The sequence below is a fragment of the Paenibacillus sp. Y412MC10 genome (assembly GCF_000024685.1).
GTDB classification, from domain to species: Bacteria; Bacillota; Bacilli; order Paenibacillales; family Paenibacillaceae; genus Paenibacillus_AQ; species Paenibacillus_AQ lautus_A.
The window spans coordinates 6,049,535-6,105,284 of sequence record NC_013406.1 but is presented as its reverse complement, the minus strand read 5'-3'; the positions used below and the strand labels follow the sequence as shown (position 1 = coordinate 6,105,284).

64 protein-coding genes and 1 riboswitch (2 of these 65 cut by a window edge) are annotated in these 55,750 nt (G+C 52.6%); of the genes, 52 read left to right on the top strand and 12 right to left on the bottom strand.

Features of this window, described 5'->3' with window-relative positions; genetic code table 11:
* Positions 1-743, bottom strand: partial view of an aldehyde dehydrogenase gene (locus GYMC10_RS26825; protein WP_015737400.1) — the 5' portion only. The gene continues 637 nt to the left of window position 1, outside the view; 743 of the gene's 1,380 nt are visible here — the first part of the coding sequence; it begins with the start codon at positions 741-743; its stop codon lies beyond the left edge, outside the window.
* A 97-nt stretch (positions 744-840) separates the two neighbouring features.
* Between GYMC10_RS26825 and GYMC10_RS26820 the strand changes: the two genes are divergently transcribed.
* Positions 841-1,749 carry a metallophosphoesterase gene (locus GYMC10_RS26820; protein WP_015737399.1) on the top strand — a complete coding sequence of 303 codons (909 nt, stop codon included), beginning with the start codon at positions 841-843 and terminating at the stop codon, positions 1,747-1,749.
* Positions 1,750-1,992: 243 nt separating this feature from the next.
* On the opposite strand, the gene GYMC10_RS26815 is transcribed toward GYMC10_RS26820, so the two are convergent.
* The gene (locus GYMC10_RS26815; protein ID WP_015737398.1) at positions 1,993-2,802 is read right to left on the bottom strand and encodes a histidinol-phosphatase; all 810 of its coding nucleotides are present in this window, start codon (positions 2,800-2,802) and stop codon (positions 1,993-1,995) included.
* A gap of 53 nt (positions 2,803-2,855) precedes the next feature.
* Entirely contained in the window at positions 2,856-3,758 is a 903-nt protein-coding gene (locus tag GYMC10_RS26810) for a LysR family transcriptional regulator (RefSeq protein ID WP_009593067.1), read from the bottom strand.
* A 419-nt stretch (positions 3,759-4,177) separates the two neighbouring features.
* Here GYMC10_RS26810 and GYMC10_RS26805 point away from each other — a divergent pair, with 419 nt between their 5' ends.
* Both GYMC10_RS26805 and GYMC10_RS26800 read left to right on the top strand, forming a co-directional pair.
* On the top strand, positions 4,178-4,636 hold the full coding sequence (locus GYMC10_RS26805) for a chemotaxis protein CheX (RefSeq protein WP_009593072.1): 459 nt from the start codon (positions 4,178-4,180) through the stop codon (positions 4,634-4,636).
* A 94-nt stretch (positions 4,637-4,730) separates the two neighbouring features.
* The gene (locus tag GYMC10_RS26800; RefSeq protein WP_313958358.1) at positions 4,731-5,504 is read left to right on the top strand and encodes an SDR family oxidoreductase; all 774 of its coding nucleotides are present in this window, start codon (positions 4,731-4,733) and stop codon (positions 5,502-5,504) included.
* 12 nt (positions 5,505-5,516) lie between these two features.
* On the opposite strand, the gene GYMC10_RS26795 is transcribed toward GYMC10_RS26800, so the two are convergent.
* Both GYMC10_RS26795 and GYMC10_RS26790 read right to left on the bottom strand, forming a co-directional pair.
* Positions 5,517-6,350 carry a nucleotidyltransferase domain-containing protein gene (locus GYMC10_RS26795; RefSeq protein WP_015737396.1) on the bottom strand — a complete coding sequence of 278 codons (834 nt, stop codon included), beginning with the start codon at positions 6,348-6,350 and terminating at the stop codon, positions 5,517-5,519.
* A gap of 44 nt (positions 6,351-6,394) precedes the next feature.
* The gene (locus tag GYMC10_RS26790) at positions 6,395-7,336 is read right to left on the bottom strand and encodes a helix-turn-helix transcriptional regulator (RefSeq protein ID WP_015737395.1); all 942 of its coding nucleotides are present in this window, start codon (positions 7,334-7,336) and stop codon (positions 6,395-6,397) included.
* A 147-nt stretch (positions 7,337-7,483) separates the two neighbouring features.
* On the opposite strand from GYMC10_RS26790, the gene GYMC10_RS26785 reads away from it, so the two are divergent.
* Positions 7,484-8,245, top strand: a complete 762-nt coding sequence (locus tag GYMC10_RS26785; protein ID WP_015737394.1) for an alpha/beta fold hydrolase — start codon at positions 7,484-7,486, stop codon at positions 8,243-8,245.
* Here the strand turns inward: GYMC10_RS26785 and GYMC10_RS26780 are convergent.
* Positions 8,232-9,512, bottom strand: coding sequence for an adenylosuccinate synthase (locus GYMC10_RS26780; protein ID WP_015737393.1), 1,281 nt, complete (start codon positions 9,510-9,512; stop codon positions 8,232-8,234). The two genes, GYMC10_RS26785 and GYMC10_RS26780, sit on opposite strands and share 14 nt — an antisense overlap.
* 217 nt (positions 9,513-9,729) lie before the next feature.
* On the opposite strand from GYMC10_RS26780, the gene GYMC10_RS26775 reads away from it, so the two are divergent.
* From GYMC10_RS26775 to GYMC10_RS26760, 4 genes are all read left to right on the top strand, one after another.
* Positions 9,730-10,614, top strand: coding sequence for a LysR family transcriptional regulator (locus tag GYMC10_RS26775; protein WP_036665090.1), 885 nt, complete (start codon positions 9,730-9,732; stop codon positions 10,612-10,614).
* A gap of 253 nt (positions 10,615-10,867) precedes the next feature.
* On the top strand, positions 10,868-12,214 hold the full coding sequence (locus GYMC10_RS26770; protein ID WP_015737391.1) for a DEAD/DEAH box helicase: 1,347 nt from the start codon (positions 10,868-10,870) through the stop codon (positions 12,212-12,214).
* A gap of 127 nt (positions 12,215-12,341) precedes the next feature.
* Positions 12,342-13,094 (top strand): ABC transporter ATP-binding protein, encoded by a 753-nt coding sequence (locus GYMC10_RS26765; protein ID WP_015737390.1) that lies wholly within the window; start codon positions 12,342-12,344, stop codon positions 13,092-13,094.
* Complete coding sequence (locus tag GYMC10_RS26760) at positions 13,091-14,314, top strand: ABC transporter permease (protein WP_015737389.1); 1,224 nt, start codon at positions 13,091-13,093, stop codon at positions 14,312-14,314. Before GYMC10_RS26765 ends, GYMC10_RS26760 begins: the two co-directional genes overlap by 4 nt.
* A 139-nt stretch (positions 14,315-14,453) precedes the next feature.
* Here GYMC10_RS26760 and GYMC10_RS32070 read toward each other — a convergent pair whose 3' ends face one another.
* From GYMC10_RS32070 to GYMC10_RS26750, 3 genes are all read right to left on the bottom strand, one after another.
* Entirely contained in the window at positions 14,454-14,576 is a 123-nt protein-coding gene (locus GYMC10_RS32070) for a hypothetical protein (protein ID WP_009592125.1), read from the bottom strand.
* A 168-nt stretch (positions 14,577-14,744) separates the two neighbouring features.
* On the bottom strand, positions 14,745-16,043 hold the full coding sequence (locus tag GYMC10_RS26755; RefSeq protein WP_009592117.1) for an aminotransferase class I/II-fold pyridoxal phosphate-dependent enzyme: 1,299 nt from the start codon (positions 16,041-16,043) through the stop codon (positions 14,745-14,747).
* Between the two features lie 125 nt (positions 16,044-16,168).
* Positions 16,169-16,783: a pyridoxamine 5'-phosphate oxidase family protein gene (locus GYMC10_RS26750; protein ID WP_015737388.1), complete on the bottom strand. Its 615-nt coding sequence runs from the start codon at positions 16,781-16,783 to the stop codon at positions 16,169-16,171.
* A 127-nt stretch (positions 16,784-16,910) separates the two neighbouring features.
* On the opposite strand from GYMC10_RS26750, the gene GYMC10_RS26745 reads away from it, so the two are divergent.
* The 3 genes from GYMC10_RS26745 to GYMC10_RS26730 all read left to right on the top strand — a co-directional run bounded on the left by GYMC10_RS26745 (position 16,911) and on the right by GYMC10_RS26730 (position 20,811).
* The gene (locus GYMC10_RS26745) at positions 16,911-18,377 is read left to right on the top strand and encodes a PLP-dependent aminotransferase family protein (protein ID WP_015737387.1); all 1,467 of its coding nucleotides are present in this window, start codon (positions 16,911-16,913) and stop codon (positions 18,375-18,377) included.
* Positions 18,378-18,436: 59 nt separating this feature from the next.
* Positions 18,437-19,222 carry a helix-turn-helix domain-containing protein gene (locus GYMC10_RS26740; RefSeq protein ID WP_009594561.1) on the top strand — a complete coding sequence of 262 codons (786 nt, stop codon included), beginning with the start codon at positions 18,437-18,439 and terminating at the stop codon, positions 19,220-19,222.
* A 683-nt stretch (positions 19,223-19,905) separates the two neighbouring features.
* A complete protein-coding gene (locus tag GYMC10_RS26730; protein ID WP_015737386.1) occupies positions 19,906-20,811 on the top strand; it encodes an oxidoreductase in 906 nt (301 codons plus the stop codon).
* Positions 20,812-20,874: 63 nt separating this feature from the next.
* On the opposite strand, the gene asd is transcribed toward GYMC10_RS26730, so the two are convergent.
* A complete protein-coding gene (asd, locus tag GYMC10_RS26725) occupies positions 20,875-21,678 on the bottom strand; it encodes an archaetidylserine decarboxylase (protein WP_015737385.1) in 804 nt (267 codons plus the stop codon).
* Positions 21,679-21,843: 165 nt separating this feature from the next.
* A riboswitch (TPP riboswitch) is annotated at positions 21,844-21,956 on the top strand.
* A 91-nt stretch (positions 21,957-22,047) separates the two neighbouring features.
* Between asd and GYMC10_RS26720 the strand changes: the two genes are divergently transcribed.
* The 8 genes from GYMC10_RS26720 to GYMC10_RS26685 all read left to right on the top strand — a co-directional run bounded on the left by GYMC10_RS26720 (position 22,048) and on the right by GYMC10_RS26685 (position 28,722).
* Entirely contained in the window at positions 22,048-22,677 is a 630-nt protein-coding gene (locus GYMC10_RS26720; RefSeq protein WP_015737384.1) for an ECF transporter S component, read from the top strand.
* Positions 22,670-24,346, top strand: a complete 1,677-nt coding sequence (locus GYMC10_RS26715) for an ABC transporter ATP-binding protein (protein ID WP_049788745.1) — start codon at positions 22,670-22,672, stop codon at positions 24,344-24,346. Before GYMC10_RS26720 ends, GYMC10_RS26715 begins: the two co-directional genes overlap by 8 nt.
* On the top strand, positions 24,343-25,149 hold the full coding sequence (locus tag GYMC10_RS26710) for an energy-coupling factor transporter transmembrane component T family protein (RefSeq protein ID WP_015737382.1): 807 nt from the start codon (positions 24,343-24,345) through the stop codon (positions 25,147-25,149). The genes GYMC10_RS26715 and GYMC10_RS26710 overlap by 4 nt, the downstream gene beginning before the upstream one ends.
* Before the next feature lie 147 nt (positions 25,150-25,296).
* A complete protein-coding gene (locus tag GYMC10_RS26705; protein WP_009594579.1) occupies positions 25,297-25,866 on the top strand; it encodes a TetR/AcrR family transcriptional regulator in 570 nt (189 codons plus the stop codon).
* 4 nt (positions 25,867-25,870) lie between these two features.
* Positions 25,871-26,230 (top strand): DMT family transporter, encoded by a 360-nt coding sequence (locus GYMC10_RS26700; RefSeq protein ID WP_009594607.1) that lies wholly within the window; start codon positions 25,871-25,873, stop codon positions 26,228-26,230.
* A gap of 137 nt (positions 26,231-26,367) precedes the next feature.
* Positions 26,368-26,964, top strand: coding sequence for a LysE family translocator (locus GYMC10_RS26695; protein ID WP_015737381.1), 597 nt, complete (start codon positions 26,368-26,370; stop codon positions 26,962-26,964).
* 6 nt (positions 26,965-26,970) lie between these two features.
* The gene (locus GYMC10_RS26690) at positions 26,971-27,750 is read left to right on the top strand and encodes an AraC family transcriptional regulator (RefSeq protein ID WP_015737380.1); all 780 of its coding nucleotides are present in this window, start codon (positions 26,971-26,973) and stop codon (positions 27,748-27,750) included.
* Between the two features lie 234 nt (positions 27,751-27,984).
* Positions 27,985-28,722 carry a hypothetical protein gene (locus tag GYMC10_RS26685; protein ID WP_015737379.1) on the top strand — a complete coding sequence of 246 codons (738 nt, stop codon included), beginning with the start codon at positions 27,985-27,987 and terminating at the stop codon, positions 28,720-28,722.
* A gap of 179 nt (positions 28,723-28,901) precedes the next feature.
* Here the strand turns inward: GYMC10_RS26685 and GYMC10_RS26680 are convergent, their stop codons facing one another.
* Positions 28,902-29,327: an ImmA/IrrE family metallo-endopeptidase gene (locus tag GYMC10_RS26680; protein ID WP_009594580.1), complete on the bottom strand. Its 426-nt coding sequence runs from the start codon at positions 29,325-29,327 to the stop codon at positions 28,902-28,904.
* Between the two features lie 71 nt (positions 29,328-29,398).
* Positions 29,399-29,818, bottom strand: coding sequence for a helix-turn-helix domain-containing protein (locus GYMC10_RS26675; protein ID WP_009594555.1), 420 nt, complete (start codon positions 29,816-29,818; stop codon positions 29,399-29,401).
* A 297-nt stretch (positions 29,819-30,115) separates the two neighbouring features.
* Here GYMC10_RS26675 and GYMC10_RS26670 point away from each other — a divergent pair, with 297 nt between their 5' ends.
* The 33 genes from GYMC10_RS26670 to GYMC10_RS26520 all read left to right on the top strand — a co-directional run.
* Positions 30,116-30,592: an ArpU family phage packaging/lysis transcriptional regulator gene (locus GYMC10_RS26670; RefSeq protein WP_015737378.1), complete on the top strand. Its 477-nt coding sequence runs from the start codon at positions 30,116-30,118 to the stop codon at positions 30,590-30,592.
* Positions 30,593-31,056: 464 nt separating this feature from the next.
* Complete coding sequence (locus GYMC10_RS26665) at positions 31,057-31,899, top strand: hypothetical protein (RefSeq protein ID WP_015737377.1); 843 nt, start codon at positions 31,057-31,059, stop codon at positions 31,897-31,899.
* A gap of 10 nt (positions 31,900-31,909) precedes the next feature.
* Complete coding sequence (locus tag GYMC10_RS26660; protein WP_015737376.1) at positions 31,910-32,119, top strand: hypothetical protein; 210 nt, start codon at positions 31,910-31,912, stop codon at positions 32,117-32,119.
* A 2-nt stretch (positions 32,120-32,121) separates the two neighbouring features.
* Positions 32,122-33,588: a phage tail sheath family protein gene (locus tag GYMC10_RS26655; RefSeq protein WP_015737375.1), complete on the top strand. Its 1,467-nt coding sequence runs from the start codon at positions 32,122-32,124 to the stop codon at positions 33,586-33,588.
* Between the two features lie 109 nt (positions 33,589-33,697).
* The gene (locus GYMC10_RS26650; protein ID WP_009594594.1) at positions 33,698-34,105 is read left to right on the top strand and encodes a phage tail tube protein; all 408 of its coding nucleotides are present in this window, start codon (positions 33,698-33,700) and stop codon (positions 34,103-34,105) included.
* Between the two features lie 136 nt (positions 34,106-34,241).
* The gene (locus GYMC10_RS26645) at positions 34,242-34,676 is read left to right on the top strand and encodes a phage tail assembly chaperone (protein ID WP_015737374.1); all 435 of its coding nucleotides are present in this window, start codon (positions 34,242-34,244) and stop codon (positions 34,674-34,676) included.
* A gap of 23 nt (positions 34,677-34,699) precedes the next feature.
* Positions 34,700-34,834, top strand: a complete 135-nt coding sequence (locus GYMC10_RS33165) for a hypothetical protein (protein ID WP_015737373.1) — start codon at positions 34,700-34,702, stop codon at positions 34,832-34,834.
* A gap of 17 nt (positions 34,835-34,851) precedes the next feature.
* Positions 34,852-36,624, top strand: coding sequence for a hypothetical protein (locus tag GYMC10_RS26640; protein ID WP_015737372.1), 1,773 nt, complete (start codon positions 34,852-34,854; stop codon positions 36,622-36,624).
* A gap of 65 nt (positions 36,625-36,689) precedes the next feature.
* Positions 36,690-37,334, top strand: a complete 645-nt coding sequence (locus GYMC10_RS26635) for a LysM peptidoglycan-binding domain-containing protein (RefSeq protein ID WP_015737371.1) — start codon at positions 36,690-36,692, stop codon at positions 37,332-37,334.
* Positions 37,331-38,308, top strand: coding sequence for a hypothetical protein (locus GYMC10_RS26630; RefSeq protein WP_015737370.1), 978 nt, complete (start codon positions 37,331-37,333; stop codon positions 38,306-38,308). Before GYMC10_RS26635 ends, GYMC10_RS26630 begins: the two co-directional genes overlap by 4 nt.
* Positions 38,301-38,690, top strand: coding sequence for a hypothetical protein (locus GYMC10_RS26625; RefSeq protein ID WP_015737369.1), 390 nt, complete (start codon positions 38,301-38,303; stop codon positions 38,688-38,690). Before GYMC10_RS26630 ends, GYMC10_RS26625 begins: the two co-directional genes overlap by 8 nt.
* Positions 38,683-39,141, top strand: coding sequence for a DUF2634 domain-containing protein (locus GYMC10_RS26620; protein ID WP_015737368.1), 459 nt, complete (start codon positions 38,683-38,685; stop codon positions 39,139-39,141). The genes GYMC10_RS26625 and GYMC10_RS26620 overlap by 8 nt, the downstream gene beginning before the upstream one ends.
* Positions 39,141-40,295, top strand: a complete 1,155-nt coding sequence (locus tag GYMC10_RS26615; RefSeq protein ID WP_015737367.1) for a baseplate J/gp47 family protein — start codon at positions 39,141-39,143, stop codon at positions 40,293-40,295. Before GYMC10_RS26620 ends, GYMC10_RS26615 begins: the two co-directional genes overlap by 1 nt.
* Positions 40,296-40,302: 7 nt before the next feature.
* The gene (locus GYMC10_RS26610; RefSeq protein WP_049788828.1) at positions 40,303-40,869 is read left to right on the top strand and encodes a YmfQ family protein; all 567 of its coding nucleotides are present in this window, start codon (positions 40,303-40,305) and stop codon (positions 40,867-40,869) included.
* Positions 40,870-40,872: 3 nt separating this feature from the next.
* Positions 40,873-41,877 (top strand): hypothetical protein, encoded by a 1,005-nt coding sequence (locus tag GYMC10_RS26605; RefSeq protein WP_015737365.1) that lies wholly within the window; start codon positions 40,873-40,875, stop codon positions 41,875-41,877.
* An 18-nt stretch (positions 41,878-41,895) separates the two neighbouring features.
* On the top strand, positions 41,896-42,873 hold the full coding sequence (locus GYMC10_RS26600; RefSeq protein ID WP_015737364.1) for a Kelch repeat-containing protein: 978 nt from the start codon (positions 41,896-41,898) through the stop codon (positions 42,871-42,873).
* Between the two features lie 11 nt (positions 42,874-42,884).
* On the top strand, positions 42,885-43,334 hold the full coding sequence (locus GYMC10_RS26595) for a hypothetical protein (RefSeq protein WP_015737363.1): 450 nt from the start codon (positions 42,885-42,887) through the stop codon (positions 43,332-43,334).
* A 20-nt stretch (positions 43,335-43,354) separates the two neighbouring features.
* Positions 43,355-43,597 (top strand): hypothetical protein, encoded by a 243-nt coding sequence (locus tag GYMC10_RS26590; protein WP_041622059.1) that lies wholly within the window; start codon positions 43,355-43,357, stop codon positions 43,595-43,597.
* A gap of 12 nt (positions 43,598-43,609) precedes the next feature.
* Positions 43,610-43,789 carry a hypothetical protein gene (locus tag GYMC10_RS26585; protein ID WP_015737362.1) on the top strand — a complete coding sequence of 60 codons (180 nt, stop codon included), beginning with the start codon at positions 43,610-43,612 and terminating at the stop codon, positions 43,787-43,789.
* A 103-nt stretch (positions 43,790-43,892) separates the two neighbouring features.
* Positions 43,893-44,330 (top strand): DUF6838 family protein, encoded by a 438-nt coding sequence (locus GYMC10_RS26580; protein ID WP_015737361.1) that lies wholly within the window; start codon positions 43,893-43,895, stop codon positions 44,328-44,330.
* Positions 44,327-44,500 (top strand): hypothetical protein, encoded by a 174-nt coding sequence (locus tag GYMC10_RS32675; protein WP_015737360.1) that lies wholly within the window; start codon positions 44,327-44,329, stop codon positions 44,498-44,500. The genes GYMC10_RS26580 and GYMC10_RS32675 overlap by 4 nt, the downstream gene beginning before the upstream one ends.
* Positions 44,501-45,820: a phage tail sheath family protein gene (locus GYMC10_RS26575; RefSeq protein ID WP_015737359.1), complete on the top strand. Its 1,320-nt coding sequence runs from the start codon at positions 44,501-44,503 to the stop codon at positions 45,818-45,820.
* Position 45,821: 1 nt separating this feature from the next.
* Positions 45,822-46,280 (top strand): phage tail tube protein, encoded by a 459-nt coding sequence (locus GYMC10_RS26570; RefSeq protein ID WP_009594586.1) that lies wholly within the window; start codon positions 45,822-45,824, stop codon positions 46,278-46,280.
* 29 nt (positions 46,281-46,309) lie between these two features.
* Entirely contained in the window at positions 46,310-46,732 is a 423-nt protein-coding gene (locus tag GYMC10_RS26565) for a phage tail assembly chaperone (RefSeq protein ID WP_015737358.1), read from the top strand.
* A gap of 194 nt (positions 46,733-46,926) precedes the next feature.
* Positions 46,927-48,909 carry a hypothetical protein gene (locus tag GYMC10_RS26560; RefSeq protein WP_015737357.1) on the top strand — a complete coding sequence of 661 codons (1,983 nt, stop codon included), beginning with the start codon at positions 46,927-46,929 and terminating at the stop codon, positions 48,907-48,909.
* A gap of 1 nt (position 48,910) precedes the next feature.
* Complete coding sequence (locus GYMC10_RS26555) at positions 48,911-49,630, top strand: LysM peptidoglycan-binding domain-containing protein (protein ID WP_015737356.1); 720 nt, start codon at positions 48,911-48,913, stop codon at positions 49,628-49,630.
* A gap of 12 nt (positions 49,631-49,642) precedes the next feature.
* On the top strand, positions 49,643-50,608 hold the full coding sequence (locus tag GYMC10_RS26550; protein WP_015737355.1) for a hypothetical protein: 966 nt from the start codon (positions 49,643-49,645) through the stop codon (positions 50,606-50,608).
* A gap of 6 nt (positions 50,609-50,614) precedes the next feature.
* On the top strand, positions 50,615-50,911 hold the full coding sequence (locus GYMC10_RS26545) for a DUF2577 domain-containing protein (protein WP_015737354.1): 297 nt from the start codon (positions 50,615-50,617) through the stop codon (positions 50,909-50,911).
* Complete coding sequence (locus tag GYMC10_RS26540) at positions 50,908-51,321, top strand: DUF2634 domain-containing protein (protein ID WP_015737353.1); 414 nt, start codon at positions 50,908-50,910, stop codon at positions 51,319-51,321. Before GYMC10_RS26545 ends, GYMC10_RS26540 begins: the two co-directional genes overlap by 4 nt.
* The gene (locus tag GYMC10_RS26535; RefSeq protein ID WP_015737352.1) at positions 51,314-52,372 is read left to right on the top strand and encodes a baseplate J/gp47 family protein; all 1,059 of its coding nucleotides are present in this window, start codon (positions 51,314-51,316) and stop codon (positions 52,370-52,372) included. The genes GYMC10_RS26540 and GYMC10_RS26535 overlap by 8 nt, the downstream gene beginning before the upstream one ends.
* The gene (locus GYMC10_RS26530; RefSeq protein WP_015737351.1) at positions 52,369-52,914 is read left to right on the top strand and encodes a YmfQ family protein; all 546 of its coding nucleotides are present in this window, start codon (positions 52,369-52,371) and stop codon (positions 52,912-52,914) included. Before GYMC10_RS26535 ends, GYMC10_RS26530 begins: the two co-directional genes overlap by 4 nt.
* Positions 52,915-55,545: a hypothetical protein gene (locus GYMC10_RS26525; protein ID WP_015737350.1), complete on the top strand. Its 2,631-nt coding sequence runs from the start codon at positions 52,915-52,917 to the stop codon at positions 55,543-55,545. It abuts the gene before it with no gap.
* A 12-nt stretch (positions 55,546-55,557) separates the two neighbouring features.
* Positions 55,558-55,750: the 5' portion of a hypothetical protein gene (locus GYMC10_RS26520; protein ID WP_015737349.1), read on the top strand. Its footprint extends 389 nt past the window's final position; 193 of the gene's 582 nt are visible here — the first part of the coding sequence; it begins with the start codon at positions 55,558-55,560; the stop codon falls past the right edge of the window.

Here is a 55,750-nt window from a genome sequence, read left to right as displayed (position 1 = left end):
ACGCACGTCTGGCCTGCATTCGTAAACTTGCCGAATGCGATACGCGAAGCCGCCAGGGCAAGGGGCGCATCCTCGTGGACGATGCAAGGGCTCTTGCCCCCCAGCTCCAGCGTTACCGGTGTCAGCTGCTTGGCGGCGGCTTCCATGACGATTTTGCCGACGTGGGTGCTGCCGGTAAAAAAGACATAATCCAAAGGCTGCTCCAGCAGGCTCGTGCTAACCTCGGGTCCTCCCTCTACAGAAACCACGTATTCCGGCTCAAACGTCTCTTCCATGATGGCCGTAAGGAGTGCGGATACATTAGGCGTCAGTTCGGATGGCTTCACAATGGCCGTGTTTCCGGCGGCCAAGGCTCCGATCAGCGGAGAGATGGCCAGCTGCCAAGGATAATTCCAGGGAGCGATAATCAGAACCGTCCCATAGGGCTCAGGATAGACCATTCCCTTGCTGCCCACATGCGTGAGCGCGGTTTTGACGCGCTGCGGCTTGGCCCAGCGCTTCAAATTCTTTATGATAAAGGAGAGCTCTTTGTAGACGATTCCGATCTCGGTCGTGAAGGCTTCCTGTTCACTCTTGTTCAGGTCCCTGCGCAGCGCCTCCATGATATCGTTCTCTCTGGCAATCAGGATTTGGCGCAGCTTGGTCAGCTGCTGGAGACGGAAATCCACTTCCTTGGTGATGTCTTTATGAAAAAAATGCCGCTGTGCCGAAACTATGGCTGCGATCGAATCGTTAACAGTCATACATAAACCCCTTTCTCTTGTTATTTCATGTATATGAATAAACATAAGAGCGTTAATACTTGAATTCTTTCATTATTATATAGGAGGATGTCCCCCTATGAGAAATCTATCCTCGGAGATGCCCCAGGGTACAGCCGGCGGCGAGGCGAAGCGAGAACTTAAACAGAAGAGGATGTCGCGCCGCCGATTTCTGAAGATCGGCGTTTCCGTCTTGGCCGCAGCTGGCCTTGCGGGCGGTGCTTATGCGTCGTTATGGGAGCCTCGTCAATTGGATATTACGAGACACACGCTAACGTTTCCTTCGCTGCCCAAGGCTTTTGATGGCATGAAGATCGTCCAGTTTAGCGATTTGCACCTGGGCTTTCATGCAGGGGCGGACAACGCGGCTCGTGTGGTGCAAGCCATTCATCATGAAAAACCGGATATGATCTGTTTTACGGGAGATATGGTGGACGGCAATGCGGAAGATATGAGGGCTGCCATTCAACCGCTCGCTCAGCTGAAAGCCCCGTTAGGCTTATTCTCTATATTAGGCAACCATGATTACGGGGACGTGAAGAAGCTGATTGCTCTGGAGGAGGAGGCCGGGTTTCAGGTGCTGCGCAACGACGCCGTGAAGCTTAGGCGGGAGGGTGCCGTCTTCGCCGTTGCGGGCTTGGACGATGGCATCTGGGGAACGCCGGATCCGGAAGCTGCCATTCGGGATCTGCCTGAAGGCATGTTCAAGCTGCTGCTGATGCACGAGCCGGATTATGCAGATACTGTGGCAGTCTATCCCTTTCATCTTCAGCTATCCGGACACAGCCACGGAGGACAGATCCGCCTGCCTTGGATGGGCGAGGTGATCACGCCGCCTGGAGCCAAACGTTACGTGCAGGGCCTGTACACCGTGGGTTCCCAAGGCATGCAGCTCTATGTAAACAGGGGAATCGGCACGACGCATCTGCCTTTTCGTTTCCTATGCAAGCCGGAGCTTACCGTGCTTACGCTGCGGTCCATGGTTTAAGCGAAAGCGGGATATGTAATCTGATATGTAATCTGAAAATTTCAAGTTGAAAGGATCACTAGGAATTTGTTACACAATTGAAATATACCTGTTATCAAACTCTAACAGCCGCGGGTTAAACTTATCACATGACCCCCTTTTGAGAATATATATTATGTTTCGGACCCGGTAACGGGTCCACTTTTTTTGCCCATTTTGCCGCCAATACCCATGTAAATGCAAAAAAACAGAAGGAGTACCCCGTTAAAGAGGTACGGGCACCTTCTGTTTTTGTTCGAAATAGACCCATTCCGTGTATCCGATTTCCTTAAGCACCTTGGCCACTTCGTCAAATTCATCTCCGACCCGGGACGGTTTGTGGGCATCGGAGCCGAAGGTGACCTCGACGCCATGATGGTGCGCTACTTCCAATATGGCGTTCGACGGATACCAGCCGCCGCACAGCTTGGTTTTGCCGGACGTATTGATTTCGATGGCAAGGCCCGATTCCGCAATGACTTTCAGTGTTTCCTCAATCGCTTCATCGGCTTTGATCTCGGAGAATAGCGGATAATTGCCCTTCATAGCATCCATATGGGCAATGATCTGGAACATTCCACTTCGGGCGGATTGGCGGATCAGATTGAAGTATTCCTCTTTATCCGCAACCTGCTGCTGAGGCGTCAGCTTCTTCCAGCGGTTCTTGTTGAAGATGCTGACATCCCTGACGTGATGGATGGAGCCGATGATGTAGTCAAAAGGATAGGCCGATAACGCCTGCTGGTAAACCTGGGCATGGTTCGGGAAATAATCGGATTCGATGCCCAGCAGGACCTTGATTTTCCCCTCATATTCCCGCTTTAAGTCCAGAACCTCTTGCACGTAGGCCGCAAAGTCCGCTTTCCCCATGGAGATGGCCGGGAAGGGCTGTTCTTCCGGGCTTCCAAAGTATGGCGTATGGTCGGAGATCCCGATGACCTTTAAATCTGCTGCGATCGCAGCCTCGATGTAATCCCGGATATTGCCGTCGGCGTGGCCGCAGCGAAAGTGATGGGTATGCAGATCGAATTTCATATTGACCTCCTTCATGTCGCTTGATTGGTTATGGTTCTATGGGACGGTCGGCATTATTCACTGCTGATGAATTGGGTCTCGGGCATGCCCTTCAGATCACTAAGGAATTGGCGCATGGCCGAGCTGACATAACGCCCGCTCTTATAGATTACGCCGACAGGGTGGCTGACTTCAAGCTCGCTTAGGGGAACGATCTGCAGGGTGCCGTTGCGCAGCTCCGTCGCGACGGACTGCTTCGAAATAATCGCTGCGCCCAGATTGATCTCGACCATCCGCTTGATTTCTTCGCTGCTGGACAGTTCCATGACTACCTGAGGATCGACGCCGTGCTTCTTCATGACTTCATCGGCGAAGCGGCGGCCGACGGTGTCGCGCGTTAGCAAAATAAGGGGGGTTCCGGCCAGCACATCCATGTTGGCCGTGGAAAGCTTGGCCAGCGGATGCTGGGGTGATACGACCAGCTCAAAGGTATCGTAATACAGAACGGATGTGCTTAAGTTGGGATTGCGCTCGATCAGATAGCCGATTCCGATGTCGATGAGCCCGTTCTCCACGCTGTGGTAGATTTGGGAAGAGGCCATGGATTGAATGGTTGTTTTTATGTGAGGGAATTGATCCTGGAAGTAGGAAAGTACCCGCGGCAGGATCTGAATCGCTATGGAAGTGGTTGTGCCCAGCTGGATATGACCCTGGGGGGTTTGATCAAGGTCGGACAGCCGCTGCTTCAACTCATCCACGATGCCGAGGATCTGCTCGGCATGATCCACGAAGACCTGGCCCCGGTCCGTTAACGTCACGGGTTGGCTCCGGTCCACCAGCACCGTCTTAAATTCTTCTTCCAGGCTCTTGATCTGGGCGGATACCGCCGGTTGTGTCAGATTAAGAAGCTCTCCCGCTTTGCGAAAGCTCATCGTTTTGGAGATGGTAATAAGCGTTTCCAATTGGCTGATGTTCATAGCCTTCCTCCTTCTTGATATATTCTTCCGCTCATCTATCGCGTGCAACCTGTATGTTATAAATTATAGGTTATTCTCCCCGGTGGAGCAACGAAGGGAGCAAACCGGATGGTTTTCGGCCGAAAAAGATGAAAAACATTTTTATTTTCATTTTAATTATTATTAAAAGATGGGGAAACCATCCGATAATAGTAAAGTAGACATAGAAAAAAGGTGAGACCTAAGGCCCGTTTAAGCGAAAGGAATATCTTCGTACTAAAGCGTTTCAAGCGATAGCTGACATTGTAAGACAGTGGTCGGAATGAGTGCTGTCGCTATTTTGTGATGATTTATTACAAGGTATCCATTATAATGTTTAAATATATAGGTGGGACTTTGGGACCCTGACCAACAACCCAGTGAAAGGGGCGTAATGAGGAATGAAAGCGGAAGTCATCAATCCTTTTTTAGAGTCCGCACGACACGTTATCGAACAAGTCATACAGGTTTCACCCTCCACGGGGAATCTTGGGGTCAAAGAGATCGGATATATGGAGAATCATATCTGGATCCAAATCGGCATGACAGGCCAAATGAACGGTGACATCGTATTTGGAATTCAGGAGCAGGTAGCGCTGCAGATGGTATCGGTGATGATGGGCGGCTATGTCATTACCGAAATGGATGAGATGGGGCAAAGCGCGATTTCAGAGCTCGGCAACATGATCAGCGGCAATGCCAGCACCATTTTATCGAACCAGGGCGTCAGCGTGGATATCACACCTCCCAAGGTAATGAAGTCGGATAGCACCTCTAGTCTTATTCAGAAGAAGGCGCTATGTATTCCGCTTCGAATGGAAGGAATCGGAGAGCTGGATATTCAAGTCATGATTTCATAAAATAGGAGTAATGAACCCAATTCCGTGCGTAAAGCTGCTCTATGGATATTTTAGAATGGAGGGCTGCGCCGGTGAGGAAAGGGATAATGAAATCATGCTGAATCATAAAGTTGTAGTTGTTACGGGAGCATCCAGCGGAATCGGTGCCTTGATCGCGGAGAAGCTCTCCGCTCAGGGGGCTTACGTTGTTCTGTGCGCCCGTTCGGCCGATCGTCTGCAGGAGGTAGGTGCGCGTTTATCCGGTCCCCACGAGCTGGCAACCATGGATGTTCAGAACTCTGATCAGGTATCGTCTGTCATGGAGGCCGTATTTCATCGGCACGGCAGAATCGATGTGCTGATTAACAACGCCGGATACGGCAAGTTTGAAAGTATTATGGACATGCCACAGGAAGAGTTTCAGGATATGATGGACGTCAACTATATGGGCATTGTACGCTGTACGCAAGCGGTGCTGCCGGGCATGCTGAAGCAAGGGGACGGTCAAATCGTCAACATTGCATCCATGGCGGGGAAGATCGGAACGGCCAAATCCACGGCTTATTCGGCTACCAAGCATGCCGTGCTAGGGTTCAGCAATTCACTCCGCCAGGAGCTGCGGAACACGGGCATAACCGTATCGACCGTAAACCCCGGGCCGATCGATACGCCGTTCTTTTCCTTGGCCGATCCGACCGGCGGGTATGTCAAGAATGTAAGCTGGTTCATGATGAAGGCGGATTATGTTGCGGATCAGGTAGTAAAGCTGGTTCATAAACGCAAGGAAGAACTGAATCTTCCGAGACTGGCCTCCTTTGGCATAAGGCTGTATCAGCTGTTTCCGCGGTTTGCAGACCGTGTGTCTTACAAATGGATGAATAAGAAATGAGGACTATGCGCGCTACAAAGCTTCCGTTTCAGCTATAAGGTCCTGAAGCAGCGCAGTGGCTTGTTTTGTTTTTTCTGTATCCGATGAGAGCAGCGTGATCACTTGGTCCAGGCGTTCCTTGTAATTCGCCGGTTTGCGGGAGAAGGTCTCGATCATGGCCACCGCACGCTTCTCATTGATACAGTACATTTCATTTTTGGCAAAGAGCACTTGGTTCAAGCACGAAATGGAGCGGAAGCAGTGACCTGTAACATACGTGATGTCATCGCTGGAAGCCGTTTTATTCGCCAACATCAAAGAGAAAGATGCCTCGAAAGTGAAATAGCCGATCATCGCATCCTGCAGAGGCTTCGGATAGGGAGACGTTTTGGCTTTCAGAGTCTGTATGCGGTTATCCGAGTCCCATAATATGCGGCAGATCGCAATTTCCCCCATGTACATTACATTCAGATAGGCATGCGGATGTCCGGTTTGGTAATGCGCGGACACCTTTCCTGCCGAACAGTCGTCGATGATGCTAGACACGCGGTGCACATCCCGGAATAAGAAATCCACATGATACCCCTCGATCACTAACCATCCGCCCCCGTTAACCCAGGCTCCCCATTCGCCCAATGAAGTGATAATCCCGTCCCGATGCTCATCATCTAATTTCTTCGCGATTTTGGCGATGTCCTCCACCTTGAAACCTTGGGCTTCATCATAATAAATGCCGATATCGATATCGGAATCCGGTCTGGCGGTTCCTTTGGCCCTGGATCCCCCGAGAACGACTCCTGTAACGCCGGGTACCCCGCGAAGCTCTTCCGTTATCCGCTCAATTAAGTGATCCACTTGTGAAGTCATGCATATTCTCTCCTTCATTTCTCCCAACTGGGATTGAGTTGTCCTTATGTATACCTTAATCTCATGGATTCAATTTTCTCCCGGGTCCATTGAACCGCTTCGGCTGGCGAGGTGATGACTGCCTCCTCTCCGAGACGCCACACATAGTCCGCATAAAAGTTGACGTCGGTTGCCGGTATTTCAAGCCGAACGACGCCGCTGCCGTCCGTGTTCCGATGGATATGGGGACCGAGCCGTGTATCCGTCTCAAGCAGCCAGACCCCTTTGGAAGTTAATTCTACCTCAAAAAACTTCATCTCGACATCCCCGATCCCGGGCATGTCCTGCAGCGTTTGGCTCGCGATATCTTCACGGATCGATAAGGATTCATTGGGGCTGGCCGCCGTCATCCGGTCTACCCTGAATTGCCTGATGTCCTCTTGCGTAAAACAGTAGGCGGGACAATACCAGTACCCCGAGCTTGCATACAGCCCGATCGGCTGAATATGCCGCTGGCTGCTTCCGGCGGAAGAACGATAGGAGATCGTGACCGCTTGCCGGACCATGACGGCTTGCATTAACGTTTGTAAAATATCGGCCGACATCGGCCGGAACGGGCTGTGAATCATGACGCGATCCTTAAGACGTTCGATTTGCTCCTTAATATCTGCCGGCAAGTAATGATAGAACTTATGGAGCGCCGTGGCGGCTCCCTCACCGAAGGGCAGCGTACTGAAGTAGCTCAGGGATTGGCAGGCAAAAAAGACGGCAATCGCTTCGCTTTCCGTGAAACTGATCGGTGGCAGCATCCGTTCCTGCAGCAATCTGTAGCCGCCGCCTCGTCCTTGCACAGAGTAAATGGGGACGCCGAGCCCGCTCAGCTCATCCAGATCTCTTGATATCGTTCGAACGGAGAGTCCGAATTCGTCGGCCAGCTCTCTTACGGTAAACGACTTTTTTGCATTGATCATCATCATTAATTGAATCAGGCGCTGCGATTTCTGCATTACGAACCCCCAGTCTCTTGATTATTTATTTTATCTTATTCTCTAAATAAGACAACATTTGTCTTATTTAACGGATATGATGTTCTCAAGCAGCAAGGGTTCCATTGAATCCTTGGAACAGAGGTACATTATGAAAGGGGAATATGCATGACTAAACAACAAAAAATGATGCAGGAAGAACTGGGGTTTGTTTTTTTACATGGGGCCGGAATGAACGGAGGCGTGTGGGATATCGTTGCGGAAGGACTGGGCTATCCGTGTTTGAAGGTTGATTACCCGTCGCGGGAAGAGGCTGCAGGGATGCCCGGGCATCATTTGACGCTGGAGGATTATGTAACCCATATGGCGGAGCAGGTGAGAAGATGGGATACGGACAAGTTCGTCCTTGTGGCGCATTCCCTGGGCGGGGTGTTGGCCATGGAGCTGGCTGCCAGGTTATCCGAACGGGTAGCCGGATTCGTTGCCATCGGTGCCGCCATACCTAAGAGCGGCGGTTCGTTTGTTTCGGCGCTTCCGTTTCCCCAGAGGATCATCATGCCGGTTTTATTAAAAATGGCCGGAACGAAGCCGCCTGAATCCGTGATCCGCAAGGGGCTGTGCAGCGATTTGCCGGAGGAGCAGGCCTCCCGCATCGCAGCAGAGTTCATCCCGGAATCCCGTAGGGTCTATACGGATCGCGTTCAAGCATCCGCACCCCAAGTGCCTAAGCTTTACGTGAAGCTCACCCAAGACAAGGAGTTCGGAGAATCCTTGCAAGAGCGCATGGCAGCCAATCTGTCGGCGGACAGGGTGGAGAGCCTCAGCACCGGCCATCTGCCGATGCTGAGCGATCCCCTTGGTGTCCGGCGGATTCTGGAAGGCTTCGTTGGCCAAGTGAAAACAAGCCGTGAATCAGCTATCTCATCATAATCTGATCCCGTCTCGGGCCGACGGAGATCGTCTTGACGGGTACGCCAATGGACGATTCAATAAACTGCACGTATCGCTGCGCGGCTTCCGGGAGCTCGTCGAAGGAGCGGATGTGCGACAGGTCGCATTTCCAGCCCTTCAGCGTTCGCAGGACAGGCTTTGCGGAATGCAGATCGGCCGTTACCGGAAAATGGTCAATGATGCTTCCATCCTCTAATTCATAGCCGACGCATACCGGAATGTCATCCAGATACCCCAGTACGTCAAGGTTGGTGAGAACGGCTTCGGTAGCTCCCTGAATCATGCAGCCGTAACGGGTGGCTACCGTATCAAACCATCCCATTCGTCTTGGCCGGCCGGTCGTAACTCCGTATTCGCCTGCATCGCCGCCAAGGCGGCGGAGTTCATCCGCCTCATCCCCATGCAGTTCGGTCACGAAGGGGCCTGCGCCGACGCAGCTTGAGTATGCTTTAACAACGGCAATGACTTGGCTGATAGCGTACGGCGGAAGTCCTGCCCCGACCGGTGCATAGCCTGCCATCGTGGAGGAGGAGGTGGAAAACGGGTAGATCCCGTGATCCGGGTCGCGCAGGGCTCCTAACTGGCCCTCCACAAGGATCGGATCGCCTTTCATATAAGCTTGCTGCAGCAGCGTGGTCGTATCCTGAATATACGGGGACAGGAACTGGAAGGGCTCCAATAGCTGCTTGACCATCTCATCAACGTTCAGCGGGTCCCTTCCGTAAAGATGCTGCAGCTGCACATTCTTGATGTCAAGCATCTGCTCGAGCCGTTCACGAAGCCGATCGGGGTGTAACAGATCAGCGACCTGAATGCCCAGCTTGGCATATTTATCCGCGTAGAAGGGCGCGATTCCGCGTTTCGTGGAACCGAATCCCCGGGCGCCGAGCCGTTCTTCCTCGAGTTCATCCAGCAGCCGATGAATGGGAAGCACGACCTGGGCGCGCTCGGATATAAACAGCTTCGGAGCGGGAACGTGTCTGGCTTCCAGTTCCTGAAGCTCCCCGATCAAAACCTCCATATCCAAAGCCGTTCCCGGACCGATGATATTCGTTACGTTTGGATAGAATACACCCGATGGCAGCATATGCAGCGAAAATTTCCCGTAATCGTTGATAATGGTATGCCCCGCGTTACTCCCTCCCTGAAATCGAACGACATACGACGATTGCGCCGCAAGAACATCCGTCATTTTACCTTTGCCTTCATCTCCCCAATTGGCTCCTACAATGGCTGTGACTGTCAAAACATGTTCGCCTCCTACGATCATTTTCTTGTACATGGCTCATTATATGAGCTGCTTGATTATAAATAAAATTGATATTTGTAATAGTAGACATTAGTTTCACTTATGTTATACGATTCTTTAGAGAAGAATACGGGTAACGGAGGGATTCGAAGATGAACTCTCGAATTTCGATCCAAGGTTCCTGTTATCATTTGATAAAATCGAGGTCATCATGATGGAAATCAATATGGAGTGGTATCGCGTCTTTTATTGGACTGCGCGGCTCGGCAGTTTATCGAGGGCAGCGGATCATCTGCATATCACCCAGCCAGCCGTCAGCCATACCGTTAAGCATTTGGAGGAAACGATCGGAGGTCCGCTATTCTTTCGGACCACCAAGGGAGTGAAACTCACGTCCGAGGGCGATGTGCTGTTTCGCTATATCGAGCAAGCCTTCGGTTTGATCGAAATCGGCGAGAAGGCGATCGCGGACATGCATAATTTGCACAGCGGCGAAATCAATATCGGGGCAAGCGATACGCTGTGCAAGTATTACCTGCTGCCGCATTTGGAGTATTTCCACGCCGCCTATCCGGATATTCGCATCCGCATCACCAACCGCACCACCCCGGAAACGCTGTCGCTTCTTAAGGAAGGGAAGATTGATTTCGGCATCGTCCATTTACCGGCTTCCGATAAACAAATCGACTTTCGCCCAAGCTCGCCGATCCATGATTGTTTAGTGGCTGGCAGGTCGTATGCGGAGCGGGCCGGATTACCGAACCCGTTGTCCCTTCACGATATCGGGAACTACCCGCTGCTTATGCTGGAGACTGGCGGAAGCACGAGGATGTACGTGGATCAATACGCCGAGCTCCAGGGCGTAAAGCTAAAACCGGAGTTCGAGCTTGGCAGCATCGAGCTGCTGGTACAGTTTGCCCGAAGCGGCTTCGGACTGGCTTTTGTCATTCGCGACTATGCCAAAGACGAAATGCAAACAGGCCAGCTGATCGAGGTGCCGCTCGATCCGCCGATTCCCGAGCGCAGCATCGGAATTGCAACGCTTCGAGGCATTCCGCTATCTGCAGCGGCCAAGTCGTTTCTCGCTCTACTGCCCTAGGCATGACCATCAAGCATAGCAGAAATAACCTGCATGAAACGCAGAGTAAGGCCATTTCTCATGTTTGATTTGGTGGCAACTCCTGTTTTGGCATATAATGAGAAAGAGTGAACAAGACTCGTTCGAAAAAACGCCTGCTGTACTTTCAATAAAGCAAACAAACTGCACGTAACGGAAGTTTCTCCAGCGATATCAGGCAGACGCGCTTTGGAATCATAGACTTCTGATATCTAAAAAAAGGATGGACTAACATATGACTGGAACTACATTTCATACATTAGGAATAGCGGAGGATTTGTCCTCCCGATTGGCGGAGTTCGGCATTGCCACGCCTTCTCCCGTTCAGGCTGAGGCGATTCCTCCCATACTCGAAGGCAAGGACGTGCTGGCGACTTCCCAGACGGGCACGGGAAAGACGCTTGCTTATTTGCTGCCCGTTCTTCAGGGCATCGATCCGGAGATCAAGGGAGCCCAGAAATTGATTCTCGCTCCGACGCAGGAGCTCGCCGTTCAGATCGTGAGAGAGAGCGAGCGCTACGGGGAAGCCCGCGGAATCGGCGTGCTCGGCCTGATCGGCGGTGCCGCGGCCAAGCGTCAGATTGAGAAGCTGCGGCTGCATCCGCAGCTGATCGTGGGAACGCCGGGACGCGTGCGGGAACTGATCGAAATCCGGAAGCTGAAAATGCACCAAGTGACCACGATCGTGGTTGACGAGGTGGACCAGGTGTTTAATCTAGGCGGCGCCGGCGATGTGGATCGCATCCTGCGCAGTGCCTTGCGCGACCGTCAATTGGTATTCTTATCCGCAACGGTGAGTCCGGAGACGGCCGAGCTCGTGAAGAAGGAGATGGATCAGCCCGTTGAAATCGGGATCGATCCGGAGCGTCGGACGCCGTCCGCGCTGGAGCATTATTATTTCGTCTCGGAAGAGCGCGACAAGCTGGACATGCTTCGCCGCGTGGTACGGCATTACAATCCCGACCGTGCGATCGTGTTCGTCAATGCCACCGAGGACTTGGCAGAGGTGGAGGCGAAGCTGAATTACCTTGGATTAAACGCAGCTGCCCTATACGGGGACGCCGACAAGATGACCCGGAGTCGGGTTTTGAACGCGTTTAGAGAAGGGCGCACCAAGCTTCTGGTGGCTAGCGATGTCGCCGCCCGGGGGCTCGATATTGAAGGGCTCGGCATGGTGATCAATTACGATCCGCCTATTGATGCCGAGCATTACACGCACCGCGCAGGCCGCACGGGACGCATGGGGCGGAGCGGCATGGCGATTACGCTTGTCACGGACCGTCAAACGTTCATCATGCGCAAGTTCAATCGCGAGCTGGGCATATCGATCGAAGAACGCGCCCTGTATGGCGGCAAGGTAAGAACCCCGCGTTCCGCTCCAACCGATCGGGGTCAAGGTCCCCGCGGGTCGGCTGCGGGGGCTGCCCGCAAAGACAAGCCTGCCCGAAAGCCCGCTTCCATCAGCGTCAATGGCAAGTCCGGAAACGGCAAGGCATCGGGCGAGCGTCAAAGTGAACGGGAGCGTGACCGCAAGAACAAGGGCGCTCCGAAATGGTTGAAGAACAAGCCTCCACGGGGCTAAAGCTGAGGCCTCCGCGAGCGTAGGGGCTTGCAGCGATGATGTTGTTTTTTGGGTCCGATTTATGCGGATTCGGTAAGGTCATCATCCGTGTGGATTGGACTCTTTTCAGAATAAGAGGTGATCGATAATGAGCGAACAGCCGGTATTGTCTGTTCAAGGATTAAGCGGCGGATATAGCATAAACCGACCGGTTCTGCATGACGTAACCTTTCAGGTGGAACCGGGGGAAATGGTAGGTTTGATCGGCCTGAACGGCGCGGGCAAGAGTACGACGATGAAGCATATCCTGGGTCTGATGAATCCGCAAAAGGGGATCATCCAGGTCCAGGGGAAGAGCCGCTCGGAGCATTCGGAAGCGTATCACAGCGCCTTGGCTTTCGTTCCCGAATCCCCGCTGCTGTATGAGGAAATGACGGTGCGCGAGCATTTGGAATTTACGGCTCGTTCCTACGGCGTGTCCCGCGAGGATTATGAGACGCGCTCGGCGCAGCTGTCGAAGATGTTCCGAATGGAAGAAAAGATGGACAGCCTGTCCACGCATTTGTCCAAGGGCATGCGCCAAAAAGTGATGATCATGTGCGCATTCGTCGCGAGACCGTCGCTGTACATCATCGACGAGCCCTTCCTTGGGCTTGATCCGCTCGGGATCCGCTCGCTGCTTGACTTTATGCTGGAATTGAAAGCATCCGGTGCTTCCGTATTGCTAAGCTCCCATATTCTCTCGACGATCGAGAATTATTGCGACCGGTTCATCGTGCTGCACCGCGGCAGCATCATTGCTCAGGGGACGCTGAAGGAAATCCAGGATCAAGCGGGAAGACCGGGCATGTCCCTGGAAGAGCTGTTCAATGTGCTGATTCAGGACGGTAAGGGCGAATGAATCTGCGTGAGCTGTATGTCAAACGACGCGGGCAGTTCTGGGGTGAAATCCTTCCCTATCTGGGTTATGTCATACAGAGCGGGGTCGCCGTCGTATTCCTGTTCCTGCTGATTGCATTCGCGGCATGGTATACCGCACTTCTGCAGCAAGTTCCGCCAGATCTGCCGATACGCTGGATCATGCTGATTTTCCTTGCGCCCCTCATGATCAACAGCAGCATTCGCACGTATCTGCGCACGGCGGATACGGTGTTCCTCATTCCGCAGGAATCCCGAATGAAGGAATATTTCCGCAAAGCATGGTTTAGCGGAGTCATATATAAAATCATCGGCTTGGGATTGGTCCTGCTCATTCTATGGCCTCTATACATACGCAGCGATGTTTCGCCAAAGACGCTGCTGGCTACGTTTGCTGTCCTGACCGTGTTCAAGCTGCTGTCCAGCTATGGCAGCTGGAAGGAGCAGCTTATGGTGTCACGGAACGCGGCAGCAGCCTATCGGGCACTCCGCTGGATCGTTCCGGCACTGAGCCTGGCTGCCTGGCTATGGCATCCAACGGGCCGTGCCCTCCTATTCATGGCGCTGCTCGGCCTCACGTATGTTGCCGCGTTATCCGTTCCCGTCAAACACTTGGTCGCCTGGGAGCGATTAATCGCCGTTGAGCAGCGGCAGGCAAGCCGGGTTATGATGGTGCTGAGCTGGTTCGTGAATGTGCCTCAGCGGGAGCAGCGCGTCCATGCGCGGAAATGGCTGTCCGGATGGGGGAAAGGATTGGCGTGGAAGAAGGAGAGCGCCTATCGCTTTCTTCTTATCAAGAGCCTGACACGCAGCGATATTCTGGGCATTCTGATCCGTGTCGGACTGCTTGGAGCCTTTATCGTATGGGCCACCCGGGATAGCCTGGTATCTGCGCTTGTATATCTGATCAGCCTGATGATTGTCGGGCTCCAATTGTCTGCGCTGCGCAAGCTGCATCCGGAATCGTTCTGGCTGCACGTCTATCCGCTTCCGGAAGGAACTCGCCGCGACAATGAAGGCAAGCTGATCTTCCAGGTACAGCTGTTCTGGGCCGTACTGCTGTGGCTTCCGCTCGTTCCGGGCATCCTTAGCGCGCCAGGGCGGATACTCGGTACGATGGCTGCAGGCATCGCGATTGTGTTCCTGTTCCGAAGCGCCGCTGCCCGAAAGAGCCGGCGCGAAGACGATGACGACGACGAATAGAATATAACGGGAAGAGGCCGGGACGTTAGCGTCCCGGCCTTCTATCGGTGGTTATCGTATGGGTTAGGGTTGGCTGCAGAAATCGCAGTGCGTCGTGTGGCGACCTGCGATTTCTAGTATAGCTGTTATCTGGTTGTCATTACACCCAGAAAGAACGAGTGATGATAACGAGCAGGATAAAGAGAACCAGGATTGCTCCGACTCCGTATCCACCGCCGTATCCGCCGTATCCACCGTGTCTTACTTCTTCAACTGCACCCATGTTCATTCCCCTTTCAGTTCGATGATTTATAGTACACGGTATTGTATGTAGCTATTGGTCTATGTGTATGGGCGAGCGTTTAGATATGGCAGAAGAAAAAATAAAGACCGGGGAGAATTCCCGGTCTTTATTTTACCTAAACGTTTATATATTCGGATGCATGGATCATCAAGCCTTCTGCAGATCCTGAATCCCTTTGTAGACCAGGTCGAACAGATCCTCCAAATACTCCTCGTCAATACAAGAGAAGGCGATCCGGAGATCATGCTCGCCGAGGGCGATGGTTCCTACGCCATACTCATGAATGAGATGGGAGCGGAGCTCCTCGGCGTTTACCGTGTTCAGCTTAAGGCACATGAAGTAGCCGGAGTTGAACGGATAGTACTCCCAAACATCGCCGTATTTGCCGCTGTCGAGGATGGACTTCACTTTGTTGGCTCGGCCCTTCATGATGACGAATTTCTCTTCCTTCTGCTCGTGGAATTCCGGCGATTTCAGCGCCTCCAGAACAAAGGTCTGCGAAGGGTGGGAGGCACTGGATATCGTTGCGCGGATAATGCCGAGCGTTTTCTGCTCCAGAGCGTCCAGCACGTCTTTATCTTCAGCCGCATACGTAATGAAGCCGACCCGGAATCCCCATACGAATTCTTCCTTCGTAGCACCGTCGACTTTCACGGGAAGCACGCGAGGATGAAGGCCCGCCAGGCGTCCGAAGAGCGATTCCTTCAGCGAATCTTCAAAGAACAAGCCGAAATACGCATCATCCGTTACGACGACAACGTTCATGCCGGCCTCGGCAGCTTCCTGAATCGCGGACACGATGGCCGCACCTTCCTCCGCGCCGGGCGTGTAACCCGTCGGGTTGTTCGGGAAGTTCAGCAGAACGACGGCTTTGCCTTTATCCTTCTGGCTCAGCAGAGCCTGACGAAGTCCGTCGGCGTTAAATTTCATATCGTCCGTGAAGAGAGGATAGGTTACATGAATGCCATGGCGGCGAATGCCGAAGGTCAGCTCGTAATTTTCCCAGTTTTTGTCGGGATAAATGACGGCATCCCCTTCATCCACGAACAAATCGGCTACGATGCTAAGTCCATGCGTCAGCGCATTCGTGACGATCGGATTGCTGAAGCTCTTGCCTTCAAGCGAAGGATTCTCCTGGATCATCTTGTTCCGCCATACGGAGCGAAGCTCCGGCTTGCCGGCCGGAGGGGCATACGGGTACAGATCCTTCGGCTGGTATGCCGAAAGTTTGTCTTGGATGACGCCCAGATGCATCGGGATTCCGCCCTCGGTTGCAATGCCGATCGTAGCGTTATATTTTTTCGCATGGCTCGTCGCTTCCGCGGATTGACTCAGGATGCCTTCCTTCGGGAAGTAGATTTCCCTGCCGAGTGTGGAGAGCATGTCGTACACATGCGGATTGCCAGCTTGCATTTTTCCATTCAATTGACCAACCAATGGGTTCATGAACTGATTCCTTCCTTCCGAATACTTTTGGTTAAGGTAAGAGCAGGTGACAAGTTGCCTTTACGTTTTCATTGCCTAACATTATACCACCTACCCCAGGAACCGTCACGGATAAATGTAATGCTTTAACGCGGTCCAGGGTGATACTTGCAAATCAGTCCTGCCGTCTCCTCGTCCCGATTCTTGCCGCGGCATTCCAGGCCTTCGATGACGGCTTGGAGCCGATCGGGCTTCAGGTTCTGGCCGAACTTGAACTTGGCGCTCATTCGCTGCGGAGTCAGCCGGATGACGGCTACCCCTTTCAGCCTGGAGATATAAGCCCGGTCGTTCGCGTCGATGGCGCGGTATCCGCCTTCAGGCTGCAGCTTTTGCATCAGCGCTTCCATCGCAAGCGCTTTTTCCTCCAGATCGTCTACGATCACGGCCTCGCCGATAGCGGTTACGCTTTTGAAATAGGCCGTGGCCGGGCATGCCATCTCGGGGTCGGAGAAATAGGAAGGGATGAGGGCATACTCATCCGCAATGGTGAAGCATACGGCGGGCGTCCGGCGGAGATGGTCCATTTTCTCACCCATCCGGCTGCCGTGAAAATAGAACGCTCCGTTGACATAGGCAAAATTCAAAGGCGTTACACGCGGGATTCCCTCTTCATCGGCTGTTCCAAGGAAACCAAAGCTCATCCCGCGAAGGAAGTCCTCGATCTCTTGGGGATCCTCCATCGCAAATTCGTCTCTTCTCATGGTTACATGCTCCCCCTATCATTTTGAATAACAGCATACGATGTTCATTGACAAGGAAAAAGCGCCAATTTAGAGTAATTTGTATAGTCCAATTTGATCGTAATCCCAAAATAGAGGAGACATCGTCATGGAGCTTGGATTGCCGTTCGAGACCTATGTGGAACAATATCGATATAAATATTTGGCTCTGTACCACGCGATTCGCGCCGCGATTCATAGCGGCAAGCTGCCGGAAGGCACGAGGCTTCCCGCAACCCGCGAGCTGGCCAGGCTCTACGGGGTGTCCAGGGGATCGGCCGCGCAGTGTTATGACATGCTCATGGCCGAGGGCTACGTCGTATCCCGGCAGGGCAGCGGAACATACGTGGCCGAGGGAATCGCTGCCACGGCAGGCCAGCCGCCATTGGCCGAGCGGGCGCCGGCGCTCTCCGCTTGGGGGCAGCGACTGATGAGCCAGAGCGGGGAATATGTCTCGGCACAGCTGCTGCTGAAGGAGCCTCCCCCGGGTACGATCTCTTTCGCGAATGCGAGGATGCCCATGGAGGATTTCCCTTATTCGGAGTGGCGGAGCGCGTTATCCTATGCAGGCGGAAGCGGGGGAGCCGAGCTGCAGAATGGAGCGCCGCCGGAGGGGGATATCGAACTGCGCCGGGCGATAGCCGGACACCTCCGGTTCACGCGGGGCATACAGGCGGATCCCGAGCATATCGTGGTTTTCAGCGGTTCCATGCAGGGGCTTGTCCTGATGTTTCAGCTGCTGGTTGATCCCGGCGATCACGTGGTGATGGAGGATCCGGGTTATCAGGGAATCCACCGGGGCATAAGCTTGAGCGGCGGGATTCCGCTGCCGTCCCCTGTCGACGATGCCGGATTGATTCCGTGCGAATGGGACGCCGGCCTGCTTGTCGTAAGCCCCAGCCGTCAATACCCGACCGGCGCGGTGCTGCCGCTGGAGCGAAGAAGGGCGCTGCTGAATTGGGCGCGAAGCCGCCAGGCCTTCATTATCGAGGATGATTACGACAGCGAATTCCGCTGGGGCGGCAAGCCGATCGAACCTCTGAAAATGCTGGACGACGAGGGGCGCGTCATCTTTGTCGGTTCATTCTCCAAAACGATGTTCACCGGCCTCCGCATCGGTTATGCCGTGCTTCCCCCGAGCCTGGTTGAGGCGGTCGTTCAGGCCAAGGCTCTGTACGAGCCGATCTCGCCAGCCGTATTGGAGCAGCGTGCCTTGGCCCGCTTTATTGTAAGGGGAGGTTACGGGCGGCATCTCAGAAGAATGACCCGGCTGTACGGCGCGCGGTATGAGGCGCTTCGCCATGGGATGGAAACCCACGCCTCGGGCTTGTTTCGCCTTCACCCCGGCGATGCCGGCCTGCACGTTTACGCGAACTGGCTGCGCTCCGCGGAAGAGTACGCCCTGTTCCAGGAGGCTGCCCGCAAGCGCGGCGTCATGTTTCGGGATGCGGCGGCCTATCATCGTACGCCCGGGCCGCCTGCCGCCTGCTTCGGCTTCTCGCATCTCGGCATATCCAGCATCGAAGAAGGGGTTGCCCGGATGGCGCAGGCATGGCGGGACATGCAAAAAACATAAAAAACGGGTATGATGGGAAAGAGGTCAATTTTTGAATGAGATGAGGGGGTTATGACGAGATGCTGAATGCATCGCCGTCTTCGTTTATAATCATGCCTGCGCTTGCCAAAATCGTTTGCGAGCCGGGCTGGAAATGGCAAAAACGCGAAAGGCCCATGCAGAACTACGATTTGTTCTATGTATGGAGCGGCGAAGGCACGGTCGAGCTAAATGACGAGCCCTTTACCGTGGGAAAGGGAAGCTGCTTCCTGTTCCGACCCGGAGATCATACGAGCGCGACGCACAATCCGCAGAAGCCGCTCGTATTGACATATATCCATTTTGACGTGACCGACCCGGTCGAAGAGATTCCGGCATCTTATCGCAAGCTGACGGAAACGATGGATTTCGAATATTTGCTTGCACGCTATGTGCGTTTGTATCTGGACAAGCCCTATGGTTCACTGGAAGAGGGCCAGCTCATTCTGAAGCAGCTGATGATTCATCTGCTGCGCTCGGATCTGGATGCTCCGGTGGTCAAAAAAGCAAGCAATCAGCTGTCCGAGGCGATCCATGAAATCGCGAATTACGTCCGCCAGCACCCGGGGGTTCCCCATCGGGTCGAGGATTTGGCGGCCAGAGCGGGGTTGTCTCCCCGCTACTTCTCGATCAAGTTCAAGGAGCTGATCGGCACGCCGGTGCAATCCTATATCATTCAGATGCGGATCGAGCGGGCGCAGCATCTGCTGCTGCATCAAGGGATGAACGTAACGGAAGTGGCCGACGCGCTGGGTTATCGGGATATTTTCTTCTTCAGCCGACAATTTAAGCAGTATACGGGCAAGAGCCCATCCGAAATTCGGTGATTCCCCGCCCTTCCATAACTTACCTGCTTGGTGGAAGGGGCCTATGGGTTTCATAGCAAGCGATTTAGGGTAAAAACGACGTACAGTTTCATTTTAAGATATCAGAAAGTATAAATTCGAAGCATGAGCCTTCCTGATATCGCAAGAAAAACTTCCGCTAAATGCGGTCTGTCTTCTATGCGAGTACGTCGATAGACGTTTTTCTTATGAAGGGGGGAGAGGGGAATGAGCCCAAGAAGACGGGTGCGTGGACGTTTCTTCAGTCGTGGCGGCTGCGGTATTTTCAGAAATCGCTTGCGCCGCATGAAGACAACGAATCCGAATCATCAGGACGTTTGGTTTTAAAGGACCTTGGCCTACATACGGGTGATGTTGAATCCCGTTATCATATACGCATTTCGCTGGAAACACGCAAAAGGGAGCTGACAAGCTCCCTTTTTTTCGATATGTTTTGGAGTCCCCGCAAAGTATTTGGAATAAGCATCGAAGCATAGGCTCCGCTTTGTGGGGCTATTTAGTGGGTGCCTATACGGACAGGGAGTTTGTCTGATTACGTTGTAAAGGGATGCAGCTGCGATAGACTCTGTTGACATTGCAAACATTTGATATATTGGGAATATACATAAAACGCTTAAGAGCAGAGCTCGAAAAAGTAAGGGATTAGGCATTTGGATAAAGGAAGGATGTTGGCATGTGAGAGGAATAACGGCATCGACGGAGCCGGCGGTGATCCGGTGGTAACGGCGGGAGCAGGGAAGGTTGCGCTGGTCACGGGCGCGTCAAGCGGGTTCGGACTGCTGATCAGTCTGGAGCTGGCAAAAGCAGGTTATGACGTGGCCGCGGGTCTTCGCAGACCTGAGGCGGCAGCAGAGCTGTTGGCTCAGGCTGAACAAGCAGATGTTACCGGGCGTATTCACATCTTCCGATTGGATATAAGTGCCGAGGAGCAGGTCAAGGCTGCTGCTTCGGCGCTGGAGCAGAAGTTCGGCCGCTTGGACGTGCTGGTGAACAACGCCGGCGAGGCGGTGGGCGGCATGGTGGAGGAAGTGCCGCTGGGGGGCTGGCGAAAGCAGATGGAGACGAATTTCATCGGGACCGTATCGGTGACGCAGCATATGCTCCCGCTGCTGCGCAAGACCGGACGGTCTAAAATCATTCTCATGAGCAGCATTAGCGGCAGGGTCGGCTTTCCGGGTTATGGTCCCTATGCCGCTTCCAAATTTGCGCTGGAGGGGTTCGGCGAGAGCCTGTCCATGGAGTTGATGCCCTTTGGGATCGACGTCGTGCTGGTCCAGCCCGGTGCCTACGGCACGCCGATCTGGAACAAGAGTTTTGGGGAGCTGGCGGTCAAGGAAGGATCACCCTACAGCGATCTGCTGAAGGGCGTGCTGGACTATTCCGAGCGGACGGCCAAGGAAAGCGGGGATCCGCAGGAGGTAGCCCGTCTTGTGGCAAGCATATCGTCCATGACCAAACCGAGGTTCCGCTATACGCTGCCCCGAGGCACGCGGCTGACCGCGCGGATCAAGGGACTGCTGCCAGATCGGCTGTTTCAGCGGATCATTTACCGGCTGCTGAGCAGGCGGTAATCCTTCATCCGTCGAATGTTTCATGGACTTAGCTTAAAGCGCATGCTTGGAAGCTGAAAGGAATTACCCTTTTCGGGCTGTGGAAGGGTGCAGCAAACCGAGCAGTTCTCCCATCTTCACCTTGGAGCCCGGTTCCAAGTCACCGCGGGGTGTAAACGTGCCGTTCTCCGTCAAGAGCACGACGGTAGAGCCGAATTCAAAGTACGCAAGTTCGTCGCCAATGTCGTATTTCTTCACGCTCTCGTCGGCATAACGGATGCTGCTTACGTTCATGGCTCCGACCTTCACGACCGCAACTTCGCCGAATTCATGGGCAATATAGGTAATGAGGCGCTCGTTGCGGCTGAGCACGTTCCGGATATGGGTCATCGCAAAATCGTTCACGGGGTATACCCGGCCCTTCAAATGCTCGCTTTCCGCTTGAATGCCGGTTACCGGGGAATGTATGCGATGATAGTCGGTGGGGCTTAAATACAATACGAATGCATAACCGTTGATATAATTCTCCATTCTCGGTGACTTGGCGAGCAGCTCGCTCAGGGTATAATCCTGTCCCTTGACGCTGAGGATGGTGCCGGCGTTGACGGCGCACATCGCCGAAATCGTGGCATCGACGGGGCTTACCATGGCATCGGCGGTGTCGTCTATGGCGCGGAGGCCTATTTTTAACCGGCGGGAAAAGAATTCGTTCAGCGAACGGTATTCGTGGATCTCCTTCTCCGCTTCATGCGCCGGGATTTGGTAGATTCGTATAAATGCAGGTATTAGATGACGGCTCAGCCGGCTGTGGGAACAATGCCCCATGATGCGGGACAGCCACTTGCGGGAGGACAGCTCGGTCATCAGACGCAGCAATTGTTTAGCCATGTCATTCTCCTTTGTGCATAGGTGTCGGCAATAAAACGTTGGTGGAAAAGCCAATCACTCTGATATTGACATAGAATGAGCCGGAAATCAATAAATAGCCATTTTTGAAAAAAGGTTCTTGCTAATTGGGGAACGAATGTGTATTTTAAGATTAACATGAAACCGAATAGGGAATACGGGGGCTTGAGTGAATCAGGCTGAGATTGCAGCTGCTATCCGCTGTTGACCGTTAATCTGAACTGGGTAATGCCAGCGTAGAGAATATCCGACCCTGCCTACATAGGGCCTATTTTTCCGTCTGCGCGTTTTTCCAGACGGTTTTTTGTTGTGTTTATACAAAAAAAGCGGTGGAGAGGGGAATGTGTTGTTATGGGAACGTCTGTGCAAGAGAAATTGGGGGTACAGCCTAGAAAAGGGCTGCGATTAAGCGATATTTTGGTGACGGTGCTGGTATCGCTGGTGCTTGGCGTCATTTATCACTTCTGGGGATCGGTTTACAATCTGCTGAAACCGCTGTTCTTCGAAGCGGATGAACTGTTATACGGCATGTGGTTCGCAGCGGCCACGCTCGCTTACCTGCTGATCCGCAAGCCGGGAGTGGCCATCATCGCGGAGGTGGCGGCGGCCCACGTGGAAGTGCTGTTCGGGAGCGGCTGGGGACTGACGCTGCTGCTGTACGGTCTCATTCAAGGGCTGGGCGCGGAATTGGTATTCGCGGCGTTCCGTTACCGGAGCACCTCGGCGTGGACGGTGGCGATTGCCGGGGCCGGCGCGGCGGTCGGCTCGATGGTGATGGACTTCTATTACAGTTATACCGATGATCTTCAGACCTGGATGTTCCTTGCCAAGTATGGCATGCGGATTCTCAGCGGCGCCGTCATTGCCGGCTTGCTCATGCTGCTGCTGGCCAAAGCGTTGGACCGTACGGGCGTCACATCCCTGCTGCGCCCTGCGTCCAAGAAGGATTATGAAGCACTGGATGATCCGCGCCATGTCTAAAACCGCCGCCCGCTTGGTTTCGTCTTCAACCGCCGAGGCGGTTACGGAGCAGGCCGTGCATGTGGAGGGATTGCGCCTGAAGTATCCGGGCGAGGAGCGTTTGATGTTTAAGGACTTGTCCTTCTCGGCTGCCCGCGGGGAAAAGGTGCTGCTGCTCGGTCCGAGCGGCTGCGGCAAATCTACGCTGCTTCAGGTGCTTAGCGGGATGATTCCCCGCGCCACGGAGGTGCCGATGAAATGCGAAGCCCAGCTGGTGCCTCGCTCTTGGGGATATGTATTCCAAGATCCGGATACCCAGTTCTGCATGCCGTACGTGGATGAAGAGCTGGCCTTCGTGCTGGAGAACCTCAGCGTTCCCCGCGACGAGATGAAGGAGCGAATGCAAGCCGTCCTGCATGAGGTTGGGCTTGACCTTCAGGAGCTGCATATGCCGATCGGTCATCTGTCGCAGGGGATGAAGCAGAGGCTTGCGCTGGCTTCGGCCCTTCTGCTGGAGCCGGAGGTGCTGTTCCTCGATGAGCCGTCCGCCCTGCTCGACCCGGAAGGCAGGGAGCAAATCTGGTCAGCGGTGAAGGCCGTATCGGAAGGGCGTACGCTGATTATCGTGGAGCACCGGATTGAAGAAATGGCCCAATACGTGGACCGCGTGGTGCTGTTCACCCCGGATGGCGCCATTCTGGGCGATGGTCCGCCGGCAGCGATATTCGCCGAGTATGCGCGCGAGCTTCAGGCGTATGGCATCTGGTATCCCGGCGTATGGGAGGATTATGCGGAGTCTCGGGTAGGACGGGAGCTGTTTGCTCCGGTAGACGCGCCAGGCGATGAGCTGGGAAGTCTCATACCTGAGGCAGACTCAACGTATGCCCACCTTGGGGAGCCTGTCATTCGGTTAGATGATTTCCGGGGACTGCGATGGGAGAAACCGGTCGTCTCTCTTCCTTCGGCTGAGGTATACCCCGGAGATTTCATTGCGGTGATCGGGCCGAACGGCGCAGGCAAAAGCTCGCTGCTGCTCAGTTTGATGGGGCTCCTGCGCGCCGAAGGGACCTATGTGCTCTGCGGGGAGGAGGTCATCCAGGGCAAGCGCAGGAAAGTGCGGAAGAAGAGAGAGCGGCAGCTGCGCCAAATCGGATTCGTGTTTCAGAATCCGGAGCTTCAGTTTCTGACGGAACGTATCGGCGATGAGGTGATGTACTCGCTGCTGGTGGACCAAATGCCGCCGGATGAAGCGAAGGCACGGGCCGACCGCTGCCTGGAACGCTTTGGGCTGGACGGCATGGATAACAGGCACCCGTACCAGCTGTCGACAGGCCAGAAGCGCCGGCTGAGCGTTGCCACGGCCATGGCAAGGCAGCCGGCCGTCCTGCTCCTGGATGAACCGACCTTCGGACAGGATGCGCGGAACACGTTCGCGATTCTGGAGATGTGCGAACGGCTGCGCCGCTCCGGAACCGCCATTCTCATGGTGACCCATGAAATGGAGATCGCGCAGCGGGCGGCCACGCACATCTGGGAGATTCGGGAAGGGCGGTTGACGTCAAGTTTGCCTTCCCCGCGCTGGTGTAGCGGGACCGAATCCGGACGGGAGACGGGCAAAGCGAATCACGCCGATGCGTTGCGGGATACGCTGGCTGCATCCGGTCATCTCCATACGGGGGTGAACGCATGAATATATGGAATCCTGTGCGGATCACTTGGCTGCACCGGGCGAATCCGGTGGTGAAGCTGGGACTGATCTGTGCGCTGTTTTTTATGACGGTGCTGACCCATGATCTTGATTTTGTCATGTATCAGGCCTTTATCTTTATGATTTGCCTCGTGGTGCTCAGCGGGGTGAAGCCGTGGAAGATGCTGCTGTTTTTCATTCCGTTCCTGCTTGCCTTTATATCGTCAGCCTCTTCCATGATGCTGTTCGGTAAGGGGGAGACGATCTGGTGGGAATGGGGATTGTTCCGGGTATCGGAAGAAAGCTTCTATCGGGGGCTGCATCTGGGCTTTAAGGGGATTGCCTTTGCATCGGAGGGACTGCTGCTCGTGACGACAACGTCCTCGGTGGATCTGTTCTACAGCCTGATGCAGAAGCTGAGGCTGGCGCCGAAGTATGCATACAGCTTCATGGCTTCGATCCGGCTGCTGCCGATGGTCTGGGAGGAATATGTGATCCGCCGCCAGGCCTTGAAGGTACGGGGAGTCCGCCCGATTCGGGGAGTTCGCGGCATGGTGAACCGTGCAGGCATGTATGTGGTGCCGCTCCTGGCGCAAAGCATCCGCCGGGCACACCGGGTGGCTGCGGCGATGGAGGCGAAGCAATTTGACGGGGAACGGGCGAAGGCCCGAACGTATTATTACCCGTCACGATATTCCCGCTACGATCTTCTGGTCGTCGGTTTACTGGCATCCGCCGCCTGCTGCGCTTATATGGCGGCCGGATATTTTCCTTGGTTCGGCATTGGCGACGTGCGGTTTGATTAAACCGTTGTTCTCCGGACAAGAGCCTGCTTACGGCTTGTAAGCAGGCTCTTTTTTTATAGAAAACTCTGGATTTTATGCTGATTGAAGCGTTATAATACTAATGGTACCAATGAAGTATTTTCAGTACCAGAAGGAGGGTTTGGCCACTTGCGCGAGCGAATATTGAATGAAACGATCCGTTTGATTCAGCGGCAGGGGTTTACGTTTACGGTCAGTGATCTGGCCCGCGGCCTTGCGATTAGCAAACGGACGATATATGAGCATTTTTCATCCAAGGAAGAAATCGTTGAGCATATCATTGACGGGATGATTCGTCACATCCAGCAGCGCGAACGCGAAATTGCGGCGGACGAGACGCTTACCGTTCTGGAGAAAATCCATCAGATCCTGATCTGCCTGCCTCAGGAGATGGAGAAGATGGATTTGGGGATGCTGCCGGATCTGAAGCGGTCGCATTATCCGCAGTGGGAGAAGCTGGACACCTTTTTTCGAGAAGAATGGGGCATTGTCACCGAGCTGATGGAGCAGGGTATGGCCGAGGGCAGCATCAAACGGATTCATATGCCGCTGTTCATCGACCTGTACCTCGGATCGCTCCATCAGATTTACGATTCGAGGGCGACGGTGAAGCATCAACTGCCGCTGGGGGAGCTGCTGCAGTCCGTCATGGATATTTTATTGTTCGGCATTGCCGCTGAGAAACGGAAGGGGTCTTGAGATTATGCATTGGGTCTATCTAAGTTTGGCTATTCTGTTCGAGGTGGCGGGCACGCTGAACATGAAGCTGTCGGAAGGATTCAGCAAACCGCTGCCAAGCGTGCTGCTGGTCGTGTTCTATATTTGCAGCTTGAGCTTCCTGACATTGAGCCTGAAGCAGATTGAAATATCCGTGGCTTACGCGATCTGGTCGGGACTCGGCATCATGATCATTACGCTGATCGGTTACATGTTCTTTGCGGAGCAGATCAACGGGCTCAAGGTATTCTCGATCCTGCTGATCATCGCAGGGGTCGTGCTGCTCAATTTATCCGGCAGCGCGCATGCGCAGGAGCAACCGAAGACGCACCAGTCCGGTCATTAAGGACAGTATCATGAAATGATTTTCGCTTAAGGGCCGTAATCGTCACGGCTCTTGTTCTGCTGCAATAATGTACTATGCCCCACTTCGCGTCCGGCTCTATAATGACAAAGGAAATTCCTTTGTTAGGAGCTATCATCATGAACCTGTCTTCGTTTTTTATTTACTGTTTTATCGTGGCTTTCTCACCGGGACCGTCCAATATCGTCATTCTGTCTTCGGTCCAGAACTCCGGCATGAAGAAGACCTTGCGCTACATCGCCGGTGCCTCCATCGCTTTTTTCATATTAATCGCCGCTTCGGTCGTATTAGGCCAGCTGCTGTCCTCCGGCATGCCGATCATTCTGCCGATCATGCGGGTAGCCGGCTGCCTGTTCATGCTGTATCTTGCGTATCAAGTGTATAATATGGACGTATCCAAGTCCGGCGTTAACCAAACGGCTTCTTTTACGTCCGGATTTCTGATGCAGTTTATCAATCCGAAGGTGGTAATGTTCACGCTGACGGTCATTCCCAGCTACGTGATGCCGTATTATACGGCAGGCCCTGTCGTTTCGGCGTTTGTGGTCGCGGTATCGTTAATCGGGCTGTCCGCGTATATGACCTGGGCCGTGTGCGGTAGCCTTTTTCAAGGAATTATGCAAAAATATCGGAGGACGACCAACACGATCCTGGCTTTGTTTCTGCTGTATTCGGCCATCGTCGTATCCGGCATACCGGAGCTCATAAAGGGGTGAAGGAAGATGGAGCAGTTTATTTACAAAAAAGCGGTGGGCATTACCGCATTGTCCGCGAGCCTGACGGATTTCAAATACAAGAAGCATTACCACGAAGAGTATGCCCTCGGCGTTACGCTGCGCGGCATACAGAAGTACTCCCTTGACGGCAGCCAGCAGGCTTCTTACCAAAGCGGGGTCATGCTGTTCCATCCGGAGCAGAATCATGATGGCTGGTCCCAGGAACGAACGGGCATCGACTATGTGATGATCTATATTCATCCGGAGCTCTTCCTGGAATTGACTCAGAAAAAGGATATCGTGCGGTTCCAATCTCCGATCGTATATCATGCGGGACTGCGGCAGAGCATTCTCAATGTGACGAGGTCGATCTTCACAGGTCAGCCGGAGGCTAAGAGCAGCGAGCTGCTGCTGGGCCTGGCGGGGCATTTTAACGAGGATATTCTGAACCCGGACAGCCGGAAGGACAGCGTATTTACGCGGAAGGCGAAAGACATGATGCAGGATCATCTGGAGCATGTCCTCCGTTTGGACGAATTGAGCGGGGAGTTCGGGATGTCGAAGTATCAGTTCATCCGTACCTTCAAAGCGAATACGGGGCTGTCGCCCTATCAGTATTATCTGAACTGTAAAGTGGAGCGCGCCAAGCACCTGATCGAGGACAGCCGGGATGTTTATCAAGCCGTGACCCAATGCGGCTTCACGGATCTTGCCCATTTGAACCGGCATTTCAAGAACGTGTACGGCACGACGGCGTTTGATTATATGTCCCATCTGGATAAGTAGAGGCGGCAGGCTGAAGCTTCTGTTAGCTGTGATCATGCTTCCACCGCGACATTATTGCGGTTTTACGCATGCCGAACCGTCATTCGGCCTTATCGAAGGGAAAGGTAAGCCGTTCGTTGAAACTGTGAGCAGGGAGCCGTAACCGGATTTTGAGATAGGGCCAAGGGATGTTAATCTGTATGTGGAATCATTAGAAACTACTCAGGCTTTAGCCGGATGGAAGGAATCGTTCGAATGGAATATATCTATGAATCAGCCCAGCGCAGCTACGAGGATTTCGCCAGCGGCCGGGTACTGTATAATGCGCAGGGAACGACGTCGTTTCCCGTCAGGCTGGCCAGCGAGATTGCCCAGCGGTGCTTTCATATATTAGAGGAAAAAGGCGTACAGGGGCCTTATACCTTATACGATCCCTGCTGCGGCGGGGCGTATCTGTTGACGGTGGTGGGCCTGCTGCACGGGCGGCGCATTCGCCGCGTGATCGGCTCGGACATTAACGCGGAGGTGCTCGGCATCGCCGGGAAGAACCTGTCGCTGCTCCGTGAAGAGGGGCTGGAACAACGCACCGAACAGCTGAAAGAGCTGCTCGCGCTCTATCATAAGCCATCCCATCAGGATGCGCTGGAAAGCGCTGACCGACTGCGGGAGCTGATAAGAATGTCCCGTTTGGAAGAAACGTTTTGTTTTCAAGCCGATATTACCCAGCCCCAACCGGAGGAAAGCCTGGCCTCCTGCAAGGGGACCCAGATCGTCATGACCGATCTCCCTTACGGGGACATGGTTAGTTGGAGCGGCGGAAGCCAGGAGCCGGTGGAGGATTTTTTTAACGGCATACATGCGATCCTGGATCCCGTCCGTTCGGTGGTTGCCGTCATATCCGACAAAGGCCAGAAATTAAAGCATGACCGGTTTAAAAGAATTCAGCATCTGAAGATTGGCAAGCGGCAGGTTGCCATCTTTGAACCGTTATGAGCGCAGTTAAACGGACCGGATTATAGAAAGAGCCCGCCGGCATCCTCTCCCGCTAACCTCTTGAATGAGTTTTCACCAAGCAGCCCGCTTTTGGCGACAAGCCAAAGGCGGGTTCTTTTTTGCCCATCGGTGGTTGAATGAAAATAAAGAATGGATGCTAATCAGGAACGTATGTTCGTCTAAAATCTAAAAAAATATAGCATTTCTTGCGGAATGCCGGCTCTCAGGTAGAATTCGTGCAGGGACTCTCCCGCTCCGGGCGCGAGACCTGCGGTCAACAGGGCAATGGCAAAGCGGTTCGCCTGCCGCTCCAGTTTACCCGGGCTGAAATAGGAATGCTCCTCCAGAAAAAAACGGCTGATTCCCTTATGAAGACGGTCATGCCCCAGCTCATGCGCGCATACGAAGCGCTGCCACGGCGGCGGCAGCTGATTGTGGATGACGATGAATCTCCGTCTTAGTTTACGGAAATACAGTCCTTTGGTCGTCTGGCCTAAATCTGCGAACCGAATATGTATGCCCAAGGAAGCCGCTATTTCAAAGGGGCAGTTGGTGTGATGTTTTTTGATCAGCTGACGGATTAAAGGTTGTAAATGATCATCCATGGCAGTTCACCTGCAATATTGGTTTTGGTTGAATCGTAAGAATCGTTATGTATCTCCTTATGCATGTGGATTTATTTCTTGCGTTTGTTCATCTGCTTGGCTTCCCAGAACAGTCCGGTCAAGACATCCTTGATGCGCTGCTTGTCCTCCCCGCTCAGAGGGACCCCGTCAAACATGAGCTCGCCGTCATCCTCGAGCATTTTCTTGAAATCCCGTTTATCCCTGGAGGTTGCCCAAGCGGGAGCCGGTATCTCTTCGTGCTTGGCGGCATCCTGCTGCAGATAACCTGCTTTGTTCATCAGCTCTTCATAGGGAACCTCGAGCGCCTCCGCCATTTTGCGCAGCGTTTGCGGCTTGGGTATGCCCCGCAGCCCATTCTCGATCCGCGAGATCTGCGATCCGCTGATGTCGGCGGCCTGGGCCAGCTGATTGATGCTCCAGCCTTTGTTCTCCCTCATCTCTTTCAAGTACGATCCAAATATGCGTTCCACGTTCCGGCCACTCCTCACCATAGTCCATCTGAAACATCTACTTATAGTATAAACGCACCCTCATCCTTTGCCAACAGGTAAAATAAAAGAGAGCATCATTGCCAAAAGGCAAGAAAACGAGAGGGATGTCCCATATACCTCTATATAGTTCGTCCATTTGAAGGTTTACGCCGGTCTCCAAATAGTGGTATATTAATGAAAAATACGAACAATATGCGAACATAAGATGAAGAACCGGCTTCTGCCAAATGGCAAATTGTAAGCTTGACCATGACAATAAAAGGGGAGTGTTTCCGAATGAATCCATTGTTACCGGAATTGGATCGTAGAAAGACCCAAAGCGCCGTTGAAGCGATATTCGAAAAATATCGCATCTATAAAACCATTACATTCGAAGTCAGGGAGATGAGCGTGACCGCATCCTACACGGAGCGGTTCCATGGACCGACCAACGTCACCTCGGACCAAACGGCAGCGGTTGCCATATATAATGTAGATATGCCGGCGGCCAGGAAGCAGTATTGCGAAACGATCGAATCGATCGTGGAACGGCTTGGCGAGCGGGAGCAGACCCTGATTCGGGAACGGTACATGAAACAGGACGACGTATTCGATTACAAAGTGTACAACCATATCCTCGAGCCGCCGGTCAGCAAGGACACGTACACGAAGATCCGAACCCGGGCTTTTTATAAATTGGCCTTGGCTTTGGCGGACAGAGGACTGCTGAAGCTGCAGGAATTAGAGAAAGCCGCCAAGAGCAAAATGAGCTGACAAGCGCGAGCACGGATCATCACATCGAGCAAAACCGGAGGACCTCAGAATGGAGGTCCTCCGGTTTTTTGATTCTAAATAGAAAGGCCGCATTTCACGAGAAAGAACAAGATAAGGCTGGGAATCCAAACATAAATGAGAACATAAGTTCGTGCTATTTTCCGCCGTCATTCCGCTTAAAGTTCAGCATGAATCGTCCCATAAGGCGTCAGCGCATCCGATTTAGGGGTGTAAGATTGTATTATCGGAAATGAAGCAAAACAGAGCGTACCGAACACACACACACAGTCGATGTGAGCCGGCCTTGAGAAGGACCGGTTTTTTGTTGCGGTTGATGCCTGGGGCGTCTCATTTCCGATTCTTTATATGAAAAGAAAGGAGGGGGTCATATTGCATAAGCATGTGATCGTTCTGAGCAGCTGGCTGTCCTATGGCCGACCGGAGAGCGTCCGGCAAACTGCGGAATGAGAGGGGCGGTCAAACAGGCCGTCGCATTCCTCATTCCGGAGCTTGAAGGCCATGTATATGACGTGCATCCGCCGGAGGAGGGGGTAAGCGACCCGCTATATGCCGTGATCACGCTCGGCGAGGACGTCTGGAAATCCTCATGGGCCGGGTACCGGCAGGTGGTGCGATTGAAGCTGCATGGGGATCGTTCCGATCTGCCGCAATTGGATCGATGGGCGGATTTACTCATTCAGGGACTTCACCGCAAGCGGGTTGCCGGAGCCGACGGAAATGCATTCAAGCTTCATTATTTGGGTGTTCCTGAGGCTGACAAGCTTGATCCTGTTTCAGGCAGAATGATCCGGGTCTTGCGATTCGGGATCTATATGCCGCAGGCATCCGGGGCAGGCTCCGTCGGACAGCCGGATGAATGGCTGGATACGCTGACAGCCTGGACAGGAGATATGCTGGGTGGTCCTTGGCGCATCTACCATACGGCATGGCCTGCGGGGCGGGAGGATCACGCCGTATTATGGCGGATGACCGGCTGCGAGACCCGAATGGCGGGAGCTTCGATGTTCGAGGTCCGCAAAACCTTTATCGGGCATATCGCCTCCCTGGATTCCGCGGACGAGCAGCTTACGGCTGCAAGGCTGGTGGAGGAGCTTGGCACCCAGGTCCAGCTGGTTCTGGACTTACAGGAACGCCGTTATTTATCCGTTGCGGAAATTTCCTCCGATATGCAGGCCGATCCCATTCTGGACGGTCAGATTAAGCTAACCCTGGCCCAGCGGAAGAACCGTTCGCCGGAGGAAGCCGCCTTGATCAGGCGCGTTAACATTCATCCTATCTTAAAGTGAGGTGGCCAATATGGCTGTGAAAAAAACACTCAAATCCGAAGCTCCCGGGAGCAGCGCTCCCCGATATTCCTTGACGGAACTTGAAGCACACGCCCATGAACTGTTTCAGGTTCGGGCGGAAGTGCTTGCGGGTGCCATGTATGGGGCAGATGGAGAGCAGTTCACGGTAACCGAGGTCAAAGAAAGAATCCAACAATTCATGAAAGCGAAGGTGGTCTAATCATGGCAGGTGGAACATGGGAAAGCACGAATAAACCGGTACTGCCGGGTTTGTATATGAATTTCAAGGCAGCAGCCGCGTCGGCTGTTCAGGGTGGCAGTCGCGGTACGGTCGTCGTGCCGGTCAAAGCCAATTGGGGACCGGTGCAGGAGTTCGTGGAGATCGGAAGCGAGTTCGCGATTTCCGAGCTGTATTCCGCGGATAGCCAGGATGGCGCTACCGCTTACGAGACGCTTTATCTGGCATTGCTCGGTGGTCCGAAAAAGCTGCTGGCTTATCGTTTGGCGGACAACACGGCAGCAGCGGCTAGCGTGACGCTTCAAAATGCGGAAGCTGCGCCTTCGGACGTGCTGAAGCTTGAGGCCAAATACCCGGGCAGCCGCGGCAACGGCTTCTCCGTAACGGTGCAGCCGTCGCTGATCGACCCGGCCGCACGCGAGCTTCGCCTCTATGAAGGCGCCAAGCTGCTTGGCACATATTCCAGCCCGGACGGATCCGCTGCGTCGATGGCGGCGCAGATCAACGAAGATGCCGAGAACCTCTGGGTGACGGCAACCGCACTGGAAACGTCCGGCGTTCCCGCTGACGTGAACGGAGCCGCGCTGTCCGGAGGCAAGAGCGGCAACGGCGGTCTGACGAATGCCGATTATATCGAGATGTTGGATGCAGTCGAAGGCCAGGAATTTAATGTACTCGCCCTGGATTACGCTGCGGATATGGCTCTGCTGCAGAGCTTTGCGGCTTGGGTAAAGCGTCTCCGTCAAGAAGGACGCGGCGTGATGGCCGTATTCGGCGGCAGCGCGGCGGACGACATCTCCAAGGATGCAGCCAAACTGGCCGCAGACCGGTCGCTTGCATTGAACCATGAAGGGATCATCAATGTGGGGACGGGCGTGCGTCTATCCGGCGTGAACTACAGTTCCGCGCAGACGGCTGCTTATGTGGCCGGGCTTATTGCCGGTCAACGCTTGAACCAATCCGCTACATATGCGGTAACGCCATTCGAAGATGTGACCCGCCGCTGGACGCGCTCCGAGCAGGAGCAGGCCGTACGCAATGGCGTATTCGTCCTGTTCTACGACGGTCGTCAGGTAAAGGCGCTCCGCGGCATCAACACGCTGGTGAATCCGGCGGAAGGCCAAAACAATGCCTGGAAAAAAATCCGTTCCATCCGCGTGATGGATGCGATCCATGCCGATTTGCAGCTGGCCGCGGAACAGACCTACATCGGCAAGGTGAACAACACCGAGGAAGGACGACTCGCGCTGATCGGCGCCGTGAAGGAATATCTCGCTTCGTTGTCGCTGAGCAATGTCATCGAGCCGGACGGTTATGACGTCATTCTCGATCCAGCGTACTATGGCGATTCCGCCGTGAACACGCCGGAGCCGGACCAGGTTTTCCTGCAATGGAACGTAAAGCTGACCGACGTGATGGAGCAGCTGTTCGGTACGTTTTACGTGCAATAACGAGAAGAGCGATCAGTACATTTAAGATGAGAACCGAATTGCCTTTTTGTGGATGCACGTCCATAAACGTTTTTCTTAAAAACTTAACGAAATCGAGGAGGAACTTAATATGTTGGATGCTTCAAGAGTCATTATGGGGACATACGGCCAGGCATATATCGACGGGGTATGGCAGACGCACATTAATAAGCTGGAAGCCAGCGTGGAATTGGAGAAGCGCGAACTGAAGCTGGTCGGCAACGACTGGACGGTGCACAAAAACGGCAGCAAAAAAGGAACCGGCACGATGAGCGGGTACAAGGTCACTTCCGATATGATCTCCCGCGGCTTCACCAAATTCGATATCATCTCCAAGCTGGACGATCCCGAATCCTACGGCCATGAGCGCGTTCGCCTGATTCGCTGCATGCCGGACAAAATCCAGCTGGCCAACTGGACGGCCGGCGAGGAAGTGCAGGAGGAAACCTCGTTTACCTTTGAGGGGTACGAGCTGTTGGATCCGATTCAGGGGGATTAAGGGCTGTTTACCTTAAGCACGGCTTGAGAGCGGTCAATAAGCGGGGCTTCGCCCGGCATGGCGTGTCTGGTTCGGGCGAACGTCGCCCGCTGAGTTTAGGGCTACTATTTTATGAGTGAAGGAGATAGATATACACATGAGCTTACACGAGAACATGAGCGAGGAGCAAATTCTGGACAGTCTGTTCGAGGCGGCGGAAAGATTGCCGGAGGAAACGGTACGCATTAAGCGGCTGGATATGCAGATGGTGCTGCAGGGTTTGACTTCAAGCAAGGTGGACAGCATCCGCGAGCGCTGCACGGTTCGCCGGACGGTGAAGGGCACAGTGGACGAGAAGGTGGATACCGAAACCTTTAATGCGCTGCTCATCTCCGAAGCGACGAGCAGTCTGTCGGTGAAGGGCTTGACGCTTAGCGGCTGGGGCGATCCGCGAATTACAAGCCGCTTGAAGCTGTCGGGCGGAGAGCAGGCGGTCCGCCGCATGCTGCTGGCCGGAGAGCTGGATGCCGTAGGCGATAAAGTACTGGAGCTGTCCGGCTTCGGGGTTGAGATTGCTGACCTAAAAAACTGATCGGCTCCGGGGGAATGACGACGATGCTGTATCATCTGTGGGTCCGGCATCACCTTCGTCCCGGAGATTTTTGGCGGCTCCCGCGAGGCGAGCGCCTGCTGCTGCTCGCTTTCTCCCAGGAGGAGATCGAGGGCATGGCCGGTCAGAGTTTGAAGTGAACAGGAGGTGAAACGAAATGGCTGAAGCCATGAACTACCGCATGAATCTGGTCATCGATCCGAAAAACGTGATCAAGGCCAACCGCGAGCTGCGGGCGATGGAGCGTTATTTTGAACGGATCCAGGGACGCGTCATGCGAATCGGACGAACCCGCATGGCGCCTGAAATCGTGCTGAAGGACAGCGCCTCGAAGGGGCTGGACAACCTGCTCGCCAAAATGCAGCGGGTGAAGTCGCAAGTCATCCAAGCCTCGGCGAATGTGAAGCTGAATGTGCAGAAGCAGATTGATACGAATCTAAACCTGAGCGTGCAGAAGCAGATCGAGGCGAGTGTTCAGGTGGATTTGCGAGCGGCAGGGCTTGATTTTTCTCCGATGATCGCTGCGCTGAATGCGAATACGATTGCGGTGGATAAGCTTACGGATGCGCTTGGATCGCTTCAGCTTGGAGGCGGCGGGAGCGGTAAAAAATCGGGATGGGATACTGCTCTAGGCATTTTAGGCGGTGTTATCACCGTAGGCGCCACCATGAAAAATGGGGGCCAACTATATGGAAAAGGAACAAAGATGCGCGAAGCATGGGGTAAAGATAAACCGGGCCCTGAACCTGCCCCCAGGACGGCGCCTAGGCCCAATGGGGTCAGAAGGGGAGGCGGCCGTGGATCCAACTCCAATCAAAGCACGACGGCTGCTCCCAAGTCGGAACCAGCCAATAAGCCTCTAACGAAGTGGGGCAAGGCGTTTAACAAAGCGGAAACAACGGGAGATTTTATAGAAACTTTAGGCAACACGGGGAAGGGAGCTGTGCAATTACTCAAGGATGCCGTGGGTATCACAAAAGGAATGTTTGGCGGCGGCGCTTCCAGCGGCATCGTATCCGGAGGCGCGGCGAGCGTTGCCAAGACGGGTGCAGGATCAGATGCAGTAAAACAGGCAGCTGACGGTAGCACTGGAGCAAATGCAGTGAAAAATGCCGGCAAAAGCGGCCTAGGCTCCGGCTTAATGAAGGGGCTTGGCAAACGCGCCCTTGGCCCATTAAGTTATATAGCCGATGCGACCGCAATCGCTACCGCTAAGCCTGGGAAGGAACGAAACCAAGCGATAGGCTCTACCGTCGGCGGCGGCATCGGAAGCACGATCGGCGGCATCGTTGGCTCCGTGATTCCAGTTGCAGGTACGATGATCGGCTCAACGCTCGGCGGCACCGTAGGAAGCTATATTGGCGAGAAGGTGGGCGGCGCCATTACCGGTATCGGTGATAAATTCAACGAGGGTAAGAAGACGGTGTCAAAATGGTTCTCTAAGACGTTTTCCTTCGGGAAAAAAGACAAGGAAGCTGCTCAACCGAAGGAACCCCCTTCGAGTGCAGCTGCCCTTCCGGCTCCCATCATCCCGAAACCAGCGCCAGCTGATTTCAGCAAGCCGCTGCTGCCGAATCCAGCATTGAACCCGACATACGGCCCCTATATGCCGCCTAGCCATGCTACAAGCATAAGTACTATTGGGCCACCCGCGAGTGCAGCGCAAAACCAAGCTTTTGCAGGGAAGCCGACGTCCCCGCAATCCGTTCAGATCAGCCCAGAGCAGATGAGCACGATATCCGGCCTGCTGATGGATTTCAAAACAGAGACAACCGTGAATTACAATCTACCTTCAGGCGCGGTGCAGGTAACGGTGCATGAGGAGCACCCGATCGATGTAGAAGGATTGATTCTTCTAATCGGGCAGCGGCTGAGAGCCGAATTCAGCAAAGCAGCCCAGAACCGGAAGCCGACTCCGATGGCCTATTGAAGATGATGGTTAACGGCAGTATGAAGCGGGTCCGAAGGCATCCATACAGAAAGGAGGGGCCCAAGGTGGAGTTTATTTTGAAGAACGGCAAAGGCATGACATTCCGATTCCCGGTCAATCCCGAAGAGGTGACCATATCGCGGCAAAAGGGCCTGGAAACGGCCACGATTCTCAACTATGGAGAGTTTGATTTTCCGCAAGGGAATCGGATTAAGGAGATATCGTTCTCTTCCTTTTTCCCGCAAGAGTATGATGCAGCTTTTTGTAAAGGCCATGAGAGAGATCATATCAAACCGCAAACCGCGATGAACAAACTCAATGAGTTTCTGGCGTATAAAACACCGCTGCAATTTGTCATTACCAAGACGGCGGTGAACGTTCCGGTGTACGTTGCCTCCCATCAGTCCACGTTCCGGGGCGGAGAGGTTGGGGATGTGTATTTTGACATCACGCTCCGGACATGGAGTGACATGAAGGTGGCCAAAACGGCAGGCAGCAGCGGGGCAGCAGGAACCAATAAAAAGCCCCGGGCCGACATGAAGGACAAGAACAAGACGTATATCGTGAAGGCAGGAGACTCGCTTTCCAAAATCGCCAAGCTGGAGCTCGGGGACAGCTCGAAATGGAACCAGATCTACAAGCTGAACCAGAAGACGATCGGCAAAGACCCGAACGCCATCAAACCCGGCCAGAAGCTGGTGCTGTCATGAGTTACAAGGTGATTTTGCAGGATCAATACGATCTTTCTCCCTTGGTGGAAGCTATCAACCTGCGGGATTCGCTTGAACAAGTCGCTTATCAGGGAACCGTCAATCTGGTTGTCACGCCGGATTTGCCGCCGATCTCGCCGGGAATGGCGATCCGGATCAGCGGAATTCCATACGGTAAAAAAGATGATGTCCCCCTGCTGCACCCGGCTGTCGTGTGGGAAGTGGAAACCTCCAACAATGGGGTGAAGCGGATGACCCTCACGCTGTACGATCGGACGGTATATCTCGACAAGTCGGAGGATGAATATCTGTTCCCGGCGAAGCAGACCGCCACCCAGAGATTCAAAAAGTATGCGGCGGACTGGAACCTGAAAATTGCCGTTTTGCCGGATACCGAGAAGCAGCTGGGGCGTTCCGTTTACCGGACGCAGTCGATTTATGCCAGTATGTTCGCTGATTTGCGCGAGACGGCCAAAGCCGGCGGCAAGCTGTATCATCCGCGGATGATCTCTTCAGGTCTTGAGCTGTATGAGTTGGGAACGAATAAAGAAGTCTACATCTTGGAGGCTATCACGGATACCACGCAATCGCGGACGTTGGAGGGCGCGGCGACCAAGGTCAAGGTGCTGGCGACAGCCGCCAGCGAGACCGGGCAAGAGGTTCCTTCCAAGGTGATGGCCATCGAGGAGAAGGATATCGCCAAATACGGCCAACTCCAAGCGATCATTCAGGATGATGAAGTGAAGTCGCCTGCGGCTGCCCGCCAGCTGGCCCGAAGCAAACTGAGGGGGATCCGGGAGACGATCTCCCTTAATGCACCTGATGTCAATACGATTCGCGCCGGAGATGCGGTAATGCTTGGCTCGATGAAGCTGCTCGTGATTTCCGTCAGCCGGGAGCTGGGAAACCCCGGGAGCATGATGCTGGAGCTGGGGAGTTATGACGATGTAAAAAGGAGGTTTTACCTTGAATAAAGACCCCTATGGACAATTGGCGTCCTCCTTATATGCTTCATTAAACAAGCAAACCCGTCAAGCCATGGGCGGTGTAGGGGCCGTTCTCGGCACGATAACCTCGACGGGACTTAAGCTGGATGATTTCAAGCATGAGCTGCAGGACTATATGGTGGCAGAGCTGCCTGGAATGTTGTCCTTACCCCGTTATACGGCTGTTGGTACCGCCACTTTGGGAGGACAGCCGCAGGAAATGACATTTGATGTGGAAGAAAATGAAGTCGAAGATACCCTTTTTGAGCTGGGAAAAGGCTTGAAACCGGGGGACCGCGTGCTGGCCGTTCGGGTCAACAGCGGCAATGACGTGGTGGTTGTATGCAAGGTGGTGAGCAGCGGTGGCTAATTTGTTTCCCGAAAACGAGGATATGGTTTGGACGGATGCCACGGATCCGGAGGTACTGGAGGGTGAAGGTGCCGTTTTTGGACGGAGCTGGCGGTATGATTTTGAAGCCGGCGAGTTCGTGATGACTCCCACCCGGAAGATTCCGGTTGCGGATGAGAAGGAAGCCTGGGTCATCTGGTGCGAAAAAGCGATCCGTACGCCGCGTTACCGCCATTTGATCTATACGCCCGATTACGGCAGCGAGCTGGAGGAGCTGGTCGGCAAAGGCTACGACCGATCTCTGCAAGAGAGCGAAATTCAGCGCATGGTAACCGAGACGCTGCTGTCGGACGCACGGACGGAGAGCGTGGATCAATTTGTTTTTGAATGGGAAGGAGAAGCCTGTCGTTTCAGCTGCCGTATTACGAGCGTTCGGGATGAGACGGAAATCATAGAAAGCGTGGTGATCTGATGGCAGATTTGCCGTTATATTTGTTGGATCAGACGGAAGAGAACATTATGAACCGCATGCTGAACAAAGTGCCTTCGGACATCGACAAGTCGGAGGGCTCTTTTATTTGGGATGCGCAGGCGCCGGTTGCGTTTATGCTGTCTGAGGCTGCCTTGTGGGCGCAGGAGCTGCTGCGTCGTGGCTTTGCGAGCACGGTGGCAAGCGATCACCCGGATATCCGGTCTGCCGAACTCGATCTGAGGACGGCAGAGCATGGGATTACCCGGCGGGAAGCGGTCGCATCGTCAGGTAGCGTTCTGTTTACGGGGAAGCCGGGGACGACCGTGCCTGCCGGAACCTACGTAGCTACACCAGCCGATGAGGGCTCCGGGGAATCCTCCGTGGAGTATGTGACCACGTCAGGGGTGACGCTAAGTGATTTGGGTGCCGGCACGGCGCCGATCCGTGCTGTCATGCCGGGCAGCAGCGGCAATGTACCTGCAGGCGTCATTCAGCTGATGATGACGTCGGTCAGCGGCGTAACATCGGTTACGAACCCGGAACCGACGCGGAGCGGGACGGATACCGAAAGCGACCAGTCGCTCCTGGAGCGTTTTTACGCCAAAGTCCGAAGTCAGGGAACGAGCGGCAACAAAGCGCAGTACATGCAGTGGGCCAATGAGATTGCCGGCGTTGGCGGCGTGGAAGTGGCGCCGTTGTGGAAAGGGCCCGGCACCGTTGGGCTGTATCTACTGGATACGGACAAGCGAGCGGCAAGCGCGGATATCGTGGATGCCGTTCAGCAGCACATTGACCCGTCGCAGGATGGACAGGGAGAAGGCGTAGCCCCGGCGGGTCCCGTTATTACCGTGATGCCAGCGGCGGAAGTTCCGATTGATATCTCCGTCAAAGTGCAGCGTACGCAGGAGCAGCCTTCGACGATGGACGAAATTCGGAAGCTGATCGAGGATGGCGTTCGGACGTATTTACAGCAGATTGCTTTTAATAGGAAAGATCCGTTGGTAAGATACACAAGAATAGCTGCCGTACTGCTGGATATCCCGATTATCGTCGACTACTCGGATTTGACCATTAACGGCCATACCGAGCAGCAAAACATCGAAATTGGCTCCGGTCAGGTCGCGGTGCTGGGGACGGTGAGCGTAAGTGAATAATGCCCGAATGAACAGCTTGCGCGGACGCGAGCTGTTTTCTTATCTTCCGGCTTATTACGAGAACTCCCGCGTCATGCAAGCCGATATGGATGCCAAGGGCAGCGAGTTGGACGCTCTTTACCAAGCGCTGAACTCAGCCGCAGATCAGTTTTTTGTCCGTACAGCAACCTGGGGCCTGGAGCGCTGGGAGATGGAGCTCGGCATTCCCACCGACCGGAACAAGCCGATCGAACAGCGGCGGGCGGTGTTGGAGTCCAAACTGCGCGGAGCGGGAACCTTCTCCGGTGCGCTCGTGAAAAATGTGGCGGAGGCCTACGACGGCGGCACGGTCGAGGTATCTTTTCAGCCCGAGGAATGGGGCTTTACGGTTAAATTCGTGGATACGCTCGGCATCCCGCCGAATCTGGAGGACTTGAAGTCGGCGATCGAGGAGATCAAGCCGGCGCATCTGGCGGTGGCGTATGCGTTCCGCTTCTATACTTATGTTGAGCTTGTAGAGAGTGGCCTGACATATGGAGATGTGGTGACAACGGGAAAAACATATGGGGCAATTTATAATAGGGGGCTGATGTAACATATGGCACTAACAGCAGCTTTAGGACTACCGCTCATTGATGACACAATGACGGCGAACGTTGTCAGAGATCTGAACGCTCTAGCGGAAGATATCGATAGCAAAGTAATGCCTAAGAAGGGCGGGGTACTAGATGCGGGAATGATAGATGTAACCGACGGAACACGTATTCTTCGACTCGGTTCCGATGCAAATGATCCATGGATCGGTACGCCAACGAATAATGATTTTCGATTCATCACGAATAATCAAGTGCGCGGTCGAGTTACAGCGTCCGGTTCTTTTGTATGGCTGGATCGTATTTTGACCAGCCGTGCCGGTATGCAGATCGGACAGGATGCAATGGCAGCGAAAAACTTCCACCTTGTCTCAGATGATGTGTCCTCAAAGCCTGCCTTACGAGTCTATAACGGCAATTACGGTACCGGTACACGAATGTTTGGAATCGATACATCTGGACACATCATGATAGGGAGCCAAACAGAGGCATGGAATACCGAAGGATGGTCCAAGGTAGTTGACATTTATCGAACAGGTAACCTAAATCTTACGCTTCGGACGGATCAATCGCAGGGGGTTCTTGCCGTTCATGATTCAGGATTCTACGGATGTAATCCGGGTCTAATTATCGGAACTGCAACGGCTCAGGAACTTTCTATTGTTGTTGGTAAAACACGGCGCGCAGCTTTCGGTACAGACGGATCCTTTACAGTAACCACCGGAGCCATGGGCGTCTCGACGTCCCAAGATGCTTATGTTTTCTTAAATGCTGGAAATATACCGTTAAATGGATGGCGTAATAAAGCGATTATTAATAGTGTTAATGATGCTTATGGGGGGGCAGGTCTTATTTTTCGAGCTACTCGACCAAGTGATAACGCCTTAATTGATATAAAGCTAAATTGGAATAAAGGCGGCGGCGATATTATGACGGAGTCGCATGTCATCAAATCAACAGCCACTCCATCAGGTGGGTTCGACGGTCAAATATGGATTCAATACTCATAAGGAGAGGAGGGCTATTTCATGGCGCTAAGTATACACGTCGGAGGCACATTTCGGAACGTTTCAAACGTTCATACTCGTGTAGGCGGAACATGGCGGAAAGCAACTCAAGTATGGGTAAGAGTCGGAGGCGTTTGGAAACAAGTTTGGACAGGTCAAGGATTTAAAGTATTGGCTAATATGAATACGACTCATGTCTGGGGCTATGTAAATTCTGTAGGAAACTATGTTTATACAATTGGTGGATTCGCTGGAGCTATTGCGGATGGATATGAATCAAAACGTAATGAGCGATACGATCCATTAACGAACACATGGTCATTTATGGCGGACATGCCTTATAGAAAGGTAAATGGGGCGTCTTTCGTTATTAATAATGAGATTTATATGCAGGGTGGCAACGCTGACTACTACGTAGGGGTTGTCTATAGTCCAATAACGAATACGTACCGAAATTATCAAGCAACAGTATCTGGAGAATCACAGTTTTCCGGCACTATCGGTTCATTTGGGTATACAGCAGGTGGTCTTGATGGTGCTCTCTACTCATATACATTCCAGTACAATCCAGCAACAAATAGCTCTACGAGAATGGCAAATATGCCTAATGCCATGGCATATGGAGCCTCTGCCGTAGTAAACAATAGTCTTTACACTATCGGTGGTATGACGTCTGGGAACCGTTGGACGAACTACGTGTATCAGTTTACACCAAGCACCAATACCTGGATGCAAAAGGCGAACGCGTTGTTTGCCAATGAGCGGCCATGCGCATGGACATATAACAATAAAATTTATGTATATCGATTATGGAATCAACTTGATGTCTATGATCCAGTAACAAATTCATGGGTAACTTCGCCGGATGTTTCACCAAGTGGACAGTCCATCTACGGAACAAAAGCAGCAGTTGTCGGGAATAAAGCTTACATTCCAGGAGGTGTGAACGCCAATAATGGCACGTTTTCATATCAAACGTTGGAATACACAATGGGGTAGGGAGGTACCAAATGGAATACAAGGGTAGAGAATTAATCTGTACAGAAGAGGAGCTTCAACAGTTTATCGTTGGGTTAACCGTTATGCATCAAGTGTATAAGTTCACTGACAAGTTCAATGGACAGTTTATTCATAACCCGACTGGAAATGATAACGCACGTTATTATGTATTACAGGTCGGAGACAGGACGTTTCTTCAACCTCATGCACCATTTGAAATGGGAATTGTTCCGATTACGGAGGAGAATGCGCTTGAATACATTGAGCGTCACGCGGACGAGTTAACCGATATGGTTATATTTGAAAAATTCGCTGTTCAACCAGAAGATTCCCTGGAAGTTCTAAAAAAGAAAAACTCTGAATTGCAAATCATAGCTGACGAGTTAAAACAACGCAATGCAGCAATGCAAGACGACCAACTTTTTATACTCGAAGCACTCGCAACTGCAGGCATTATTTAAATATCTGGGAGGTGATTTTTTTGCTGACAGCAAGACAACGCATGGTACGAGGTTATGGATTCGCAATCTTTGAAGATGGTACTCGAAAATTCAATTCCGTAGGACACAGCTACCACGAGGACATTAAGGCATATGCAGCCGCTAATTTTGGAAAGGACAAGATCGACGGTGCACTTTCTACTGAAAGAATTACTGAAAATGAATATCAGGAAACGTTATCACTTATTGGAACTGACCAGGCAAATGAATGGTCTGGTATTTAAGGAGGAAGAAGCATGGAGGAAAACACGCAGGATATCCGACAGCTTGCTAAGCTGCGATTGCAGGAAATTCACGCGCAAATGTACGTACTGAGCGAAGAAGCTAGAATTATTAATGGTTTTCTTACTCTGAGAGATCAGGAAGAAGCAAATACTAATTCGACTGAGGTCCAGATGGAACATTTCGAAGAGTAACTGTTGGATCTCGTCGCACTTCCATTAACATGAAAATGAGTTTGTGAAAACTTGGGATTATTAAAACATCGGCATTTCGACCTGAAGAGGGAGGTGATTTAGTATGATCTTGCTGGAAATGCAGAGTTCACTGAAAAGAACCTTACAGACAAAGTTTTCAGATATCACAACGCAATTGAGAGAAGACAATGAACTATTACCACCAGCCCCATACTTCCAAACCGAGCTAACCCTAGCCGAGTTCGAGCCGATATCGCAACGACGATATACGGCTCGTTTTCGTTTCAAGATCCATTATGTTCCGGTAACTGGGAAGCCAGTGGCTACGATCATGGACGAGATGCTTGAATCGTTGACTTCACTAGATGTTGAAGGCCGTCCATGCCGCGCCTCATCAGTGGCTTGGGAGCAGCCAACGGGGAATGATGGGACATCGGGAGAAGGATATTTTCGTGCAGAGTACGTTATTCAGCTGACGACCGATCAGGTCGAAACGGAAAGCAAGATGCAAACATTGAAACAGGGAGGCGGTTTGAAATGAGTAAAAAAGAAACAGCACCGACGTTCAACAAACACCAGCTGGTACAATCCAATCAATTTAGTAATCGCGAAAAGGATGTGCTTAGCGCCATTCTCGAAGTGGGCAAAACGTACACCGTTCAGCAAGCGAAAGAGCAACTCACCACATTTTTGAAAAAGGAGGTCATCTAAATGGCCGGAGGAACATGGACAACACCCAACAAAGTAAGACCAGGCGTTTACACCCAAATCTCATCGCAGGAGCAGCCGATCGGGCGAGTAGGTGAAAGGGGGATTGCCGCACTGGGCTTGTCCCTTCCATGGGGAGAGCCGCAAAAGATTCTGACGATCAAACCAGGTACCAATCTGGTTGATGTGCTGGGTTATGATATCACGGCACCGCAGCTGCTTTCGGTAAAAGAAAACCTCAAGCGTGCTGGCACACTTCTGTTGTACCGCTTGAACAGTGGCGTACAGGCGGCCGGTTCTGTGGCCGGACTGAAAGCAACTGCTCTTTACGGCGGAGAGCGTGGGAATGACATCCAGATCGTTGTTGAGCACGCGGTGGATGATCCCCGCAAGTTTGTGGTCAGCACGCTGCTGAGCGGCAAAGCCGTGGACAAGCAGCTTGTAGCTAGTGCAGCCGAACTGCAGCCGAACCTGTACGTAACCTTCACACCGGATACCGGCGATTTGGCGGCAACGGCAGGTTTTGCACTGACTGGCGGCGCAAACGGCACCGTGACGAACCAAGAGCATGTGGACTTCCTTGCCGCGCTTGAGGTCCAAGACTTCCAGACCGTTGGCCTGTTGTCTGCAGACCCAACGCTCAAGTCCTTGTATACCGCTTTCGTCAAGAGGCTTCGCGAGCAGGACGGCAAGAAGGTACAAGCTGTATTGCCAGACTATCCAACTGCGGATTATGAAGGAATCATCTCCGTGAAAAATGGCGTTGTTCTCACCGACGGCACCATATTAGACAAGGTGAAGGCGGTGGCTTGGGTCACAGGAGCCACCGCTGCGGCAGCGGTCAACGAATCCTTGACGTATGCGGCTTACGATGAAGCGGTGGATACCGATGTTCGTCTAAGCCATACGGAGATTGAAGCGGCACTCACGAAGGGCGAGTTCTTGTTCAGCTACAGCGGCGGCAAAGCCGTGGTCGAGCAGGATATTAACAGTTTTACATCGATTGAGCCGGCCAAAGCGCGCCATTTTTCCAAAAACCGTGTGGTCCGCGTCCTGGATGGCATTGCGAATGATCTGAAGCTGATTTTCGAGAAGTCCTATATCGGGAAGGTAGACAACAATGTGGATGGCCGGACGCTGTTTTGGGCGGAATGCGCGGCGTATTTTGCGTCTTTGCATAACATCGGGGCTATCCAAAATTTCGATGCGAACGAAGATATTGTGGTGACGCCGGGCACGGAAGGCGATGTGCTATTTGTGGATATCAAGGTACAGCCGGTGGATGCGATTGAAAAAGTATACATGAAAGTGAAGGTGGTCTAAGATGGCATTTTTGCGGGCAAGCGACACGATTTCGGGGCAAGAGGGCAAGGCATTCGTCAAGATTGGCGACCGTATGGAGGAAATGTTCTACATTAAAACACTGGAAGCTACGGTGGAGAAGGAAAAAGCTGAGCTGAAAACGATGGGCCAACGCGCTGTGCAGCACAAAGCCATTGGCTGGAAGGGCAGTGGCACGATGACCATTTATTACGTGACCACGCTGTTCCGCGAGCTGATGATGGAATACATTCAGACCGGCAAAGACGCCTACTTCATGATCGAAGTGCGCAACGAGGATCCGGGCTCGTCGACGGGACGTCAGACGGTGATTTTGGAAGGGGTCAACCTGGACAGCGTGATTATGGCATCTCTAGACACGGAAGCGGAGGCACTGGAGGAAGAAGTGGCCTTCACGTTTGAGAATGTGCGGATTGAGACGCCGTTTAACCCATTGGCTTAATACTTATTCATATATGAGGAGGAAGGAATATGAGCGATTTTAGTATGTTTTTTGCTGGCCAGTCGTCTGCGGAGATCACGGAGGAATTCGTGGTCTCTGTTCGTTTTAAGAACGCAGAAGGGAGCCCCGTTCCTTGGAAGCTGCGCAGCATCACGGAGGAGGAGAACCAGGAGTGCCGCAAAGCGGCTACGCGTAAGGTCAAGGGTAAGAATGGCGTCTTCACGCCGGAAATCGACCCGAACGACTATATGGCGAAGCTGATGGTATCGAGCGTCATTTACCCGGATTTGAAAAACAGCGAGCTGCAAAAATCCTACGGCGTGCTCGGTGCGGAATCCCTGCTCCGCAAAATGCTGCTGCCCGGCGAGTTCGCCGCGCTTGGCGAGCGGGTGCAAGCCCTGAACGGTTTTGACCGCGATATGAACGATCTGGTGGATGATGTAAAAAACTAATCAAAGAGGGCGACGGAGACGCGAACTATGCGTACTACGCCCTCCACGAATTGCACATCCTTCCTCACCAGCTCATGGCGATGTCGGTCCGGGAACGGGCCGCCATCTATGCCATGATCTCGATGCGGGTGGAGAAGGAGAAGCTGGAGCGAGTCCGGAAGCGGAGATAGGTTGTAGAAGAAGGGGGTGAAGGAATGGCGAGTGTAAAGGATGCGCTGTCGTACTTTAACAACATGGCCAATGATGTGTTGGTTGGTCAATGGCTGCAGTTTGAAAAGGGATACGAACAGGTTGTCAAACAGATTACTAAGGCTAAGGAAGAGCAAGAAAAATTAACGCGTTCAACGGCAAAATCTGTCTCGTATAAAGAAAAAATGCTTCAGATGACCGAAAAAGTCGTGGATGGAATCGAACAAATGAATCAAAAAATGGGAGAAGGCGAGAAGAAAGCGAGCGCCCTTAGCAAAGCTTTAAAATTTGCCAAATCGGCATATAAAGCGGGAGCAATTGTCGTCAAGGCGACTATTGCTCCTGCTGCTCAGGAACAGAAGCTAGAAGATCTATTTAAAGTAAAATCAGGCAATGCAGAAGTGGGAACTGCGATGTTTCAGACTTTTAAGAATAATGCGCTGAAGACGGGCTCGGATGTTAATCAATCTCTAGAAAACGCACTGACCTTTATGTCGGCAACCAAAAATTCGGATCAACTCACGCAGCTTACTGGCTTTGCCGATCGAATGAGCATGATGTCGTCAGGAAACAAGAGTTCTAAAGATGCAACAGAGGCAATTATGAGTGCAATGCGCGGAGATACTAGTTCTTTAGCGAAAAATTTTAATATTCCTGATGCCCAAATCAAAAGTTTCAATGCGGAAATTACCTCATCTAAGGGCAATTTTACTGCGTTTCTCTCATCCATGGATAAGCTGCTTCAAAAATCCGGCATGACGCAAGAAGCATTAGGCTCAATGATGGATTCTCCCGTTAACAAGTGGCAGAAGCTGCTGGGACTAGTGGATAACTCGTTTGTTCAGATTGGAACTGGAGCTTTGGCAGCCATTATGCCGTTAATGGAAATGATAAGTGCCGCATTTGAATCAGGAACATTTCAGCCGTTCATTGATGCTTTAACAATTGGGTTATCTGTATTGGTCCAAGTGTTTATGTGGATTGCAGAACTGGTGCCACCGGCATGGGAATTTATTAAAGGTGCGATTTCTGGCGTAGGAATGGCAATCTGGAACGTTATCAGCATATTTATGGGGTTACTGCCCATCATTACGTTTGCAGCTGTATTACTAGGAATCCTCAATATTGGGCTAATAACCAGTAGAATCGTTGCTTTAGGTTATGGAGCCGCTCAACTAGCTGCAGCTATGAAAACGAATCTCTTAACGGCAGCAACCAGCATCCAAGCCGGAGCAATGAGGATTCTTAATATGATTATTAATGCGAATCCACTTATGTATTTAATTGCTTTAATTATCGCCGTGATTTCAGCATTCGGTGTTTGGAGTGTAGTCACACAAGGACTGAAAAAGGTCTTTAGTAACGTGTTCGGCTTCATTGTCGATCTGGCGCAAAACACGGTCAACACGGTCATTTCCGTCATTAACGGGATCATTAAAGGTGTGAACGCGGTAGCGGGCTTTTTCGGTAAAGTTCTAGGCGTAGATACCAAGCAAATCGCCGAGATTGAGTATAAAGCAGACTTTACGAATTTTAAGGATACGGGACAGAAAGCGATAGAAGATTTTTCGATGGATACCTTCAAGGATAAATTCATGCCGGATAAGAACTTGGGCAAGAACAACGAGGATCTTTTAAAACAATACAACAACGGCAAAACCGGATACGATGTTACCGTTCCGAAAACCACCCCAACCCCGTCCATGCCCGCCATGCCAACGGCCCCAATCCCGGTAGCCCCTGCGGGCGGCAGCATCGATTCCATTGGTAAAGTGGATAACTCGGTGGACGTGGCGAGCGAGGATCTGAAAGTGATGCGCGATTTGGCGGAAGTGAATGCGATCAGCAATATGATCACCCTGACGCCGACTGTGCAGATGACGACGGGAGATATTAATTCCGGGGCCGATCTGGATACGATCATGTCGAGAATTAACCGGACGCTGGAGGAGCAGTTTGTGTCTAGTGCCGAGGGGGTGTACTTGTAGCATGAGCGATTACGGATTTTTTCTGAGCTTCAATAACCAGGAGGAGGTTTTCCGATTTCCGGTGAACCCTGAGCGGATTGACGTCAAGGATAGCGGTGAAGGCAAATCCTATACGGTCGCGGGGCTAGGCGAAGTGAATGCGATTCTGCATCCAAAGCTGACGGAGATCTCGTTTGAAAGCTTTTTTCCGGGGAGAGTGTACCCCTTTGTACATCTAGGCTCTGACCAAAAGCTGAAGCTTCCGATTGAATACGTAAATACCATTAAAGGCTGGATGGAGTCCCGCCGACCTGTTCGCTTTGTTATGACGGGGCTTGTTCCCGATCCGCTGAGCGGTACGGATGGCAAGAATGTGGTGCGGGCGATGAAGTCTTTTGGCATCAACATGGCGGCCTCCATCGAAAGTTTCAATTGGAATACGATGTCCGGATCGCCGGAAGATATCGAATTCTCGATCACGCTTAAGCGCTATGTGTTCTATGGGGCACGCAAGGTTATGCCGGTTAAGGACAAAAAGGCCGCTGCGGTGAAAACCAAAGACAGGCCGGATGACCGCAAAAAACCAACCTCTTATACGGTTACCAAAGGCGACACCCTGTGGAGTATTGCTCAAAAGCTGCTCGGCAGCGGTTCCCGTCATGCGGACATCCAAAAACTAAACGGAATCAAGGACCATGAGGTCCGGAAGCTGGCCGTCGGCCGGGTTCTGAAAATTCCTTAAAGAGGTGGCGCCATGATCGAACTGATGATTGACCGCAAGAACGGAAGCGTGTGGGATTTGGTGCAGATCGTAACCGACATCACATGGAAAACAAGCCGTCAGGCGAAGCCGGCAAGTCTGGATATCAACTATGTGAACGATGGCCTGGCGCAGAGCAAGGCATTCGAAGTGGAGAACGGCGACATTGTGCGCTTCCGCAAGGATAACAAGGATCTGTTTTATGGGTATGTTTTTTCCAAAGAGTGGGGCATGGACGCCCAGGTCAAGGTGATGGCTTACGACCAGCTGCGCTACCTGTCCAGCAACGACACCTACCGGTTTACGAATGCCAAGGTGGAGGATATCATCCGGAAGATCGCCAAGGATTTCAATCTGAAGACAGGAACGCTGGCCGATACGGGCCATACGATACCTGCCATGCTGGAAGCGGACAAGAAACTGATCGATATCATCTGCAAGGCTCTGGATTCCACATTGATCGCGACTAAGCAGTACTATATGTTTTACGACCGGTACGGCGAACTGACGTTGACTAACATCAACGACATGCTGCTCATGCTTGCGGTGGGAGAAGACAGCCTCATGACGGATTTTTCATATAAAAAAAGCATCGACAACGAGACGTACAACCGCATCAAAGTCGTGCGGGACAACAAGCAGACGGGCAAGCGGGACGTTTACCTATATCAGCACGGACAAAACATTGCCCAGTGGGGCCTGCTCCAGTTATACGAAGTCGCTGACGAGAACATGAATCCGGCTCAGTTGAAGCAGTTAGCGCAAAATTTGCTGGAGCTGAAGAACAGGGAGCAGCAGACGCTGTCCATCGAGGCTATCGGGGATTTACGGGTCCGTGCCGGAAACACGATCTATGTGAATCTGCCGGAAGAAGGCTTGAAGCCGTATCTCATCGATGAGTGTACGCATAAATTCTCGGACGGTACGCACACGATGTCGCTGAATATGAAGGTGGTGTAAGCAGGGATGCTGGATATTATCAAAAAAGCCAGTCTCAGCGCCGTGGGTAGCACAAACCCGATGGCGGTGCTGTACGGCACAGTAACATCAATCTATCCTCTGGAGGTGAACGTGGATCAGCGTTTCAGCCTGACGGAGGATTTTTTAGTTATCGGAGAGTCGATGACCGAGTACAAGCTGAACATTGGCGGCGCGGAGTATGTGATTCGAAAAGGGCTGGAAACGGGAGACACGGTGCTGCTCATACGTTACCAGGGCGGGCAAACGTATCTCGTGCTGGATCGGTTGGTGAAGCCGTCATGATCCCGCAAGGAGGAACGCTGCAGCCGGGTAGCGAGATCGTGGAAACCTTGGAGCAGCCTAGTTTGACATATGATTTGAATCTGGAGGAAGGGACGATATCCGGTCACATTGACGGGCTTGAGGCCGTTAAACAGGCTGTCGTCAAAATCCTTCAGACTCGCCGATTTGAGCATCTGATCTACAGCAGCAACTATGGGCAGGAGCTGGACTCCGTCATTGGCCGCGACCCGCTGTGGGCCTATTCTGAAATCGAGCGGCATATCAAGGAAGCGCTGCTGCAGGATGATCGCGTGTTGTCGGTGGATGACATGAATATTACGTTTACTGGCGAGTTGGCCATGGCAGAGTTTACGGTCCGAAGCGTGTATGGCACTTACAGTATGACCAAGGAGGTGAGGGAGGATGGTTGAGGAACAGACGTATGAAGCCATTCTGGAGCGGATGCTGGAGCGCATCCCGGAGGGTATGGACAAAAGAGAGGGCAGCATCATCTACGATGCGTTGGCGCCTTCTGCGGCTGAGCTTGCCCAGATGTATGTGGAATTGGAGTATTCCATGAACCTGAAATTTGCCGCTACGGCATCGGGCGAATTTTTGGATCGGAGCATTGCCTGGTCGGGACTGACCCGAAAGCAGGCTACAAAAGCACAGCTGCTGGGGCAATTTTCGGGCAGTAACGGCGCCCCGGTGGATGTGCCCATAGGGAGCCGTTTTTCATTGGATCCGCTGAATTACAAAGTCATGACCCGGCTGGGTGCGGGGCAGTATGTGCTGGAATGCGAGACAAGCGGGAAGGAAGGCAACCGCCGATTCGGTTCGCTGCTTCCGCTGGAATACGTAGAAGGCTTGGTAAAGGCCGAGCTGGTGGAGCTCTGGGTACCTGGCGAAGACACCGAATCGGATGAAGCGTTATATGACCGTTACCGTGAAAAAATCTCCCGGCCCGTAACCAGCGCGAACCGGAATCAGTATGAGTTATGGGCGAGGGAGAAAGCCGGGGTCGGCAAGGCCAAGGCTTTTCCGTTATGGGACGGACCCGGCACGGTCAAGGTGGTGCTGCTGGATAACGAGATGCGTTCGCCTACGCCTTCCGTAGTGGAATCGGTGCAGCAGCATATTGATCCGACCATGGATGGCATGGGGGAAGGGGCAGCTCCCGTCGGTTCGGTGGTCACCGTTGTAGGGGCGGCTGAAGTGCCTGTAAATATCGAAGTGCAGGTTACGCTGCTCAATGGGGCAGGTATAGATGGCGTGCAAGAAGCGATTGAGCAGGGCGTTCGCCAGTATTTGAAAGACCTCGCCATGTCCGACCCGTTGGTTCGGTATAACCGGATCGCCAACGTGATTTTGGATACTCCGGCTGTCATCGACTACGAGGTATTGACCGTGAACGGAGGAACGGACAGCATTCCGATCCAACAGGAAGCGGTAGCTGTCCTGGGGACGGTGACGGTCCGATGAGTAAAGCCGAAGCCTGGCTGGGTTACTTGCCGTCCTTTTATCACGATGTTCGAGAAATGAAAGCCATTGCCGGAGCCGAAGGGGCTGAGTTGGACAAGCTGACGCAGCAATTGGAGGATCAGTTAGACCAGTATTACCCCGAAACCGCTACCTGGGCGCTGTCTCGATATGAGCAGGACCTGAACATTCCGGTGAATTTATCCAAGCCGATTGAACAGCGGCGGTCGGTGATTATCTCGAAAATGCGGGGGAGCGGGAAGGTGTCTGCCAGCATGCTCAAAAATGTGGCACAAGCCTATGAGCGGGGCAGCATCGAGGTATCCGTCCAGCCGGCGGAGTATAAAGTGACGATTCATTTTCGAGATACGCTGGGCATTCCGCCAAATCTGAGCGATTTGAAGTCGGCCATTGAGGAGATCAAACCCGCCCATATGGCGGTCGATTACGCTTTGCGTTATCTCACCATTGCCGAGGTAGAGAGCATGACGTTCGAGGAAATATCAGCAACGACACAAGACAGATTGTTGGGAGGAGGAGCTTAAATGACGAATCCGGTTACGCCGAATATCGGGTTGAACAAAATCGATCGAACCTCGCCGTCCACGACGTATTTCGATCTGGAGAAGTATATTGATCAGAACGCGGATGCTGTAGATCGGTTCGCGGGTGAAAGCAGTGAGGCCATCGGCGCTCTAGAGAAGCGTCTGGATACAGAAGAGCGCAGGGAAGTCCTACTTCAGCCTGGGCTTCAGATCGTGAATGCGGAGCGGAGCGCGCCTTTTAAGTTGAGTGGGATTAAGGGGCGGACGTTGGTGAATTTGTTGGGGCGGGATGGGGATTTTGAATATGTTAATCCGTGGAAGGCTTATTCAGTCAAGGGAACGCCTACAGTCTTCAATAACGAGATTACTGTTATCGGATCGGGTGAAACCACAAACCCGCAAATCAGCAGAAATTTAAAAGCGGCTTCAGTTCCCAAAGTAGGCGACAAGCTGTTTATTCGGGCTATTGCAAAGACGAAAAGCGCCTGTGAAAGCCTGAGAGCTTACTTATACATCAGTACGCCAATAGGCACAAGACACGGGGAAATCATCTTAAGTTCCCCAACGGTGGATAAACCGTACGCGCTTTATAAGAGCTTTACGGTTACGCAGCACCTCGTCGATAACTGGGGGACAACTGGTTTTATACTTGTGGCACAGCATACCAGCGCTGCAGCTGCTAAGGATACGGTAGCTGTATACTCACAAGCTGCCCTATATGTTGTGGCGACACAGGATCTCGGATTGACAGATGACGAGCTGGCGGCAAAGTATACGTATGTCAATAGCGTTCAGCCTGTACGTAATCCGTATGCGATCCGGTACGGGGAGAATTTGTTGCCATCATTTTATGAATGGAATATTCACGCACAAGCAAAGGCCAGCGGCCCGTATACTCTTTCCCTAGCAAGCACAGCAACTACACAGAACACTTATATAAACATCCCAGTTATGCCGAATACTGATTATGTGCTTTCCGGAGTTGTTACCGGAGGTACGTCGACAACGGGTGGTTATATAACTGTTGGTTGGGTCGACGCTACGGGTACTACTTTTATTTCGTGGGAAGGCGAAATATACACCGGGGGAAGTCCTAGGAAGATTCATTCCCCTGCCAATGCAGTTTACGCTCAGGTTGTATGTACCACAACGGGGGTTGGTAACTACGAGTTTGCGAATGTAATGTTATCCGCTGGCCCCACCACCAAACCGTTTAAACCACGCGAAGACTCCATGCTCGCGCTGCAAACGGACTTATTCGCCGATCCGCTGACAGGTGCGAATGCTGACGAAGTTTTTGAAAAGGACGGGCAGTATTTCAAGTTGGCGAAATGGAAGAAGGTTTCATTGGATGGATCAATAACGTTGGGCATCGCAGCACATTTTGCAGGATTTAAAGTCCTTCAGACTGACCAATACCCGCATCCGCTTCCGAGATGGATTAATTATTCTGGAGTAGCGGTAAAGCATGATGGAAAAGTATTAAAAACAGCAACTTTTGGTGGAGCTTGGGCAGCAAATGGCCCGGATACGATGGAAACAGCAATAGATGGAAGATTTTATATTTCTGTTTCCAACGCTGACAGTGGTTGGGGCGACAACTACACGCCGACAGTCGACGAGATTAAGGCGTATTTTATGGGATGGAAGATGTACGACGTGAACGTAGACCCGACTGGTGGCGGTGTTTATAACCGTAATGACGGTGTAGGTAAATGGTGGTGCCCTATCGATAGAAGTACAAGCGGTGTTCAAGTTTTACCGACAACAAAGGTTCCCTCTGTTCCGTCCTACCAACTCGTATACCAACTCGCAAAACCAACTGTCGAGTCTATCGTTTCCGAAGGTATGCTGACGTTTAATGAAGGCGATAATCAGGTCGAAGTTAGGACGGGGCTTGTGGTACGTGAAAGTGCGATACCTGTCGTTTCGGGGAACGGATACTATTGGATCAACGGGAGGACTACTCCAAGTTATCCCCTGAAAAATAGACCGAGCAGAATATTACACATTTACAAGAACAATCTGCATAATGTGGGGTGGGTTAATAGTCCGGTAGATGCGGGCTATTATGACACATACGGACTCGTTCAAACAAGGATTGAAATCGAACTCTTTGATCCTTCCGCATCCTATTCCATCACGTATCTGATGTTGGACACATCACCAATCGTTCCATTCATCGGATCGTATGCGGCTAACGAAAAGGCCATGCTCCAAGAATTAACCGATACTGTGCAACAGAATGCGACCGCTGTTTCCGTGCTTATGAATAAAAAGGTGGATAAGGACGCGCCAGGATGGATTACACCGACATTGTTGAATGGATGGACTCGTGGGGATAATTTTGCTTATCAAAAAATGTCGAATGGGATGGTAATATTTCGAGGAAATGTTGGAAATGGGACATTGTCCTCAACAATACCGTTATTGACATTGCCAGTTGGATACCGTCCGAAGCAGGTCCTATACTTTCCTGTGTCTGCTAGGAATGGCACAGGAACTACAGGGTACGGTATGCTCCGATTCCTAATCCATCCAGATGGTACAGTCACTTTGTTTTCGCAGAATGATATGACTGTGGCAACTATTGTATGGCTCAATAACGTTGCTTTTCTAGCCGAACAATAAAGGAGGCACCACATGAAAGCAGTACCCAAAGTAAATATAGACGGCCTCTATTTAGAGGACACGCTTGTGGACGATACCTTTTCTGGTGTCGTCCCTTTTTATTCCAACATGGAACAAGGAATATTAGATGTGCTAACGACAACAGAAAACGTAACTCAACCAGATGGCGAAGCACCCAACGATTATGAATCCAATATCACCGGTT

Coding starts and splice junctions, on each gene's coding strand:
- GYMC10_RS26820 (WP_015737399.1), top strand. CDS start 841: ATGAGAAATCTATCCTCGGAGATGCCCCAGGGTACAGCCGGCGGCGAG.
- GYMC10_RS26815 (WP_015737398.1), bottom strand. CDS start 2,802: ATGAAATTCGATCTGCATACCCATCACTTTCGCTGCGGCCACGCCGAC.
- GYMC10_RS26810 (WP_009593067.1), bottom strand. CDS start 3,758: ATGAACATCAGCCAATTGGAAACGCTTATTACCATCTCCAAAACGATG.
- GYMC10_RS26805 (WP_009593072.1), top strand. CDS start 4,178: ATGAAAGCGGAAGTCATCAATCCTTTTTTAGAGTCCGCACGACACGTT.
- GYMC10_RS26800 (WP_313958358.1), top strand. CDS start 4,731: ATGCTGAATCATAAAGTTGTAGTTGTTACGGGAGCATCCAGCGGAATC.
- GYMC10_RS26795 (WP_015737396.1), bottom strand. CDS start 6,350: ATGACTTCACAAGTGGATCACTTAATTGAGCGGATAACGGAAGAGCTT.
- GYMC10_RS26790 (WP_015737395.1), bottom strand. CDS start 7,336: ATGCAGAAATCGCAGCGCCTGATTCAATTAATGATGATGATCAATGCA.
- GYMC10_RS26785 (WP_015737394.1), top strand. CDS start 7,484: ATGACTAAACAACAAAAAATGATGCAGGAAGAACTGGGGTTTGTTTTT.
- GYMC10_RS26775 (WP_036665090.1), top strand. CDS start 9,730: ATGGAAATCAATATGGAGTGGTATCGCGTCTTTTATTGGACTGCGCGG.
- GYMC10_RS26770 (WP_015737391.1), top strand. CDS start 10,868: ATGACTGGAACTACATTTCATACATTAGGAATAGCGGAGGATTTGTCC.
- GYMC10_RS26765 (WP_015737390.1), top strand. CDS start 12,342: ATGAGCGAACAGCCGGTATTGTCTGTTCAAGGATTAAGCGGCGGATAT.
- GYMC10_RS26760 (WP_015737389.1), top strand. CDS start 13,091: ATGAATCTGCGTGAGCTGTATGTCAAACGACGCGGGCAGTTCTGGGGT.
- GYMC10_RS32070 (WP_009592125.1), bottom strand. CDS start 14,576: ATGGGTGCAGTTGAAGAAGTAAGACACGGTGGATACGGCGGATACGGC.
- GYMC10_RS26755 (WP_009592117.1), bottom strand. CDS start 16,043: ATGAACCCATTGGTTGGTCAATTGAATGGAAAAATGCAAGCTGGCAAT.
- GYMC10_RS26750 (WP_015737388.1), bottom strand. CDS start 16,783: ATGAGAAGAGACGAATTTGCGATGGAGGATCCCCAAGAGATCGAGGAC.
- GYMC10_RS26745 (WP_015737387.1), top strand. CDS start 16,911: ATGGAGCTTGGATTGCCGTTCGAGACCTATGTGGAACAATATCGATAT.
- GYMC10_RS26740 (WP_009594561.1), top strand. CDS start 18,437: ATGCTGAATGCATCGCCGTCTTCGTTTATAATCATGCCTGCGCTTGCC.
- GYMC10_RS26730 (WP_015737386.1), top strand. CDS start 19,906: ATGTTGGCATGTGAGAGGAATAACGGCATCGACGGAGCCGGCGGTGAT.
- asd (WP_015737385.1), bottom strand. CDS start 21,678: ATGGCTAAACAATTGCTGCGTCTGATGACCGAGCTGTCCTCCCGCAAG.
- GYMC10_RS26720 (WP_015737384.1), top strand. CDS start 22,048: ATGGGAACGTCTGTGCAAGAGAAATTGGGGGTACAGCCTAGAAAAGGG.
- GYMC10_RS26715 (WP_049788745.1), top strand. CDS start 22,670: ATGTCTAAAACCGCCGCCCGCTTGGTTTCGTCTTCAACCGCCGAGGCG.
- GYMC10_RS26710 (WP_015737382.1), top strand. CDS start 24,343: ATGAATATATGGAATCCTGTGCGGATCACTTGGCTGCACCGGGCGAAT.
- GYMC10_RS26700 (WP_009594607.1), top strand. CDS start 25,871: ATGCATTGGGTCTATCTAAGTTTGGCTATTCTGTTCGAGGTGGCGGGC.
- GYMC10_RS26695 (WP_015737381.1), top strand. CDS start 26,368: ATGAACCTGTCTTCGTTTTTTATTTACTGTTTTATCGTGGCTTTCTCA.
- GYMC10_RS26690 (WP_015737380.1), top strand. CDS start 26,971: ATGGAGCAGTTTATTTACAAAAAAGCGGTGGGCATTACCGCATTGTCC.
- GYMC10_RS26685 (WP_015737379.1), top strand. CDS start 27,985: ATGGAATATATCTATGAATCAGCCCAGCGCAGCTACGAGGATTTCGCC.
- GYMC10_RS26680 (WP_009594580.1), bottom strand. CDS start 29,327: ATGGATGATCATTTACAACCTTTAATCCGTCAGCTGATCAAAAAACAT.
- GYMC10_RS26670 (WP_015737378.1), top strand. CDS start 30,116: ATGAATCCATTGTTACCGGAATTGGATCGTAGAAAGACCCAAAGCGCC.
- GYMC10_RS26665 (WP_015737377.1), top strand. CDS start 31,057: ATGAGAGGGGCGGTCAAACAGGCCGTCGCATTCCTCATTCCGGAGCTT.
- GYMC10_RS26660 (WP_015737376.1), top strand. CDS start 31,910: ATGGCTGTGAAAAAAACACTCAAATCCGAAGCTCCCGGGAGCAGCGCT.
- GYMC10_RS26655 (WP_015737375.1), top strand. CDS start 32,122: ATGGCAGGTGGAACATGGGAAAGCACGAATAAACCGGTACTGCCGGGT.
- GYMC10_RS26650 (WP_009594594.1), top strand. CDS start 33,698: ATGTTGGATGCTTCAAGAGTCATTATGGGGACATACGGCCAGGCATAT.
- GYMC10_RS26645 (WP_015737374.1), top strand. CDS start 34,242: ATGAGCTTACACGAGAACATGAGCGAGGAGCAAATTCTGGACAGTCTG.
- GYMC10_RS33165 (WP_015737373.1), top strand. CDS start 34,700: ATGCTGTATCATCTGTGGGTCCGGCATCACCTTCGTCCCGGAGATTTT.
- GYMC10_RS26640 (WP_015737372.1), top strand. CDS start 34,852: ATGGCTGAAGCCATGAACTACCGCATGAATCTGGTCATCGATCCGAAA.
- GYMC10_RS26630 (WP_015737370.1), top strand. CDS start 37,331: ATGAGTTACAAGGTGATTTTGCAGGATCAATACGATCTTTCTCCCTTG.
- GYMC10_RS26615 (WP_015737367.1), top strand. CDS start 39,141: ATGGCAGATTTGCCGTTATATTTGTTGGATCAGACGGAAGAGAACATT.
- GYMC10_RS26610 (WP_049788828.1), top strand. CDS start 40,303: ATGAACAGCTTGCGCGGACGCGAGCTGTTTTCTTATCTTCCGGCTTAT.
- GYMC10_RS26605 (WP_015737365.1), top strand. CDS start 40,873: ATGGCACTAACAGCAGCTTTAGGACTACCGCTCATTGATGACACAATG.
- GYMC10_RS26600 (WP_015737364.1), top strand. CDS start 41,896: ATGGCGCTAAGTATACACGTCGGAGGCACATTTCGGAACGTTTCAAAC.
- GYMC10_RS26595 (WP_015737363.1), top strand. CDS start 42,885: ATGGAATACAAGGGTAGAGAATTAATCTGTACAGAAGAGGAGCTTCAA.
- GYMC10_RS26585 (WP_015737362.1), top strand. CDS start 43,610: ATGGAGGAAAACACGCAGGATATCCGACAGCTTGCTAAGCTGCGATTG.
- GYMC10_RS26580 (WP_015737361.1), top strand. CDS start 43,893: ATGATCTTGCTGGAAATGCAGAGTTCACTGAAAAGAACCTTACAGACA.
- GYMC10_RS32675 (WP_015737360.1), top strand. CDS start 44,327: ATGAGTAAAAAAGAAACAGCACCGACGTTCAACAAACACCAGCTGGTA.
- GYMC10_RS26575 (WP_015737359.1), top strand. CDS start 44,501: ATGGCCGGAGGAACATGGACAACACCCAACAAAGTAAGACCAGGCGTT.
- GYMC10_RS26570 (WP_009594586.1), top strand. CDS start 45,822: ATGGCATTTTTGCGGGCAAGCGACACGATTTCGGGGCAAGAGGGCAAG.
- GYMC10_RS26565 (WP_015737358.1), top strand. CDS start 46,310: ATGAGCGATTTTAGTATGTTTTTTGCTGGCCAGTCGTCTGCGGAGATC.
- GYMC10_RS26560 (WP_015737357.1), top strand. CDS start 46,927: ATGGCGAGTGTAAAGGATGCGCTGTCGTACTTTAACAACATGGCCAAT.
- GYMC10_RS26555 (WP_015737356.1), top strand. CDS start 48,911: ATGAGCGATTACGGATTTTTTCTGAGCTTCAATAACCAGGAGGAGGTT.
- GYMC10_RS26550 (WP_015737355.1), top strand. CDS start 49,643: ATGATCGAACTGATGATTGACCGCAAGAACGGAAGCGTGTGGGATTTG.
- GYMC10_RS26545 (WP_015737354.1), top strand. CDS start 50,615: ATGCTGGATATTATCAAAAAAGCCAGTCTCAGCGCCGTGGGTAGCACA.
- GYMC10_RS26540 (WP_015737353.1), top strand. CDS start 50,908: ATGATCCCGCAAGGAGGAACGCTGCAGCCGGGTAGCGAGATCGTGGAA.
- GYMC10_RS26535 (WP_015737352.1), top strand. CDS start 51,314: ATGGTTGAGGAACAGACGTATGAAGCCATTCTGGAGCGGATGCTGGAG.
- GYMC10_RS26530 (WP_015737351.1), top strand. CDS start 52,369: ATGAGTAAAGCCGAAGCCTGGCTGGGTTACTTGCCGTCCTTTTATCAC.
- GYMC10_RS26525 (WP_015737350.1), top strand. CDS start 52,915: ATGACGAATCCGGTTACGCCGAATATCGGGTTGAACAAAATCGATCGA.